This window comes from Fructilactobacillus sanfranciscensis DSM 20451, assembly GCF_001436035.1.
Classification (GTDB): domain Bacteria; phylum Bacillota; class Bacilli; order Lactobacillales; family Lactobacillaceae; genus Fructilactobacillus; species Fructilactobacillus sanfranciscensis.
Genome location: NZ_AYYM01000006.1, coordinates 1 through 54,949, shown reverse-complemented (window position 1 = coordinate 54,949; position 54,949 = coordinate 1). Strand labels below are relative to the sequence as shown.

Below are 54,949 nucleotides of genomic sequence, written 5' to 3'. Positions count from 1 at the left end.
TTCTAATGAGATTAAGAGCGTTTATCAAGGTCAAAATATGGGATTAAGAGTTTTAGAAGTACGTCATTCTAATGAGATTAAGAGCAGATATACTCCATTGTGTTATACTGGTAAATGAATATAAAAACTAAACAAAAGGTGGAGAATGCATGTTTGAGAGTTATAAGAGAGTTTTGACAAACCTACCAGAATATTCTAAGAACATTTTTCGTAAGGGATATTTTAAATGGCTATTGGGTCAAGTAAAAGGTTGGAGTAAGATTAGTTATGCTTTATTAGTAGTAAACTTTATTTTACAAGTTTATATTTTAACAACCACTCTTATAGGTAGCCCTTCTCCAGAATTATTATGGGGAGCAATTTTTGGATTTATTGGCTCTAACTTAGCAGTATTGACAGTTTGTGGCATTAGTAATTTAAGTCCTATCCAGGGATGGGCTGCGGCATGCTCAGCAGTGTTTATTATCTTATCTGCTGCTATTGCACACAATTATGCTAATATTGTAGAACAATTGGTTTACTTTTTTGCACTAGATTTATTCTGTATCTTAGACCCCCAGTGGAATGAAGACATCCATGTAGAATCTTTCAAGTCTTGGTTAGACTGGATTAAGTATATTATTTTCTTTGTAGTTGCATGGGGAATTGTTTATTATTTATTTGGTTTAACTGACGACCCTAGTTTATTCTGGGATTCCCTCACCTTAGCACTTGCTCTTACAGGTTCTTTACTAGAATTAAACTTAAAGAAAGAACAATATGTAGTGTGGATATTAGGTAACATTACAGCAATATTTTTATGGTTTTCTTCATTCCAACTCGGAACAGCTAGTCCAGCATTATTTGTAACTTATATGATTTTCTTTATTAATAGTTTACAAGGTGCTTATAACTGGAATAAACTTAGTCATAAATCTAAATGATTAATCACACAATGAAGGAGGAATTTACATTTATGAATAATGAAAAACAAAACAGCTCAAGTTTAATTTCACGTTTAGAAAATTTTAAAATTGATGGTTTCGGTTTAGTTTTCTACGCTATTATTGGAATTATCTTTGTAGCTGCTGTTTTAATTCACGCTTTGCCTAATGATATTTTAGGAGCTTTATTTACCATGGTTGTCCTTGGTAATGTTTGCTACTTCCTAGGTTCAAAGCTTCCAATCTTTAGAAGTTATCTTGGTGGTGGTGCATTCTTTGCTTTAATGGCACCAGCTACTTTAGTATTTTTCCATCTCATTCCAACTTATGTTGTTAGTGATGTACATACATTCTTATCAACTGATAACTTCCTTAACTTTTATATTGTTGCCTTGATTACCAGTGCTATTTTTGGTATGAATCGTGACATGTTATTAAAGGCTGCAGTTCGTTTCTTACCAGTTGCAATTATTTCAGCTGCCATCGCGTTTGTAGCCGTTGGTTTAGTTTCAATGTTGATTGGTAAAGGTTTCAGCTATGGTGCGTTATACGTTGCTTTCCCAGCTATGGGTGGTGGTGTTGGTGCCGGTGCTGTGCCACTTTCAAAAATTTACGCTTCATCAATGCATGGGGCTGCTGCTGGATACTTCTCACATTTACTTCCAGCTGTAATCCTTGCTAATATCTTTGCTATTTTAGGCGCTAGTTGGGTAAGTAAACTCTTATCTAACAGTAAATACAATGGTCATGGTCAAATGCTCCCTGGTGAATTTAAAGCTTCTAAAACAGATGCATCAGCTTTTTCTTTCACTAAGTTAGGAGTAGGAATGGCCGTTGCTGGTACCATTTATCTAGTTGGTGAAATTCTTACCAAATTAGTTCCAATGGTTAACGACTTTGCCTTTATCATTATTTTAGTAATTGTTTTAAAAGCAACTGGTTTGATTCCTAAGTACTATGAAGAATCTGCTGTAACTTTTGGTCAATCAGTAACTAAGACATGTACTCATGCCTTACTTGCTGGAATGGGACTTGCTATGGTTGATTTAAACGTTTTGACTAGTTCAATTACTTGGCAATTAGTTTTATTAGTGCTTGTAAGTATCGTTGCAATTAGTACTTCAGCATTCTTCTTAGGTAAGTTATTTGGACTATATCCAGTTGAAGCTGCGATTACTGCTGGATTCATTGATAACTCAATGGGTGGAACTGGTAACGTTTCCGTTTTAGCTGCTTGTGATCGGATGCAATTAATTGCGTTTGCTCAAATGGGTAACCGTTTATGTGGTGCCATTACATTAGTTGTATCTGGTTTCTACATTGCTTTCTTTGGCTAAAATTTAAAATAAATTAAAAAATTAAAATTCTAGGATATCGGTCATTATGGCTGATTTTCCTAGAATTTTTTGGTTTTTTAGCTAATAAAAGAGTGTTTCAATTGTTACACGATATTTTGATTATGTTACATCATTACATAAATGACGTTTTCTTTAATCTTAACGTAATGTTTATGCAACATATTACCTTTAGCATTGTATTTGTTAACTGAAAGAAGTTAAGACAATATGTCATTACTATTTATCGAAAAATAAAGGAGTTTTCTATTTATGAAGAAAAGAAACATGATTAAGTCAATCGCAACTTTTACTGCTGTATCTGCTGGGGTTTTATTCGCCGGTGCAAACAGTGCTAACGCCTCAACTCGCGTAACAGTTAAATCAGGTGACACTATCTCAGAACTTGCTAAAACTTACAACGTTTCAATGCAAAGTATCAAGGATGTAAACAACATCCAAGATATTAACAAAATTTATGTTGGTGAAGTTTTTGATATCGATAACGGTGATGTTCAAGTTGTTGCACCAGCTACTACTGATACACAAGCAGCTGCAACTCCTTCTGTAACAGCACCAGTTCAACAAGCTACTGCACCAGCAGCCCAAGCACCTGTACAACAAAGTGCTCCAGCTACTAGTTCAGTAAGTGGTAGCAATGCTGCTGCCAAAGAATGGATTGCACAACGTGAATCAAGTGGTTTATACTCAGCACAAAATGGTCGTTACATTGGACGTTACCAATTAGATGCTAGTTACCTTGGTGGTGACAACAGTCCAGCTAACCAAGAACGAGTTGCTGATAACTATGTAACTTCACGTTACGGTTCATGGTCAGGTGCTCAATCATTCTGGCAATCACATGGTTGGTACTAAAATTAACTTATTAAAATAAAGTAAACAAAAAAGGAATTCCAATTGGAATTCCTTTTTTGTATTTAAAATTATTAATTATTATTAATGCTAAATTGTTCAGATCCCAAATTAGTACCATCAATACTTGAAGATTCATTGATACTGTTAATGCTAATTCCTTCACTAGCATTAATTTTAATTGGATCTTTTTGATTATCTAATTCATAAACCACACTGTTTTTGGCAGAATCACCTTCAGCAAGGTTTTTATCAGGATTTGAATCAAGACGATCGTCAGTAAAACTAACTTTTTTAAGCGATTTACCTTTTTGGGTTATTTTAAAGGTATTATTCCAAGCAGTTAGTGGCGTAATAATTTTGTTTGATTTGTTAGTGGTTTTATACATGAAGACCACTAAAGGTTGACTATATTCTTGTGTATCTTTAATTGTTTTGACCCCAGTAATTTTAATTGTTTTATCATTTAATGTTGCTACATTATTTTTAAATGATGATCTAGTAGGAGCTTTGACTTGTTTAGTAGTTTGTTTTTTATCATTACTTGATTTTTTGTATTGACCATCTAATGATGAACAACTTGCTAAAGTCAAAGAACTAAGAATAACAATGCTACTGACTAAAAGTTTTTTCATCTTATTATCTCCTTTAAACATACTATTTATATTGTACCGTAAACTATCAAATTAACCAATCGGATTAGATTTACCTTGCATAATTATAATAATTAAATTTTAATTATTATAAAGTAACTCAGTCCTGCAAGGTTAAGTTTTGCAAGACCTTTTAATTTAGGAGGAGAGATATATGAAAGTATCAGTTGTAGGTTCATCACACGGTGGTTTTGAAACTGTAAGAGGAGTATTACACGATTTTCCCAATGCTGAGATTGATTGGTATGAAAAGGGCGATTTTGTTTCTTTATTATCATGTGGAATTGAATTGTATCTTCAAGGAGTCGTTAAGGATGTTAATTCCGTTAGTTATGCAACGATTGGTGGAATGGAAGCAAAGGGCGTTCATGTTCATATTAATTCTGAAGTGACTAGCATTGACCCAGAACAACATTCAATTAAGGTTGTTGATGTTAATAACGGTGAAGAAACTGAAAGTAAACATGATAAGTTAGTTCTTTCGTTAGGAGCGGTTCCTTTTGAACTACCTGTGCCAGGAAAAGATTTAAAGAATATTTATGCTATGCGTGGACGTGACTGGGCAATTCTTTTAAAGAAAGCTGAAGTTGACCCTGATATTAATAATGTCTCAGTCATTGGTTCAGGTTATATTGGAATTGAAGCTGCAGGAATTCGTCCAGCAACTGAATGGTTGAAAGATACTGTTAAACTTGATAGCCAAGGCTTAATTATGACTGATGAATATCAAGAAACTAGTCAACCAGATATTTTTGCCGTTGGTGATGCCACTAAAATTGAGTTTGCCCCAACTGGAACCAAAAAATTAATTGCGCTTGCACCAAATGCTCGTCGACAAGGTCGTTCAGCTGCTTATAATTTAAATGAAAAACGTCGCAAAACAACTGCTGTCTCTGGATCATCTGCACTTCATGTCTATAATTACAAGTTTGCTTCAACTGGATTAAAAGATGTTACCGCTAAAAAAATGGGTATTGACGTTGAATCAGTATTTTTAACTGATGATAAAGTACCAGCTTCAAACAATGCAAAAGTATACTTCAAATTAACTTTTGATCCGCGTACTCGTGAAGTTTTAGGGGCTCAAATTATGTCTAAACAAGATGTAACGGCTAATATCAATGCAATTTCGCTAGCAATCCAAAAACACATGACAGTTGATGAATTGGCTTATGCTGATTTCTTCTTCCAACCAGGCTTTGACCGTCCTTGGAACGTTATGAATATTGCAGCACAAAAAGCACAAGATAAATTAAATAAATAATTTTTAAATCCTATCAATTTTAGTTGATAGGATTTTTTTGGATAAAATCTTAACAAAAGTAGCTTAATTTTATAAAATTTTGTCATTTTATTGATATTTTCTCAAATTACTATTATCATTGTAAATAAAATAAAACATATATTTTAAAAGTGTAGACAATTAAGGGAGTTTCAAATATGCCAAAATTAAATGCCAGACTTAGTGAGACGTATAATCATACTCTCGCCCAAATCACTCCAGCGCGTATTCGTTCGTTTTCTTTGAAAATAAGCGATGTTCCTGATTTAATCAGTTTAAATGTTGGAGAGCCTGGGTTCAATACGCCAGAACACATTAAAAAAGCTGCCATTGAAAGCATTAAAGAAAACAAGTCACACTATTCTCCTCAACCAGGTTGGATGGAGTTGCGTGAAACAATTAGTCGTTACGTAAAAAAACGTCTTAATCTTGATTATGATGCTGCTACAGAGGTTGTGGTTACTGATGGGGCAACGGAAGCTCTATCCAGTACTTTTTTAGCAACAATTAATGATGGTGATAAAGTAATTGTTCCAATGCCTGCTTATCCAGCTTATGTTTCAGTAATTGAAATGGCACATGGTGAGGTAGTTTCAATTGATACCTCTGCAGATGCATTTAAATTAACGGCAGAAAAGCTCGAAGAAACTTTAAAAGCTAACCCAGATGCTAAGTCAATTATTTTAAATTACCCAACTAATCCAACTGGGGTTGAATACACTGAAGATGAAATTAAGGCTTTAGCTAAAGTTTTAGACGAATATGGTTTGTTAGTAATTTCTGATGAAATATACGCTGAATTAACTTATGAAATGCCACACACTTCTATTGCACAATATTTACCTGAAAGTACGATTTTAATTAATGGTGTTTCAAAATCTCATGCCATGACTGGGTGGCGCTTAGGGTATATTACAGGACCAGCTGAAGTAATCAAAAATGTTAACAAGGTTCATGGATATTTAGTTACATCACCATCTAATCCAGCCCAGTATGCTGCACTAGAGGCCTTAGACAATGGTTATGATGATTCTAAACCAATGCTTGTTAAATATCGTGAGCGTCGTGATTTAGTAACTGAAGCACTTCGTAAAGTTGGCTTCGATGTAATTAGTCCTGATGGTGCTTTTTATATCTTTGCTAAGATGCCAAATAAGTTCAATGAAACTTCAGAAGAGTTTGCTTTAAGACTTGCTCGTGAAGCTCATGTCGGAGTTACACCAGGAGATGCTTTTGGCGAAAGTGGTCAAGGGTATGTTCGAATTTCTTATGCAGCTGACTTAGATAACATTAAGGAAGCTATGAAACGAATTACAAAATTTGTTAATGAAAATTAAATTTTAAAAAGTCTATGAGAAATCATAGGCTTTTGTAACTTTAGGTTAAGTTATGGTTAATGACCTTTGCGAATGCTAGATAAAACGATACACTTATACTATAAAAACAAATAAATTGGAGCGATAAAATGAACGTTGGAATTGATAAGATAGGATTTTTTACTCCTAATTACTATGTTGATATGGTTGATTTAGCAAATGCTAGAAATGAAAATCCTAATAAATATTTAATTGGAATTGGACAAACGGAACAAGCAGTAATTCCAAATACCCAGGACACAGTTACCATGGCTGCTAATGCTGCTTTACAAGTAATCGATGATAGTAATCGTGATAAAATTAGTTTAATTATTTTAGGTACAGAGACTGGAATTGATAATTCTAAGTCGGGGGCTATTTATTTACAAAATTTATTAGGGCTAAGTCGTCATGCACGAGCTTTTGAAATCAAGCAAGCGTGTTATGGAGCAACTGCTGGAATTCAAATGGCCAAAGAGTTTGTAAATCTTCATCCAAATCAACAAGCACTTGTGGTCGGAGCTGATGTAGCGCGTTATGGAGTTAGAACCGCTGGGGAAGTAACTCAAGGTGGAGGAGCAGTGGCAATGACGATTGCAGCTGACTCAACAATTCTTAAACTAAGCAAAAATAGCAGTGTATATTCAGATGATATTATGGATTTTTGGCGTCCTTTGAATCGAACTGAGGCCTTGGTTGATGGTCATTATTCGAATGATATTTACCAACAATTTTTTGTAAAGACGATTCATGATTATTTGCAAACTAATGACATGAATTTGACTGATTTAAGTGCTTTAGTATTCCATCTTCCATACACAAAGATGGGTCTTAAAGGGTTACGTGAAATTTTGCCTGAACTTTCTGAAACTGATCAAAAGCACTTCTTAAGTGAGTTTGAGGCTAGTCGTGTTTATAACAAACGAGTTGGTAATTTATATACTGGCTCGTTGTATCTCAGTTTGTTATCTCTATTGGATAATTCTGATGATTTGCATGCTGGAGATCAAATTGGAATCTTTAGTTATGGTTCAGGGGCCCAAGGTGAATTTTACACTGGTACTTTACAACCAGGATTTAAAAACAGCCAACGAAAAAAACAAATTAATGAAATACTTAATCAAAGAACTCGTTTAACAGTTCCAGAATATGAAACGATGTTTGCACAATGGCCTAAACTAGACGCTGGTGATTATCACCTTGATGATCTTAAAGATCATTCTCAATTTACTTTTACTGGAGTTAACGAAAGTAAACGTCAATATCAAACAAAAGCTTGACATTTATGACCATTGAGTTAAAGTTGATTTAACAAGAAATCTTTAATGACGGTACAGAGAGACTGCAAGATTTTAGCCGAAGCTTTAATACTGTAAAATTAGACTAAAGGACTAACGTCACTGACGTTAGTCCTTTTTGCATAACAGGGGGAATTAAGTTGAGTAAAGAAAAAGATATTGTTTTAGATATTCACGAACGACCAAGTGGGATTAAATGGATTGGGCTATCTTTACAACATATGTTTTCGATGTTTGGTAGTACCGTAATCGTTCCGTTACTAGTTGGATTGAGTCCTAGTATTGCCTTATTTGCATCTGGGATTGGTACGTTATTACATATTTTAATTACAAAGGGTAAAATTCCCGCTTACATGGGATCAAGTTTTGCTTTTATTACACCGATGTTAGCTCTAATGAAGACCACTGGGATTTCTGGAGTACAACAAGGAGTGATTGCAGTTGGGGTTGTTTACTTAATCGTTGCCATGCTGGTTTGGATGCTTGGAACTAATTGGATTGATAAATTACTTCCACCAATTGTGGTCGGCCCAACCGTGGTCGTAATTGGTCTTTCACTTGCCGGAGCCGCTGCTAAAGATGCTATGATGACTGCAAGTGGACACTATAGTTTGACGTATTTCATGATTGCTTTAGCAACCTTATTCTTAGCAGTTTTCTTTAATATGAAATTAAAGGGATTTTTAGGAATGATTCCTGTTCTATTAGCAATTATTTGTGGTTATTTAATCGCAATGGCTTGTGGCTTGGTTGATTTACATGCAATTGCCTCTGCTCCATGGTTCAAAGTTCCAGATTTTCAATTTCTTGGGACTGAAAAAGGATTCCACTTTGACTGGAAAGCAATCTTAATCATGGCACCAATTGCCTTTGTTACAATGACAGAACACATGGGTCATTTAATGGTTTTAGGTGAATTAACTCACCGAAACTTTTTTAAGGATCCAGGCCTAAATCGTACTTTAGCTGGAGATGGAGCTGCTTCATTGATGGCCGGTTTAATTGGTGGTCCAGCAGTAACTAGTTACGGTGAAAATATTGGGGTAATGGCAATTACTAAAGTTTATAGTGTGTATGTAATTGTGGGAGCTGCCATTTTTGCGATGATTTTCGCTTTTGTGAATAAATTAAACGTTTTAATTATGCAAATGCCATTGCCTGTAATTGGGGGAATTAGTTTCTTACTATTTGGAACAATTGCTTCAAGTGGGATTAAAGTAATGGTTGATGATCATCTTGATATGAATAAGAAACGTAATTTGATGATTGCTTCTGTTGTCCTTGTTATTGGAGTCGGAAATGCTTATCTTCAATTAGGTAATTTCCAATTTACTGGAGTTGCTTTGGCAACGGTGATTGGAATTGTCTTGAACTTAATTCTTCCTGATGAAGATGGAGACAAAGTTTCTCCTGAAAAATAAGCTATCGAAGCCGATACAACTGATACTCTATAAAAACTAAATGAAAGGACTGATTTAAAAATCAGTCCTTTTTTTGATTGGTTTTAGTCAATTTGTGGAAAAAAAGTAAGTGTTTGGCTATAATTAAACTATTTGATAAATCAAAATAAGCAAACAGGAGAGTTAAAATGTGGGATATTGTCATTTCAGCATTACCTAAATTATTAGAAGCAATGGTTAAGTATACAATCCCGTTAACCTTACTTTCTTTTACATTTGGAATTATAATTGCTGTAATTGTAGCGTTAATTAAATTTTTGAATCCAAAGGTTAGTGGAATAGTTTCAATTTTATGGAAACTTCTACGATTACTTGCGAGTTTTTATGTCTGGGTTTTTCGTTCGACACCGTTGTTAGTTCAATTATTTATTATCTTTTTTGGTCTTCCAGCAATTGGGGTTAAATTGCCAGCTTTCACTGCAGCTGTGATTGGTTTTTCATTGAATACTGGGGCTTATGCTTCTGAAACCATTCGTTCAGCTTTGTTATCAGTTAATAAAGATCAGTGGGATGCTGCATATACTTTGGGATTTAGTACCCCCAAAACACTATGGAAAATTATAATGCCTCAAGCATTTCGAATTGTTTTGCCACCTTTATCAAACGAATTTATTGGTTTGGTTAAAGATACATCATTAGCTAGTACCATTACGATTGCTGAAATGTTTCAGATTATTCAGCAGTATGCAGCACAAAATTATGAACCACTTTTAATGTATGTTGAAGTTGCTGCTTTATATGCAATGCTATGTACAATTTTAAGCGTCTTACAACGCTACTTAGAAAAGAAGTCTTCTAGATATATGAAAGGGGACAAGAACTAATGTTAAAAATTAATGAAATTAAAAAAAGTTTTGGTAAAAAAGCGGTTCTCAAAGGAATTTCAGCTAAATTTCCACAAGGAAAAACAACTGTGATTGTTGGACCATCAGGATCAGGGAAGACTACGCTTTTACGTTCTTTAGATATGTTAGTGACGCCTGATTCGGGAACTTTAGATTTTGATGATTTACATTTGGATTTTGCTAAGCCAATTTCGAACAAAGAAAATAAAGAGCTTCGGGATAAAACTAGCATGGTATTTCAAAATTGGAATTTGTTTCCTAATTTAACTATTTTAAAAAACATTACAGCATCGCCTATTTTTGTGCATCACGTCGCTAAAGAGCAAGCCGAAACAAATGCGCATAATCTATTAAAAGAAGTTGGACTAGACGAATATGCGGATGCATATCCTGATGAGTTATCTGGTGGACAACAACAACGTATTTCAATTTGTCGTGCTTTAGCTGTTAAACCAGAATATATTTTACTTGATGAACCAACTAGTGCATTGGATCCAGAAAGTGAAATGATGATTTTAAAAATGTTGGAAAGATTAGCCAAAGAAGGCCAATCGATGATTATGGTTACTCACAACATGCAATTTGCAAAAGATGCCGCAGATAAAATTTTGCTTGTTGAGAATGGTGAAGTTGAGTTTGATGGTGCAAAAGATGCCTTCTTTAGTCAATCATCAATTCGAGTAAAAGAATTTTTACAAGGAATTTCATTGAAATAAGAAAAAAGACTGGAAAATTTTTCCAGTCTTTTTTATATGAAAGCAATAATTGAAATAATGAAAAATGAAAGTAAACTCCAAGTTATTTTTTCTTGACGCATAAAAATTTGAATTCCGTAAGAGAGAAGGACTAAAGCAATTAGTAAGATATCTTTATTAATTGGAAAGTTAGCTAAAATCAAACCAGAAAAACAAATTATACAAATAACATTAATTGCATCTGCTAGCTCATCTTTGAAAACTAAATTATAAAATAAGAAGTACAAGGTTACCAGGATACCAACATTTAAAACAGTTGACTGTTCCAAATATTGACGACTCATATAGTTAATAGCAGTAACGGGAATAATTGCATTTGTAAGCGAAAAACAAAATAAGCCGTAATAATTTTTAATTTGCATTTTGGGGATTCTAATAAGAATATTAACAATTCCAATTAGAATTGTAGAAATTATTAAAATAAATGGAAATTCACTGGTAACTGATAGCAAAATCGGAATAATACTTAAAACTAAGGTATAGACTCCATTTTGTTTGGTGACCATCAAATATGCTTCCGTGGCCCAACAAATTTCACAGATCATCAAATTAAAAGATTTATCAAATGAAGTAAACAAATGATGTTTAGCTGCTAAATTCCAAACTAAGATGGAGAAAAAGATAAATAAAATGCCTTGAATTATTTGAATGGTCCTTTTATGTGCGATTAAAAAATTTTTCATAAGACTACCTCACTGTTAGTATTAATAGTAGGTTACTTTGCATAATGATTCAACTACTTATTTTTAAATAGATATGATAGTATAAAAGAGTTATAAGTTTATTCCCGATAGGATTCACAATTGTGTGAAGAAGCCTTGTAACCAAAACAATTAGGGGGAAATCGAAATGTCAGAAAAACATTTATTTACTTCTGAATCAGTTTCAGAAGGACATCCAGATAAAATTGCTGATCATATTAGTGATGCAGTTTTGGATGCAATTTTAGCCAAAGACCCACATGCTCGAGTGGCTTGTGAAACATCAGTTGCCACTGGTTTAGTGTTAGTTTTTGGAGAAATTTCAACAACAGCTTACGTTAATATTCGTCAGATTGTGAAAGATACCATCAAAAAGATTGGTTATGACAATCCCGAATATGGATTTGATGCTAATAGTGTGGCTGTTTTAGTTTCAATTAATGAACAATCACCAGACATTGCTCAAGGAGTTAATGAATCCAATGAAACGAAAAACGGTGCTTCTGATCCGTTAGATCAAATTGGAGCCGGTGACCAAGGAATTATGTTTGGTTATGCCATTGATGAAACGCCAGAGTTAATGCCACTACCAATTTCCTTAGCTCATCATGTAATGCAAAAAATTGCTAAAGTTCGTAAAAGTGGGGAATTAACTTATTTACGTCCAGATGCAAAAACAGAAGTCACGGTGGAATATGATGAAAATAATCATCCGTTTCGGGTTGATACGGTTGTTTTGAGTACACAACACGATCCTGACGTTACGCAAGCTCAAATTAAAAAAGATGTGATTGAAAAGGTCATTAAAACTACAATTCCTGCTAAATATCTTGATGAAAATACCAAGTACTTAATTAATCCAACTGGTAAGTTTGTGATTGGTGGTCCAAATGGTGATGCAGGTTTAACTGGTCGTAAAATCATCGTTGATACGTATGGCGGTTCTGCTCATCATGGTGGTGGTGCTTTTTCTGGGAAAGATGCTACCAAAGTTGATCGTTCAGCAAGTTATGCAGCCCGTTATATTGCTAAAAACCTCGTTGCCGCGGGAATTGCGCATCGAATTGAAATTCAATTAGCATATGCAATCGGAGTGGCAGAACCAGTTTCTATCGAAGTGAATACTTTTGGAACATCTAAGTACAGTGATGATCAAATCATCAAAGCTATTAGACAAAACTTTGATTTACGTCCAGCTGGAATTATCAAAATGTTAGATTTACAGCGTCCAATTTATGAGCAAACATCAACTTATGGACACTTTGGAAGAACAGATATTGATCTTCCATGGGAACAAACAAATAAAGTAAAAGATTTAAAAGAATTTTTTAACGCTTAAAAAAAGCCGACCTTTCTGGTCGCTTTTTTATTTGCGAATAGGGGAAAGTATGATTAAAAAGAAAGCAACAAACGTAAAAATTGTGACAATTGCATTGTTTATTGCCACATTCATGAGTGCTGTTGAAGGGACAATTGTTTCAACGGCCATGCCAACGATTGTAGGTGATTTGCATGGAGTTTCGTTAATGAACTGGGTCTTCTCAATTTTCTTATTGACGAATGCAATTGCTACTCCCATTTATGGTAAGTTAGCAGATCAATTAGGTCGAAAAAAGGTCTTTATTTTTGGTCTTTTGGTGTTTACTTTAGGTTCAATGTTGTCTGGAATATCTAATTCCATGGAAACCTTGATTATTTGGCGAGCACTTCAAGGAATTGGTGCTGGAGTAATCATGCCAGTTTCGTTTACCATCGTTGCGGACATGTATCCATTTGAAAAGCGGGCTGAAGTAGTCGGTCTATTAGGATCAGCTTGGGGAATTGCATCAATTGTTGCACCTTTATTAGGAGGATTTATCGTTGATAATCTTTCTTGGCACTGGATCTTTTTTGTGAACGTACCAATTGGAATCGTGACTATAATTTTGATTGCATTTTTTTTAGTAGAACCAAAACAAGTTTGCCACAGTAAAATCGATTATGGTGGAGTTGGTTTAATTGCAGTTTTACTTTTATCAATTATGTATATGTTCCAGATTTTAGGGGAAACTCCATTGAACCTAATGATGATTGCTTTTTGTTTAATTGTTGCACTTGTTTCTGGTTTCTTATTCATTAAACAAGAACAACGAGTAGTAGATCCAATTATTCCATTAGATATGTTTAAAAACCGAACCTTTGTGACACAAAACTTAATTGCAGCATTAATCAGTGGTTTTATTTTTGCCTATGAAGTTTATCTTCCTGATTGGACTCAAGGAATTTTAGGCTTGAAAGCCACAATGGCCGGATTTGCTATCACACCAAGTTCGGTACTGTGGATGTTAGGTTCATTTTGGACCGGAAAATTATTAACGAAATATTCACCCCAATTAATTATGAATCTTAGTTTTATTTTTATTGGAATTGGATCAATCGTTTCAGTCTTTTTACCAATTTCAACGCCATTTGGGGCCTTCTTTTTGCTTTCTGGTTTAATGGGGATTGGTTTTGGAATTTGTATTACGACATCATCAGTGACGGTCCAAAATGAAGTTTCGCAAGATCGAATTGGGGTAGCTTCTTCATTTAATACATTAAGTCGAACTTTAGGGCAAACTTTAATGATTTCCGTTTTTGGAATTGTGATGAACAAATCAATGGCGGATGGGGTTATTAGTCATCCTCATACCAATATGAACTTAATGGATCAGTTAATTAACCCGCAAACAGCACAAAAGCTAAGTAGTGAAATTCTACCTAGCTTACGTGAGATTTTATATAATTCAATTCACAATGTCTTAGTTGTAGCACTTTTATTAGTCGTAGCTGCCTTTATTGTTAATTGTTTTGATCGAAAGAAGAATTAACGTTTTTGCAAAGCTAACAAAATTGGTGGTTCATGAATTTGATTAATGAATTGATACTGTAAGACGTTAAATTGATGTTGATCGATACTTTTCGCAAATTGTAAAACTTGCTCTTTTTCTTGTTTTCCACCTGGATGCCCATAATAAATTACCAAAATAATTATCCCATTTGGTTTTAATAATTTCATCATAGATTGGACCGATTTAAGTGTAGTTTGCGGCTTAGTAACAATCTTATGATCACCTTCAGGTAAATAGCCTAAGTTAAAGATAGATGCCGTGATCGGTGATTTTACATAATTTGTCAGATTTTCATGTCCATCATTAATTACGGTGGTTTGTTGTTCAACTTGATGTTGTTCTACTAATCTTTGGGTTAACTGAGTTGCTTGAGCTTGAATATCAAAACTATAAACGTGTCCGCGCTCACCAACTAGTTGAGCTAAGAATAGGGTATCGTTTCCTTTGCCAGCAGTGGCATCAACGACTACATCACCGGGTTTGACGATTTCTTTAAGTAGGGTATGACTAAAGTTTAATGCTGATTGTAATTTCAAAATTTTCACCATCCTTAATTTAATTATAACAGTAGTATTGACTTGTTTTTTTATAATAAATTTGGTAACCTTGCATTAACGAAATAAAAAAATTGTTGACGTGAATTAATAGGATTAACTAGCTTTCAGAAACCAAGTGGGTGCTGTGAACTTGGAGCTAGAAGATTACGAACTTCTCACTGAAATTTAACTGAAATAAGTAAGTTAAACGTTTTCCGCGTTATGGAATTTGAGAGTCTAGATGTTTTTCATCTAGGAATTTAGGTGGTATCGCGGAAATTCGTCCTATGGAATGATTGTAATTCTATGGGATTTTTTTATTGGCATAAATAAGGAGTGAAGATTATGGCTTATGATCACGCAAAAGTTGAGAAAAAATGGCAACACTATTGGGAAGAAAATAAAACTTTCCGTACTAGTGATAAAACGGAAAAAGAAAAATATTATGTACTAGATATGTTCCCTTATCCATCAGGTCAAGGACTTCACGTTGGACATCCTGAAGGTTATACTGCCACTGATATTATGGCTCGTTTTGAACGGATGCAAGGTAAAAACGTCCTTCATCCAATTGGTTGGGATGCTTTTGGACTTCCAGCTGAACAATATGCAATGAAAACTGGACATAACCCACGTGAATTTACTAACCAAAATATTGATAATTTCCGTCGTCAAATTAAATCACTTGGATTTTCTTATGATTGGGATCGTGAAGTTAACACAACAGACCCTAAATACTACAAGTGGACCCAATGGATTTTTGAAAAGCTTTACGAAAAAGGTCTAGCTTACGAAGACGAAATTGAAGTTAACTGGGCACCTGATTTGATGGGTGGAACAGTTGTGGCTAATGAAGAAGTGGTAAACGGAAAAACTGAACGTGGTGGTTTTCCAGTTTACCGAAAACCAATGAAACAATGGGTACTTCGGATTACGGCCTATGCTGATCGTTTACTTGATGATCTTGATGACGTTGACTGGCCTGAAAGTGTTAAACAAATGCAACGGAACTGGATTGGTCGTTCCGTTGGGGCTAGCATTAACTTTAACGTTGATGAACATCCTGATGAATCAATTGAAGTTTTTTCAACACGTGCCGATACCTTATTTGGAGCAACTTACATAGTTTTAGCTCCAGAAAGTGACATCGTTGATAAAATTGTTACACCAGAACAAAAAGCAGCAATTGACGAATACCGTCAAAAAATTGCTTCAAAATCAGATCTTGAAAGAACTGATTTAAATAAGGATAAATCTGGTGTGTTTACGGGAGCATATGCCATTAACCCAGTTAATGGAGCTAAACTTCCAATCTGGATTGGTGACTACGTACTTTCATCATATGGAACCGGTGCAATCATGGCAGTTCCCGCTCATGATGATCGTGATTATGAATTTGCCAAGAAATTTAAGCTTCCCATTATTCCAGTTATTGAAGGCGGGGATATTGAAAAAGAACCTTATACCGGTGATGGCGTTCACATTAATTCTGGTTTCCTTGATGGATTAGGTAAAAAAGACGCCATTAATACAATGATTGAATGGCTTCAAACACATCACGCTGGAGATAAAAAAGTTAACTACAAGCTTCGGGATTGGATTTTTTCCCGTCAACGGTACTGGGGTGAACCAATTCCAGTGATTAACTGGGACGATGGGACTAAATCATTAGTTCCTGAAGATGAACTTCCTTTGCGTCTACCAAAGACTGATGATATTAAATCATCCGGAACTGGGGAAAGTCCTTTAGCTAATTTGAAAGATTGGGTTAATGTAACTGATAAAAATGGACGTCATGGAAAACGTGAAACTAATACCATGCCACAATGGGCAGGTAGTTCATGGTACTACTTAAGATATATTGATCCAAAAAACGATAAGATGTTAGCTGATCCTAAAAAACTTGATTACTGGCTTCCAATCGATCTTTATGTTGGTGGTGCAGAACATGCAGTTCTTCACTTACTATATGCTCGTTTCTGGCACAAGTTCCTTTATGATTTAGGCGTAGTTCCAACGAAAGAACCCTTCCAAAGATTAGTTAACCAAGGAATGATTTTGGGAACTAACCATGAAAAGATGTCTAAATCAAAAGGTAATGTAGTTAACCCTGATGATATTGTGAACGAATATGGAGCGGATACTCTTCGGCTTTACGAAATGTTCATGGGACCTTTAACGGAATCAAAACCTTGGAGTACAGAAGGAATTGTCGGCGCTAACCGTTGGATTAAACGTGTTTGGAGAATGTACCTTAACGACGATAATTCAACGAGTGATATGCTGATTGCTGATAACGATGGTAAATTAGACAAAGTTTACAATCAGACAGTGAAAAAAGTTACTGATGATATTGAAAAGATGCGGTTTAACACAGCAATTTCACAAATGATGGTTTTTGTAAATGAAGTTTATAAAAATAAAACTTTACCAAAACGTTATGCAGAAGGCTTTATTAAACTTCTATCACCAATTACACCACATATGGCTGAAGAAATTTGGCAACAATTGGGACATAAAGATACAATTGCATACGCTGAATGGCCAACTTATGATGAAAGTAAGTTAAAGGATGACCAAGCAGAACTTGTTGTTCAGATTAACGGAAAAGTTCGTGCTCATATTACCGTAGCAGTGGGTACTTCAAAAGATGATATAGAAAAAATTGCTCTCGCCGACGATAATATTAAAAATAACTTACAAAATAAGACTGTCAGAAAAGTAATTGTAATTCCTAATAAAATTGTTAACATAGTTGCTAATTAGTTCTATTAAAAAATAATTACAAATATAATCATTGCGTGAAAGTAGGGTATTTTTTTGAATAATGGTTTTGAAGAAGATGTAATTCAAGAAGAATTACAAGATACTGAGTCTGAACGCGCCAAAGGTCAAATGTTAAAGGGTTCTGCCTGGATGACTGTTGGAAGTATTTTGTCAAGAATTCTTGGTGCTTTATATATTATCCCTTGGCGTTTGATTTTAGGAGCATCTTTGTTCCCGTTAGCCAACTCACTTTATACTCAAGGGTACAATATTTATAGTTTTGCTTTGATTGTTGCGGTAGCAGGGATTCCTTCTGCTATTTCTAAACAAGTCGCCCATTATAATGCTTTGAATGAATATGGGGTTGGAGTTCAAATCTATAAAAAGGGTTTGAGTTTGGCAATTTTAATGGGGATTATCAGTGCACTAATTTTATGGGTTGCTGCCCCAATCTTAACCAATGGTGATAAAAACGTAATTCCAGTTATTCATTCACTAGCCTGGGCTGTTTTAGTAATTCCAACAATGAGTTTAACTCGAGGATTTTTCCAGGGTTATAATAACATGGCTCCTTCAGCAATTTCGCAATTTGTTGAACAACTTGCTCGAGTTATTTATATGTTATTATCAGCTTTCTTAGTCCTAAAGGTCATGCATGGTAGTTGGGTTACAGCGGTTTCCCAATCTACTTTTGCGGCATGTATTGGTGCAATTTTTGGATTTTTAGTTTTAGTTTGGTTTTACTGGAAGAATCGAAATTATTATCAAGGATTGATTAAAAATAGTAATAATAAGTTATCGGTCCCAACCAACCAACTTTATTGTGAAATTATTAGTCAAGCTACGCCTTTTATTATTTTAGGAGCTGGGGTAACGATTTTCTCTTTAATCGATCAATTTACTTTTTTCCATATTATGCGTTTTGCCACTAATTTTTCTGAAGAAGTATTACAGATTAACTATGCAATTTTTGCTGGAAATGCTAATAAACTAACTATGATTGTTGTTTCATTAGCATCTTCAATTGGGATTACGGTTGTTCCATTGCTCTCAGAAGCATTTACTAAGAAAAATAAAAAGGCTTTAAAAGATTCGTTTTCTAATGCATTGGTGCTCTTTGAATTCGTTATGATTCCAGCTTCTTTGGGAATGGCTGCTATTGCGGGTCCTTTAAATCGAACTTTTTATGGAACAGCCAATATGGATTTTAGTAGCAATGTTTTAGCTTTTTCATCAATTGAATCAATTCCAATTGGATTGTTCGTAGTAGTTGCAGCAATTATGCAAGGTGTATCACAAAATAAAAAAGCCGTTAAACTATTTGCTTATGGAACGCTAGCTAAGTTTGTTACCCAATATCCTTTAGTTTATTTGTTTGGAGCATTTGGTACATTAATGTCAACAATGATTGGGTTCTTTTTAGCAACTTGGTTGATGATAAGAGCATTGAAACATGAATTTGGAATTGAAAAGAATATGCTTCAATATGAAAGTATTCAAATTATTTTCTATTCTATAGTTATGTATTTTGTTGCGTTAGTTTCAGTTTATGGATTAAACTGGTTCTTCAGTTTGTTTACGACTCCATTTAGTTCAATTATTAGTTTAATTGTAACTGGTTTAGCATCAATATTTGGAGCAATTGTTTATGCTTACTTCATGTTAAAAACTGGATTAGCTGAACAAGTTTTAGGTAAACGAGTTGGTAGATTAAAAGCTAAATTTAACATTAAATAAAAATAAGACTTTCCAATTATTTGGAAGGTCTTATTTTTATGCTTCATTTTTTTTCATAAATTGAGGTAGAGCTTCGGAAATTTGATGGGGTAAAACAACATATTGCTTTTTTGCCAATTCATCAGCAATTGCACTATGAGTGTAGACGGCAGCTAAGACAGCATTTTCTGTATTTTCGAATTGAGCTACAAATCCACCAATTATCCCTGCTAAGGTATCTCCCATGCCACCAGTTGCTTGTGCGGGTGTACCAACTGTATTAACAAATGATCCAGTTGGAGTTAATACTTGAGTCCGATGTGATTTAACGACTACAATACTACCTTGCTGTTTAAATAGGTTATTGTATGCTGCAAGATTTGTATTTTCATTTTGATTTTTAATTTTTACACCTGATAATTTTTGCCATTCCATTTGATGAGGAGTGAAAATTAGCTTAGTTTTAGGCAAAGATAAATTGTTAGATGCAATTAAGTCAATGGCAGATCCATCAACAACTAAAATTTGAGTAGGAGAAACACTCGCGAAAACCGTTTTAAGTAAACTCAAACTTTTTTTATCAGTGCCTAGTCCAGATCCAATGTTAATAACGTCCATATTTGCAATTAAAGCTTTAACAGCTGGTTCGTCATGATAATCAAGGTACATAGCTTCAGGAACCCAATTATGAAGACTACTTTGGTTAGAAGAATCAGTTATGGTAGTTGTTAAACCAACCCCGGCATAAACAGCACCGAGCGAACTCATAATAATGGCTCCACCAAAATTTTGATTTCCGCCAATTAAAGCAATTTTTCCATAAGTTCCTTTAAAACTTTGAGTTGACCTAATTCGAATTGTATCTTGCAAGATTTTTTTTGTGATTGGTTTCATTTCATTCACCTCGAAGTTATTATAGCATTGTAAAATTTGTGATTGTGCTAAAATCACTTATGTAGATTAAAAAAGGAGAACTTAAAATGATTGATTGGAAAAAAGAAGCAGAAAAATATAAAGAAGCTTATCTCGCTGATTTAAAGGAATTAGTGGCCATTGATAGTTCGCGTGATGTAGAACATTCGACCGATGAATTTCCTTTAGGACCTGGTCCAGCTAAGGCTTTAGAAAAATTTCTTGAATTTGGAAATCGCGATGGGTTCACTACTCATAACATTGAAAATATCGTTGGTTACATCGAATATGGTAATGGAAAAGAATATTTTGCCGTATTAGGCCATGCAGATACGGTTCCGGCTGGAAAAGGTTGGGATACTAATCCATTTGAATTAATGTTAAAGGATGGTAAAGCAATTGGCCGGGGAACTTCTGATGATAAAGGTCCTGCATTAGCTGCTTATTATGGACTTAAAATGTTAAAAGACCATGGAATTATGCCTAATTTGAAAGTTCGCTTAATTATTGGAACTGATGAAGAAACAAATTGGACGGGCATGAAACGGTACTTTGAGGTTGAACCAGATCCTAAAATTGGTTTTTCACCAGATGCAGAATTTCCGTTGATTAACGGTGAAAAAGGGAATGTGACCTTTGAAACTAAATTTGCTGGTGATACGAAAGATGGAGAAAATACTTTAGTTTCATTTAAAGCCGGCTTGAAAGAAAACATGGTTCCTCGTGAGGCCAAAGTCGAAATTAAAACGGATACTGCTGATTTAATTTCAACTAAATTTGAAGAATATCTACTTAATGTTCCCGTTACGGGAACGTATGAAGTGACCCCCACAGGAATTAAATTAGAAATGATTGGAAAAGCTGCTCATGGGATGGAACCTAAGAACGGAATTAATGCCGGAACATATATGGCAACATTCTTGAAAGAATTCACTTTTGATAAGGCGGGACAAAATTTTGTTGGCTTTATTGCTGATAAATTGCATGATGATTCACGGGCAACTAAATTAGGTCTTCAATTTACTGATGATATCATGGGCGATCTCACGATGAACGTTGGAATTATCGATTACAGCCAAAGTCAAGGTGGATTGATTAATACTAATTTTAGATTTCCGAAAGGAATTACACCTGCTAAAATTGAACAACAATTAAAAGATAATTCAGCTTATTATCGCGGTCAAGTTGAAATGAATCCGGATTATATGGAACCTCATTTTGTTGATCCTAAAGATCCAATTGTAACGACTTTAATGGATATTTATAAAGAGCAAACTGGACAAACAGTTGCCGAACCAGAAGTAGTTGGTGGGGGAACTTATGGACGTTTGATGAAACGAGGAGTTGCTTTTGGCGCCCTTTTCCCTGGTGCAGAAGATACAATGCATCAAGCTAATGAATTTCAGAATGTTAACGATTTACTTATGGCAATGTCAATTTATGGTCAATCTTTATATGAATTAACTAAATAATTTCGTTGACAAGTTAAAACGTTCGTTATATAGTGATTAACAAGATTAATAGAATTTTAGCTGAAGAGTTGAGTACAAATTAATAGGTCTCAGAGAATTTCCGGTTGGTGTGAAGGAATGACTGATGTAATTTGGAATATGGACTTGGAGCAATTGTTGATGAATACTTAATCAACAACGGGATAGTATCCGTTATCAATACCAACTTTATTAAGTTGTTGAGGTTGTTTCAGCGATGAAACAACAAACTAAGGTGGTATCACGAAAGCATTCGTCCTTTATTAGGGCGGATGCTTTTTGTGTTTCTAAAAAGGAGAAGGAAAATGAAGAAGAAAAGTTGGATTTGGATTGGAATTGTAGTTTTAATTATTGGAATTGGTTATTTTAGTTTCGGAAATCATAGTAAAAATGCTAGTAAAGATACCATTACTGTTGGATTAATGTCAGGATCAAAACCAGATCAACAAATTTGGGATACGGTTGCTAAAACAGCCAAAGATAAATATGGATTAACAATTAAGTACAAGTATTTTTCTGATTATAGTCAACCCAATGCTGCTTTAACTAGTAAGAGTATTGATGTAAATGCTTTTCAAAATTATCCATTCATGGATATTTGGAACAAGGCTCATGACTCTCATATTGTGGCAGTTGGTGATACAATCATCGAACCAATGAGAATCTACTCATACAAAGTTAACAACGTTAAAAATCTTCCAGAAGGTGCTACTATTGCTGTTCCAAATGATGCTAATAATGAATCACGAGCCCTTCATGTTATTCAAAGCGCTGGCTTAATTAAATTAAATAATGACAAGCTTGCTAATTTGAAATCAATTACGAATAACCCAGAAAACATTAAAATAAAAGAAGTTGATGCAAGTCAAACAACACGATCACTAAATGACATTGATGCAGCGGTTGTGAACGGTAACTTTGCTCAATCAGCCAATTTAAACATTAAAAAGTCAATTTATACAGAACAATTTAACAAAAATTCACATAAATGGATTAACTTTATTGCTGCAAATAAAGCTAACAAAAATGATCCTAGAATTAAAAAATTAGTTAAGGCATATCAAACTAAAGCAACGGCTAAAGAAATAAAAAAAGTATCTGGTATTAACCAATTACCAGCTTGGAATTTAAATTTAAAATAAATTAGGTGAACAGAATGAAAAAAGAAGAGAAAATTAAAATTTTACAAGATTTAGTGAAAATTAATTCAGTTAATGGTAATGAAAGAGAAATTTCAGATTACCTTTCTAATTTACTAAATAAGTATGGAATTAAACATGAAATCTTCCCCTTGGTTGATGATGAAAATCGTTCAAATTTAATTGTCGAAATTGGAGAAGGAAGAACAGATCAGGTTTTTGGACTAACAGGACATCAAGATACGGTTGCGGTGACAGATGAGTTAGCTTGGAAATATTCGGCATTTTCTGGCACAATTGAAGGCGACTTTTTATATGGTCGTGGGGCTGCTGACATGAAAAGTGGTTTAGCAGCAGAAGTGATTGCGCTAATTGAATTAGTTGAAAAACAACAAATTCCATCCGGAAAAGTTAGATTAATTATTACAGCAGGAGAAGAATTTGGTGCACCAGGAGCTTACAAGATTAATCCTAAATTAATTGAAGATTTGGATGCTTTGATTGTGGGTGAAGCTACAAATGGAAACGTTAAGTATGCTCATTCGGGTAGCTTTAATTATCGGATAAACAGCATTGGAAAATCCGTGCATAGTTCGGTGCCTAACCAAGGTATTAATGCAATTGAAGGACTTGTAGCATACATTAATGATGAAGGACGCGTTTTTAGCGATTTACCAGTTGATGAAATTTTAGGTAATGTTCAACATAGTATTACTGTAATTGAGGGTGGAAAACAAATTAATACAATTCCCGGACATGCATATTTGTTAGGTAATGTTCGACCTACGCCAACATTTAATAACAAACAAGTTCGTTCTTTAATTGAAAAAACAATTACTAAAATTAATCAGGAAACCGATTACCAATTAAAATTTGAATTATTACATGATTTTTATCCAATTCGTACATTAACTAATAACTCTTTGGTTGAAAATGCATATCAAGCTTCAAAAGAGTTCTATCCTGATCGTGATATTAAGCTCTTTACAGATAATGGTGCAACTGATGCTAGTGTCTTTGTTCAAATTAAACCGGATTTACCAGTTATTATTTTAGGTCCAGATTCAAACGGTTCTGCTCATCAAATTAATGAGCATACGTCACTCAGTAGCTATTTAGTAACAATTGATATCTATCAAAAAATTATTAATGAATTTTTTGCAAACTAAAAAGGAGCTCGTTAAAGCGAGCTCCTTTTTTAACGGATTTCTTTTAATTTTTCATCAATTTTGTCTAGTACAATTTGCGTATTTTCGGGATTTACTAAATCATATTTTTGTAAATCAATTTTCATCTTAGGGCTTAAATTAAAATCATCATACCATTTTTGATAAGCTGTCCACATTTTGTGATAGTAATTTTCCAGTTCTGGGTTATTATCGAATTGCTCATAATCTCGTCCACGTTTCTTAATACGGGATAAAATTGTGTCAAAATCTGCATATGCATATACCAATAAGTCTGGCTTCTTTTTGGGAAGTTGTTTTAATTCATCCATCATGTTATCCAATAATTTAAGATAAACTTCTAATTCAACGTCGGAAATATTTCCTTCTTTATTATTTTCTTTAGTAAATAAGGCATCTTCGTAAATCGATCGATCAAGAATGTTATTATCATCTTTCAATGCTTTTTTAATCATTGAGAAGCGTTTATTTAAAAAATAGATTTGTAGTAAAAAACCGTATTGTTTCGGATCCTTGTAATAAAGCGGTAAAACCGGATTATCCCCAACCGGTTCATAAAAAGCCTTGGTACCAAGGTGATTCGAAATTTTTTCAGTTAATGTAGTTTTTCCTACCCCAATCATTCCTGCAGTAATTATCACCATACAAAACTCCTTTTTTATTTAGATATATTTAGTATATCATCATTCAAAAATAGTTAGAAAGAATTCTCAAAATCTATTTAGGATATGGTATTCTAGTAATAATAAAGTGTAGGTGGTTTTTTTGAAAAAATTTTGGTGTTTATTCTGGTTTTTCCTATTTTTAGTAGTTTTATGGTCTGGATATGTTTTTTTAGAACATTTTACATCACAAAATGCAAAATTGATGTTGTTTTTTATTGGATGTGTAATTTTAGTTAGACTTGTGATTACTCCAATTGTAACTATTATTATTCGGCATCATGATTGTTTAAAGGAACAAACAGAGCAAGAAAGGAAAAATGATGAAAAATCGAATTAGCAACCTGACATATTTCAAAAGAACGCTAATAATGTTAGGGTTAATTTTTGTTGTTATATTTGTGCAAACACCGATTCAAATTTTATCAATTATTCATCATCCTTCAATTATTTCGTTAGTGGTTGGTGGGGTGATTTATTTAGTATTTTTTGGATTTGCAATCTGGGGTGCACTGATAGCTTATAAAAGCGTTTATAAGCAAACAAACCATGGTTTAAACTTAAAAGACTGGTTGTTAATTGCAAAAGCATACGTATTATTTTTTGTTATTGAAATTGTTTTATCATTTCTCAACCAGTTAGTTTATGCACAAAAAACTACAGAAAATAATAAAAATATCATGGCAATACTTCATGCTAATCCAGTAATTTTAATTTTAATGTGTTTTACTATGACTTTTTTCTCCCCAATATTAGAAGAATTAGTTTTTCGTGGGTATTTAATTAAAGGATTTTTCCCAAATTTTAAGCCATTGATTCCAATGCTTATTAGTGGATTTTTATTTTCTCTTTGCCATGATAACAGCAATCCAATAAGTTTCTTGATTTATATGTCTTTAGGAATGATTCTTTCGTATGTTTATTTAAAACAGGATAAAATTGAAGTTTCAATTGGGCTTCACTTTTTGAACAATTTAATTGCAACTACGTTAATGCTAATTGGGATGTTGATAGGATAGGGAAAATAAATGAATATTTCAGAATTTAATTATTATAATAATTTGAAAAATCGTTTAGCAAAAGTTCATGATGAGATTAACTTGGAGAAGAAAAATTATTTAAAGACTATGACTAATTTGAATCAATGACTTAAAGTCATCTGGAAGTGAATGTGATGTAATTCTTGAAATAGACTTTTTTGCTACTTATGATGATTTTGAAGATGACTTTGTCGGAGCAGATTTTGTTCAAGAAATAGTTAAAAAACATTTAGAAGCACATGAGGCAATGACGATGATTATCACGGAAGATAATTATCCAAATGAATATGATATTACAATTATGCCAAAATAAGGAGAATAACAATGGTAGATAGAAGAGATTACAAATACCCTGATACACAAGCCTATGATGCTGTAATTAAGTCTTTAAATGATAATGATGTAACTGTTAGAGATATTTCAAAGGTTGTTTATAACTTACAAAAGAAGTATATAAAGATTCCAAGTATGGAATATGTTGATAAAATTGTGATTGATGTTTTACACAAACGAGAAGTTTTAAATAATGCGTTAGTTGGGTTAGAAATTGATCGATTAGCATCAGAACATAAACTAGATGAGCCACTTCAAAGCATTGTTGAACATGATTTAGGAGTTTTTGGTGTTGATGAAACTTTAGCATTAGGAATCGCTAATATTTATGGAACCATTGGAATTACAAATTATTGTGGATTAGATACTAATAAACAAGGAATTGTTAAAATTCTTGATCAAAGAACTGATCGAGTTACAACTTTTATTGATGATATTGTTGGTTCAGTTGCAGGGGCGGCATCTGCTAAAATTGCACACGAAAATTCATGATATGTTAAAAAGAGCTCATCTGTAGAAGATGAGCTCTTTCATTTTATTTTTATTTTGCAGATTTAACTGCTTTTACACATTTTGGTCCAAATTCAAACTCATCGTCAAGTAATTCTGATTTACCAACATTCTTACGAACAACTTTTAATCAGTTAGATTCATTGTCACCGAGACCAGTCTGACTAACAAAAACCACCTCCACTAAATCACCAATTTGGTAGGGAATAGCCTTATCAAATTCTTGAAGGGTGTATGTTTCGTATGCTTTAGTTTACATCAGAACGATATAAACCGACAACCTTACCTAAAATTGTACAACTCTTTAAAATAATTGGAGCCATTGTATCATTTTCTGGTTGAAGCCTGAAGTGATCACTTTCTTTAAAGAAACGTTTACAAGTAGCTTCTCCTTCATCATTCATTGCAATCACAATTTCACCATTTTCAGCATTGTGCTGGCGACGAACAATTACTTGATCTCCATCTAAAATTCCAATGTTAATCATACTTGTACCGCTGATAGTTAACATAAAAAGAGAATCTGCATTTTGCGCTAGACTATCTGGAATTGGAAAGTAATCGGTTGCTTCTTGAACTGCGAGAATTGGTTCTCCTGCAGCTACAACTCCCAACAAAGGAATTTCTTTATTACGTGTTTCAGGGGATAATCCCAAAAAATTGATTCCTGCAGGGGTAACTTCTAAAGCTCTAGGTTTAGTTGGGTCTTTACTAATAAACCCCTTTTTTTCTAACCTTGATAAATGTCCATGAACCGTTGAAGTTGAAGAAAGTCCGACTTCTTTACATATTTCTCTAACCGTTGGTGGATAACCGTGTTTCCGCACGTTATCATAAATGAAACGTAGGATATCCATTTGTTTTGTATTTGCGTTGTTTGACATTGGTCCACCTCGAAAAAATGATTATTGCTAGTATGATAAGATTAACATATTTAACTCAGTTTGCAAACGCTAGTTCGTATTTGAAAACTTTGTTTCTGAAAAATTTCATGCTATTATAGAAGTAATTAAAATAAGGAGTTGTAGATATGGCAGAAGATCCGGAACTTAAAAAAATTATTCCAAGAATTAATGAATTAGCTCATAAGGCAAAATTGCAAGACTTAACTGATAAAGAAAAAGAAGAACGAGATCAGTTACGTAAACATTACCTCAAGCGCTTTAAATCTAATTTTAAAAGTCAAATTGAAATGACACAAATTTATGATAAAGATGGAAAAGAAGTAACGCCTGAGGAAGTAAAAGAAATTCAACGTAAAAAGAATCTTAGAGATAATTAAATAAAGGAGAGTTAATTATGGCAACTTGGATGTGGATCATATTAGTTTTAGTAGCACTTGCTGCTGGTTTGGTACTTGGTTTTTTTGGTGCTCGTAAGTACATGGAAAAATATTTGAAGGAAAACCCACCAATTAATGAAGAACAATTAAAGGGTATGATGCTTCAAATGGGACAAAAACCTTCCAAAAAGAAATTGAACCAAATGATGAATTCTATGAAACGTAATGCAAAATAAAAAAACACCACTTTTTAGTGGTGTTTTTTTGATTCATCAACATATACGTAATTTGGATTAATTTCAGCATCTAAATTTTTGAACGCATCACTCATTTGCTTTTCCACAATTGCTTGATTTTTATCATCTAATTTAAGATTTTTATCTACAAAAATTGGGGTACCGAAGTTAATATGAGCTTTATTACGACAAAAAAATTCTTTTAAAGTCAATGGTCCTTGATAAACGACCGGCAAAAGTGGGACACCAGACATTTTAGCAATCATTGCCGCACCACCTTTTAGTTTTGTCGAGTGTCGTGTTCCTGATGGAAAAATCATTACTGACAAATCTGTTTTACGAAGAACTTTGATTGGCCGTTTGATTACCGAAATTCCTGGGTTATTACGATCAACTGGTTCAACGTTTAATTTATTAAGAAACCATCCCATAAATGGATTTTTAAATAATTCTTTCTTTGCAATGAAATAAAATTGCTTAGGCAGTAAAATTGCTGCGAAGTAAATCATGTCAAACCAGGTCCGATGTGGGGCAACTAGAATATAATTTTCCTTTGGAATACGATTCTGATTCATTACGTCGACTTTTCCATTGGCAATTCTAATTAATCCTTTAGCAATTGAAAATATAAATGAATAAAACAATCTTCTCATCCTCCTTTTTGAGTTGTACAATTGATATTATAGCATTATAACGAATGATTAAAGGGTGAATTACGATGGATCAAACAATTGAATTAAAACAGGGTGAACGAATTGATCAGCTTTACAGTAGTGATATTAAAATAATTCAAAATGCTGAAGTTTTTTCCTTTTCATTGGATGCAGTGATGCTAGCTGATTTTGCACAGGTTAAACAAAGTTACAAAACTAAAATTGTTGATCTTTGTGCTGGAAATGGTGCTGTGGGTTTATTTATCAGTAAAAAAACTCACGGAAAAATTGCCGAAGTTGAAATTCAACCAAAATTAAGTGACATGGCTAAACGAAGTGTAACCTTAAATAATTTGGAAAAACATATTTCTGTTTACAATATTGATTTAAAAAATAGTTTAGACTATTTTAAAAAGGAATCAATCGACCATGTAACAGTGAATCCGCCTTATTTTGCAAATGAAAAAGAAAGCAGCAAAAATCCTAATCCGTACTTGGCAATTGCCCGCCATGAAATCAAAACTAATTTAGAGATTGTAATTAAAACTTCTAGTGACCTGCTTAAAAACAATGGCAAAATGTATATGGTACATCGACCTGACCGTTTATTAGATATTTTGAATGAAATGCAAAAATATCGGTTAGCACCTAAAGAAATTCAATTTGTTTATCCTAAGGTTGGTCGTGATGCTAATATGATTTTGATTTCTGGAATTAAAGATGGAAAATTAAATGGTTTAAAAATAAAACCACCAATCGTAGTTTACGATGAGAACGATAATTATACAGAACCTGTGAGAAAAATGTTATATGGAAAATAAAAAATATTATCTCTATGTATTAGTTTGTGGTGATGGTTCCTTTTATGGAGGATTCACGGATAACGTTGCACACAGACTTCACCAACACCAGATTGGTAAGGGCGCTAAATATACTAAGAGCCATAAACCTGTTCGCTTATTATATTCAGAAGACTTTGAAAGTAAGAGTTTAGCTTTAAAAGCAGAGTATGCCTTTAAGCATCAATCTCGTCATGCTAAAGAAAGATATTTGATGGAACATGGAGTTGATCCGATTTTGTGGGTTAATTAATTTTAAATTTTATTTGAACTTCTGCTTAATATTTTGTATAATAGATTTTGGTATTAATTTACCAATACGCATCTAGAAGGTTTTGCATAGTAGTGCTCTTTGAGTTCCATGCATAATTCTAGAGAGGAAAAACTAATTTTTATGGAGGCTTATTATGGCTGTTGTATCAATGAAACAATTATTAGAGGCTGGTGTACATTTTGGTCACCAAACTCGTCGTTGGAATCCTAAGATGGCTAAATACATCTTTACTGAACGTAATGGTATTTACATTATCGATTTACAAAAGACGGTTAAGTTATTAGGTTCAGCTTACAACTTTATGAAGAGTGAAGCTGCTGACGATGCTGTAGTTCTTTTTGTAGGAACTAAGAAACAAGCACAAGATGCAATTGAAGAAGAAGCAAAACGTTCTGGTCAATTCTACGTTAACCATCGTTGGTTAGGTGGTACTCTTACTAACTGGAACACCATCCAAAAACGGATCAAGTACTTAAAAGATCTTAAAAAGATGGCAACTGATGGTACTTTCGAAAGATTACCTAAAAAAGAAGTTGCTCTATTAACTAAGAAGACTGCTAAACTAGAAAGATTCTTAGGTGGTATCGAAGATATGCCTAAGATTCCTAACGTTATGTTTATTGTTGATCCTCATAAAGAAGAAATTGCTCTTAAAGAAGCTCAAAAATTAAACATTCCAGTTATCGCAATGGTTGATACTAATACTGATCCAGATGGTATTGATTACGTTATCCCATCAAATGATGATGCTATTCGTGCTATCAGATTAATCACTTCAACTATGGCTGATGCTGTTATCGAAGGCCGTCAAGGTGAAGATGATGTTAACGAAGAAACTTTCGTAGAAGAAACAACTGAAACAGAAGATAAATAAATAATTAATTGTCAAGGCTGACTCTATTTAGACCTATTCGGCCTAGTAGGGTCAGTTTTTTAAATAAATAACTAAACTTAAGGGAGAACTTGGATTATGGCTAAAATTACTGCACAACAAGTTAAAGATTTACGTGAAAAAACAAGTGCCGGAATGATGGATGCTAAGAAAGCCTTAGTTGAAGCTGATGGTGATGAAAAGAAAGCAATGGAAATCCTTAGAGAAAAAGGTGTTGCTAAAGCTCAAAAGAAGAGTGGTAACACTGCTGCTAATGGATTAACAAAGGTTTCTGTTCACGATAATAAAGCTGCTATCGTTGAAATTAATTCAGAAACAGATTTCGTTGCTGCTAACGATGACTTCAAAAACTTAGTTGATGAAGTTGGCGATTTAATTGCTCTTGAACAACCTAAAGATGTTGAAGCTGCTCTTAAGTTACATTTAGGTGAAGATGGATCTGTTGAAGATACTATTATTCACACTAGCCAAATCACTGGTGAAAAGGTTTCTCTTCGTCGTTTTGCAGTTATGAACAAAAATGATGGAGAAAGCTTTGGCGCATACTTACACAATGGTGGAGAAATTGGTGTTTTAGTTAAGATTTCTGGTGCAGACAAAGACGTTGCTAAAGATGTTGCAATGCACATTGCTGCTACTAACCCTGAATTCTTATCAAAAGATGATATTTCAGCTGAACGTTTACAACATGAAAAAGATATTCTTACTAAAGAAGCTCTTGCTGAAGGTAAACCAGCTAATATCGTAGAAAAGATGGTTACTGGTCGGGTACACAAATTCCTTGCTGAAATTTGTTTAGTTGATCAACCATTTGTTAAAGATCCTGATCAAACTGTAGGCCAATACGTTGATTCTAAAGGTGGAAAAGTTGAAGCCTTTGTAAGATATCAAGTTGGTGAAGGTATTGATGAAGCAACAGAAGCTAAAGATTAATTCTGATTGTTTTTGGTATTACCACTTTAATAAATGATTTTTACACAAAAAAGCGATTGAATTCTGAACGAATTCAATCGCTTTTTTTCTATTTATTTTTATAGTCAATTTTATGATAGCAAAATATTATCCTAAGATATTACAAACCTACCGTATTTAGTGCTTTTATGCTAAAATTAAAGTTATAAACGAAGAATTTTCTGGAGGAAGTTAAATGTCTGAATTGAAATACAAACGTATTGTTTTAAAATTAAGTGGTGAAGCACTCGCAGGTGAAAAAGGCTTCGGAATTAATCCACCTGTTATTAAAAAGATTGCAGAAGAAATTAAAGATGTTTATAACCAAGGAATTCAAATTGCCGTCGTTGTCGGTGGTGGAAATATGTGGCGTGGTGAAGCGGGTGCCGAAATGGGTATGGAGCGTTCTCAAGCTGACTATATTGGAATGCTTTCAACTGTTATGAACGGTTTGGCTTTACAAGATAATCTTGAAACTGCTGGGGTACCAACTCGTTTACAAACTTCAATTGAAATGAAACAAATTGCAGAACCATACATTAGAAGAAAAGCAGTTCGTCATCTTGAAAAAGGTCGCATTGTAATCTTTTCTGGTGGTACTGGTAATCCATACTTTTCAACTGATACTGCTGCTGTTTTACGTGCCGCTGAAATTGATGCAGATGCAATTTTAATGGCTAAGAACGGTACGGATGGTATCTATTCAGCTGATCCTAATAAAGACAAAAATGCAGTTAAATTTGATAAATTAACACAAAAGCAAATTTTAGATAAAGGTCTTAATGTAATGGATTCAACAGCAAGTTCATTATCAATGGACAACGATATTCCTCTAGTAGTCTTCAACTTGAATGAACCTGGAAATATTAAACGGGTCGTTGAAGGTCAAAACATTGGAACAATTGTGGAAGGAAAATAGATATGGCTAATACAAAAGAATTAATTAATGAAACTAAGCATAAAATGAGTAAAGCTCAATCAGTACTTGAATCTGAGCTTGGACAAATGCGTGCAGGACGTGCCAATGCAAGCATTCTTAAACCAGTAATGGTCGAATATTATGGTGCCCCAACTCCTTTAGTTCAAGTTGCATCAATTTCTATTCCAGAACCACGTATTATGATGATCACCCCCTATGATAAAACTGCTTTAAAAGAAATCGAACGGGGAATTCTTGAAGCTGATTTAGGTCTTAACCCTATGAATGACGGAGATGTTGTTCGAATTGAAATTCCACAACTTACTGAAGAGCGTCGGAAAGAATTAGCTAAAAAAGTTAAAGCTACCGGCGAACAAAGTAAGGTTGCTGTTCGAAATGTGCGTCGTGATAGCATGGATATTGTTAAACGTGAATCAAAAAATGATGAGATTAACGAAGATGAAGCACATGATTTAGAAAATCAAATCCAAAAAATTACTAATGAAGCAATTAAGGGAATTGATACAATTATCAAAGAAAAACAAGAATCAGTAATGACTGATTAATTTTGAGGAAGTGTAATTATGCCTGAAGCCGACAATGCCAGATTTGAAGTAACTCCGGGAACAATAGAATTTGATAAGATGATTTTTAAATTATTGGAACCAGTTAATGATTTAGAAATTGAAAACTTAGAATTTAATGGAGAACATTTTGATAAAGTTCAAAATGGCGTTTATGTAATGCCTGTTGTTATGAGTGAAAATCTAAATTTGTTTTTTTTGATTTCTCAATTGATCGGTAGTGACTGGATAATTGCTTTTTCAAAAGCAACCGTTGAAAACCAAATTGACGTTACTGATTTATCTGAACCGATTCCAACTGGTAAAGGATTAAATCTACTTGGGTCTGAATGTCCAATTGTTGCTAATCAAATATTAGATTATTTTTCTGAACTTTTTAAAAAAGGAAAAGGAGAATGGAAAATGATTAAATAAAGGATGAGTTCGCTCATCCTTTATTTAATTTAAACACTGAGGTGAAAAAATGTTTGAAGAAACAATTGACATGAATAGAATTCCAGATAGTGTAGCCATCATTATGGATGGAAATGGACGTTGGGCAAAAAAACGCTATCTTCCACGTATTGCAGGACACAAGCGCGGAATGAATGTTGTTGAAGAAATTACTACTGAAGCAAGCAACTTAGGAATAAAAGTATTGACTTTATATGCATTTTCAACTGAAAATTGGAAAAGACCCGCTGGTGAAGTTAATTATATTATGAGTTTGCCATCTACTTTTTTTGATAAGTTTATCCCTAAATTAATTAAAAACAATGTAAAAGTTCAGACAATTGGAGACGTTTCACAGCTTCCAGATAAAACCAGAGAAGCGGTTTCTAATGCGATTGAAGAAACAAAAGCATGTACAGGAATGATTCTAAACTTTGCTCTTAATTATGGTAGCCGACTGGAAATTTTAAATGCAACAAAAAAGATAGCGACTGAAGTTAAAAATGGAAATCTTAATGTTGATGATATCAACGACGTTGTTTTTTCAAACAATCTTGAAACTTCTGGATTAAAAGACCCCGATTTGCTGATTAGAACGAGTGGCGAGGAACGAATTTCTAATTTTTTACTTTGGCAAATTGCTTATAGTGAACTAGTATTTGTAGATAAATTATGGCCTGAATATCATGCAAAAGATTTTAGACAAACAATCATTGAGTTTCAAAAACGTAAACGTCGATTTGGTGGGTTAATTAATAAATAATAGGAGTGAGTTTGTTATGAAACAACGAGTAATTACAGCAATTGTGGCTTTGTTAATATTTATTCCAGTGATTATTGCTGGTGGATATGTAATTGACTTTGCCGCAATTGTACTTGGTATAATTGCGATGTCAGAAATTTTCATTATGAAAAAGAAAATGATTATTTCAGTAGAAGCATTAATTTCTTTTATTGGAATATCTTGTTTAATTGTACCAACCAACTTTTCTAATTTTTTACCTGAATACTTAAGTCCTGCTTTTATATTCTACGTTCTGGTAATGTTATTATTATTGGCAACCGTTTTTTCTAAAAACAGATTTAATTTTGACGATGCTGGAGTTTATACTTTAGGAATGATGTACATAGGTTTTGGATTTCATTATTTCATCGTTGCTCGACAAGATGGCTTAACTACATTACTTTACGCACTGTTTATTGTCTGGTGTACAGATTCTGGGGCTTATTTTATTGGTAAGCATTTTGGAAAAAATAAACTTGCTAAACATATTTCACCTAATAAGACTTGGGAAGGTTCAATTGGTGGAACCGTGATTGCTACTATTGTATGCACTATTTATTTATACTTCTTCCCAATTTCTGGGATTAATTTGATTGTAATGATTGGATTTACAATTATTCTTTCAATTTTTGGACAACTTGGTGATTTGGTAGAGTCAGCTTTAAAACGGTTTTATGGTGTTAAAGATTCTGGTAAAATTTTACCAGGACATGGTGGTATTTTAGATCGATTTGATAGTCTTTTATTTGTTTTACCAGTTCTTCACTTATTAGGAATCGTTTAAATGAAAGGTTTGTGATTATTTGTTAACAAATATTATTAGTTTCATCATTGTTTTTGGAATTTTAGTATTTGTCCATGAATTTGGACACTTCATTGTTGCAAAAAAGTGCGGAATTATGGTTCGTGAATTTTCAATTGGAATGGGACCAAAATTATTTTACTATCGTCGTAATCATACAACTTATACAATACGTCTCTTACCATTAGGTGGTTATGTTAGATTAGCTGGTAGTGTAGATGATGAAGAAGACGAAATTAAGCCTGGAACCATTGTAATGCTTCAGTTAAATAATGCTGGCGTTGTTACTAAAATAGATTTGAGCAAGAAAAATAAGCTCTTCAAGGGAATTCCGTTTCAAGTTGCAGATGCTGATTTAGTTAACGGACTTTGGATTGAAGGTTATGAAAATGGCAATGAGGACGAAAAAAAGCGTCTTAATGTAGATCATGATGCTTTGATTGTGCAAAAGGATGGAATTGAGGTTCAAATTGCACCAGCTGATGTCCAATTTCAAAATGCACCAGCTTGGAAAAAACTATTAGTTAATTTTGCCGGAATTTTTAATAATGTTCTATTAGCAATTGTGGCTTTTATGTTTTTGGCTTTTCTTCAAGGTGGGGTTGAATCTAATTCAAATCAAGTCCAAGTTTCAAATACTAATCCACATGTGGCTAAAACAGCTGGAATTAAGGATGGCGACCGAATTTTATCAGTTAATGGTGTAAAAACTGACAACTTTCAATCACTAGCTACGCAGATTGAAAAACAACCCAATAAAAAAGTTACTTTAACTGTTAAAGATAAAAAGAAAACCAAACAAGTTAAATTAGTGACAGATTCAAAGCAAATTAATAAACAAAAAATTGGTGTGATTGGGGTTAAACAAACGTTAAATACTAGTTTTGGGGCTAAAGTAATGTCTGGTTTTACAACAACTTGGACGATGACTAAAAGTTTATTTGGGGCTTTGTGGCAAATGGTTTCTGGACACTTTAGCTTAAATAGTTTAGGGGGCCCAGTGGCAATTTATGCAAATACTTCTGAAGCAGCATCATTAGGACTAGTTGGAGTTGTGCAATTCTTAGGATGGTTGTCAATTAACCTTGCTGTGGTAAACTTAATTCCAATACCAGCATTAGATGGTGGTAAAATACTATTAAATATTATTGAATTAATTAGAAGAAAGTCACTTTCCGAAAAAACTGAAATGATTATTACAATGGTTGGTTTTATATTTTTAGCTGGCTTAATGATTTTAGTTACTTGGAATGATATTATGCGTTATTTCATCCGATAAGATAGGGAGAAGAAAATGAAACAATCAAAAATGTTAATTCCTACGCAAAAACAAGATCCAACAGGTGCAGAAGCAATTAGCCACAAGATGTTGATTCGTGCTGGATTTATTCGTCAAGTTTCAGCAGGTACTTATGCTTACCTACCTTTGGCATATCGTGTTTTAGAAAAGATTGAAAAAATTATTAAAAAAGAAATGAATGAGACAGGTGCTAATGAAATGTTGCTTCCTGAAATCATTCCGGCCCAATATTGGAAAGACTCAGAAAGATATGAATCATATGGACCTGAATTGTTTAAGTTGAAAAACCGTCATGATACTGATTTTATTTTAGGTCCAACTCATGAAGAAACAATGACTGAATTAATTAAGGGGACGATTTCTTCATATAAGAAGTTACCTTTAAACTTATATCAAATTCAAGACAAATTTAGAGATGAAGATCGTCCTCGTTATGGACTTTTACGTAGTCGTGAATTTCGTATGTTAGATGCTTACTCTTTTGCTTCAAATGATGAAGAATTAGATGCAACTTATAAAGAAATGAATGATGTTTTTAGAAAAGTATTTGATCAGGTTGGATTAAATTATCTCGGTATTATTGGTGATAGTGGAAGTATGGGTGGTTCTGATTCAATGGAATTTTCCGCTCCTGCTTCTGTTGGTGAAGATACAATTGTTTATTCAGATGATAGTGACTATGCTGCAAATTTAGAAATGGCTACTGATATGTTTGTTAATAAAAAATCACATGCCGAATTAAACGATTTAGAGTTGGTTGATACACCTGATGTCAAAAATATTAATCAAGTATCTAAATTCTTTGACATTGATAAAAGTCAAATTATTAAGAGCTTATTATATATGGTTGACGAAAAACCTGTGTTAATTTTAATACGTGGTGATCAAGAAGTTAATCCTGCCAAAGTAAAAAATCATTTTCATGCTGATGAGGCTGATTTAGCAACAATTGATCAAGTTTCTGAATACCTAGGAGTTAAGCCTGGATCAGTTGGACCATTTGATGTTCCAACTGACGTTCCAGTTTTATCAGATGAGTATGTTCAAAGTATTGTTAATGGAGTTACAGGTGCTAATCAAACCGATAAACATTACCAAAATGTAAATCCAAAACGTGATTTACCTGAATTAGAATATGGTGATTTTCGCTTAGTTAACGAAGGAGATATTTCTCCTGATGGTAGCGGAGTTTTGAAATTTACTAAAGGAATTGAAATTGGTCATATTTTCAAACTAGGAACTCGGTATACCAAAATTCTAGGTGCTAATATTCTTGATGAAAATGGTCGCCAAAAGCCAATTATTATGGGATGTTATGGAATTGGTGTAAGTCGTCTGCTTTCGGCTATTTCAGAACAACAAGCAGATGAAAATGGTCTTGTATGGCCAAAAGCGATTGCTCCATTTGATGTTCATTTAATTCCAACGAATATGAAAAAAGATGAACAAGTTGAACTTGCCAACCAGATTTATGCTGATCTTCAAGCTACTGGATTAGAAGTTCTAATGGATGATCGGAAAGAACGTGCTGGAGTTAAGTTTGCTGATTCTGATTTAATTGGTATTCCAATTAGAATCACAATTGGAAAAAAAGCCGATGAAGGAATTGTAGAAGTTAAAATTCGTAAAACAGGCGAAACAGTTGAAACGAAGGTCGATGATCTTAAGAATACGATTGAAATTTTATCAAAAGAAATTTAAACATTAAGACCAGAATTTACTGGTCTTTTTTGTTCGTTTAGAGGGGAGGAAAAGATGCCTTTAAATAATAAAGAAAAGTTTAATAAATTATTAGATCAAATCAAAATTAATGACGAATATCGTTCAGAATTTGAAAACGCTGAAATTGAGCAAGTTCGAGTTCATCAAAAGTCAAAACAATGGGATTTTCATTTTTTTATCCCACATGTTCTTTCATACCAAGCGTTTATCGATTTTGTAACTGGTTTACAGACAGCCTTTAGCAATATTGTTAAGGTTGATTTTTACATTCAAACACAACAGGATAACTTAACTAATCGTGAAATTGGTGATTATTGGCAATGGGCAGTTAATAATTGTGGTATTCAATCTAGTTTATTACATGAGCTTTGTGATAATAACGTTCCTGAACTAGATGATGGACGTGTAAACTTTTATGCTGTTAACGACTTAATAAAAGATTTTATGAATAACAAAGCTATTGAACCAATTTTAAGTGCTTATCAAAAAGCTGGTTTTCCTAAATTTACGATTAATACAATGGTCGACGAAACAGAATCTCAAGAAAGAATTAAAGAATTAAAGGCAGCTAAAAAAGAGCGTGATGAAAAACTAGCAAAAAAAGCTCAAGTTGCTGCAGCCAAAGCAAATGCGCAAAAAGTTCCTGATAGTTCAGGTAGCGTTATGATTGGTCGAAAAATTGCTGATAACGTAGATATTACGCCATTGGAAAATATTACTGAAGAAGAACGTTCTGTGGTAGTTAATGGGTATGTCTTTAGTAAAGAAATTCGGGCATTACGGTCCGGGCGATCTTTAATGATCTTAAAGATTACTGACTACACCTCCTCAATCACAATTAAGAAGTTTTCAAAGGATGATGAAGAGGGAGCTAAGTTTGCTAATTTGGAAGAAGGTAGTTGGATAACTGCTCGCGGGAGTGTTCAGGAAGATAATTATTCGCATGAACTTGCAATGAATGCTTATGATATTAATCCAGCAACTCATGCCGAACGTGAAGATACTGCAAATAAAAAGCGGGCTGAATTGCATCTTCACTCTAATATGAGTCAAATGGACGCTACTAATTCGATTTCAGATTTTGTTAAACAAGCAAAAAAATGGGGACATAAAGCAATTGCGGTTACTGATCATGATGACGTACAAGCATTTCCTGAAGCATTTAATGCTGCTCAAAATAATGACATTAAAATGTTATATGGAATGGAAGCAAACGTAGTTGATGATGGTGAACCCATTGCATACAATGACAAACATGTTGGTTTAAAAGATGCAACTTATGTTGTGTTTGATACTGAAACCACTGGATTGTCAGCCATTTATGACCGTGTAATCGAACTTTCAGCAGTTAAAATGCAGGGAAATAATGTGATTGAAGAATTTGAACAATTCATTGATCCTGGATTTCATCTTTCTGAACAAACCACTAATCTAACTTCGATTACGGATGATATGGTAGCTGGTTCAAAATCAGAAGAAGAAGTTTTCAAAATGTTCCGTGAGTTTTGTGGTGATTCCATTGTGGTTGGACATAACGTTACTTTTGATATTGGATTTATGAATACTGGATATGCCCGTCATGGGATGGAACCAATCAAAAATCCAATTATCGATACTTTAACTTTAGCCCGTTTTTTATATCCAAACTACAAAAGTTATCGGTTAAATACGTTAGCTAAAAAGTTTGATGTTGTTTTGGAACATCATCATCGAGCAATTTATGATGCTGAAACAACTGGTCATTTGAATTATCTTTTCTTAAAGGATGCTGAAGATAAATATGATATTCAATATCATGATCAGTTAAATGATCATATGACTGAAAACGATGCATACAAACATGCTCGACCATTTCATGCCATCTTGATGGCCAAAACGCAAGCTGGATTAAAAAATTTATTTAAATTAGTTTCTTTAGCACACATTAAGTATTTTTATCGAGTTCCAAGAATTCCGCGAAGTGAATTAGAAAAGTATCGTGAAGGAATTTTAATTGGTTCTGCCTGTTCTAGTGGTGAAGTATTTACTGCGATAATGCAAAAAGGTAAACAAGAAGCACTAGATAAAGCTAAATTTTATGATTATCTTGAAGTTCAGCCTCAAGCAGCTTATCAACCATTATTGGATTCTAAGTTAATTAGTGACCGAGGTAAATTGCAGGAAATTATAAAAAATATGGCTGACGTTGCTAATGAAGTTAACATTCCACTAGTAGCAACCGGTGATGCCCATTATCTTAATCCACATGATTATATTTATCGAAAAATCTTAATTAATTCACAGGGTGGAGCTAATCCTCTTAATCGAACTGAATTACCCGATTTACATTTTCGGACAACGGATGAAATGTTAAAAGATTTTAACTTTTTAGGTGCAGATCAAGCTGAAAAAATTGTTGTTGATAATCCTAATCAAATTGCAGATTCAGTTGAAGAAATTCATCCGCTAAAAGATAAATTGTATACTCCCAAAATGGAGGGTGCAGAGGATGAAATTAAACAGCGGACCTACGATAAAGCTCATGAATTGTACGGAGAAAAACTTCCTGAGATTGTGGAGAAACGAGTTGAGCGAGAATTAAAATCAATTATTGGAAACGGGTTCTCAGTTATTTATTTAATTTCACAACGATTAGTAGCAAAAAGTAATAAAGATGGTTATTTAGTTGGATCCCGTGGTTCAGTTGGGTCTAGTTTAGTTGCTACGATGACTGGAATTACCGAAGTTAATCCACTTCCTCCTCATTATCGTTGTCCTAAATGTCATTATTCAGAATTTTTCACTAAAGGTGAATACAGTTCTGGTTTTGATTTATCAAAAAAAGAATGTCCCAATTGTGGTACAACTTTAATTGGTGATGGTCATAATATTCCTTTCGAAACGTTCCTTGGTTTCAAAGGAAATAAGGTTCCTGATATCGATTTGAACTTCTCTGGTGATTATCAAGCAATTGCTCATAATTATACTAAGGTTTTGTTCGGTGAAAAGAACGTATATCGTGCCGGTACAATTGGAACAGTCGCCGATAAAACAGCTTATGGGTATGTAAAAGCATATGAGCGTGATACCGGTAAACATTTTAGAGGTGCCGAAATTGATCGACTCGCTAAAGGTGCAACTGGCGTTAAACGAACGACCGGTCAACATCCAGCTGGAATCATCATTGTTCCAGATTATATGGATATTTATGATTTCACGCCAATCCAATATCCTGCGGAAGATCAATCATCAGCATGGCAAACTACTCATTTTGATTTCCATTCGATTCATGACAACATTTTAAAAATGGATATTTTGGGTCATGATGATCCAACTATGATTCGGATGCTCCAAGATTTGTCGGGAATTGATCCTTATACGATTCCAGTAAATGATGCTGGAGTGATGTCAATTTTCAGTAGCCCAGAAATTTTAGGGGTGACGGAGGAACAAATTCAATCAAAAACAGGAACCTTAGGAATCCCTGAATTTGGGACCCGATTTGTTCGAGGAATGCTTGAACAAACTCATCCCCAAAATTTTTCTGACTTACTTCAAATTTCTGGATTGTCACATGGTACTGATGTGTGGTTAGGAAATGCCGATGAATTAATTAAAGATGGAACTGCCACAATTTCTAACGTTATCGGATGTCGTGATAACATCATGACCGATTTAATTAATTATGGAGTTGATTCTGAAACGTCATTCCAAATTATGGAAAAAGTTCGTAAAGGTAAGGGAATAAAAGATGAATGGCAACAAACGATGCGTGATGCTAATGTGCCTGAATGGTATATTGACTCATGTTTAAAGATTAAATACATGTTCCCACGGGCGCATGCAACGGCATACGTTTGGATGGCACTTCGAATTGCGTACTTCAAAGTGTATTTCCCATTAGTTTACTATGCTGCTTATTTCTCAGTTCGTGCCGATGATTTTGATGTTGAGGCAATGTCTCATGGTAAAGATGCGGTTAAAGCAGCCATGAAAGAAATTGAAGACAAAGGAAATGATGCATCTACTAAAGAAAAGAATTTATTGACGGTCTTACAATTGGCCAATGAAATGATTGAGCGAGGATTTGAATTTGAAATGATTGATCTTGATCGTTCAGATGCATCAGAATGGTTAATGGATGGCAACAAATTGATTGCTCCATTTAGTGCCGTTCCAGGATTAGGTTTGAATGTTGCTAAACAAATTGTGGCAGCTCGAGCTGATAAACCATTTATTTCTAAAGAAGATCTTGCTAAACGTGGAAAAGTTTCTAAAACTATCATTGAATATATGACGAAAAATGGAGTCTTAAAAGGCTTGCCCGATGAAAATCAGCTTAGTCTCTTTGATATGATATAGTCTTTGATTGTGATAATGGTTTGACTGTGTTATATTAAGGACAGTAATTAAAAACTCTTTTAAGGGTGAGCAGAAAATGCTCGCCCTTTTTATTGGAAAATTTTGGAGGTAAATAGTTGAGCGAAGTTAGCGAAATTATTGATAAAGTTACCGAAACGGTACAACCAATCTTAGACGAAAATAATTTTTATCTATACAGTATTGAATATGTACAAGAAGGTGGAAGTTGGTACCTACGTGTCTTTATCGACAAAGATAATGGTATTTCAATTGATGATTGTGTCCTAGTTAGTGATCAATTAAGTGAAAAACTGGATGAAATTGATCCTGATCCATTTGCAGATCAATATTTCTTAGAAGTTTCATCTCCTGGTGCAGAACGACCATTGAATAATGAACAAGACTATCAAAATGCTATTAATGACTACATTAATGTTTCTCTCTATCAAAAATTAGATGGAAAGAAAATGTACGAAGGAACCCTTAAAGAACTTAATGATGATGATTTAACCTTGATTGTAAAAGATAAGACTCGTCGTAAAGAAGTTAAGATTCCTCGCAAGTTAATCTCAAAAGCCAGATTAGCAATTGAATTTTAGTTAGGAGAAATAATATGAGTAAAGAATTAGTAGGTGCTCTTGATGCTTTAGAACAAGAAAAAGGCATTAAAAAAGAAGTAGTAATTGAAGCACTTGAATTAGCTTTAGTTTCAGCATACAAACGTAATTATGACCAAGCACAAAACGTTCAAGTTGATTTTGATGAACGTAAAGGTAATATGAATGTTTATGCTGTAAAGAAGGTTGTAGAGGAAGTTGCTGATCCACGTTTGGAAGTTAGCTTGGAAGACGCTTTGAAAATCAATCGTGGTTATGAACTTGGCGATGAAATTAAGTTTAAAGTTACTCCTGAAAATTTTGGACGAATTGCTGCTCAAACTGCTAAACAAGTTATTATGCAACGGGTTCGTGAAGCAGAACGTGAAACTGTTTATAACAAGTATAGTAAATATCAAGACGAACTAATTAATGCAGAAGTTGAACGTCAAGATAATCGATTTGTTTATTTGATGATGGACGGTGTTGAAGCCGTTATGGAACATAATGATCAAATGCCAAATGAAATTTATCGTCCACAAGAAAAGCTCAAAGTATACGTTACCAAGGTTGATGATGCGGCTAAAGGACCTCAAGTCTTTGTTAGTCGAACTGCTCCTGGATTATTAAAGCGTTTATTTGAACAAGAAGTTCCTGAAGTTTATGATGGAATTGTTGAAATTGTGTCAATTGCCCGTGAAGCTGGAGATCGTTCTAAAGTTGCAGTTCGTTCTCATGATGCAAACGTTGATCCAGTTGGAACTACAGTTGGTCCTCGTGGCCAAAGAGTTCAAGATATCGTTAATGAACTAGGTGGCGAAAACATGGATATTGTCCAGTGGTATGAAGATCCTGCTCAATACATTGCTAATGCTTTGAATCCAGCTGATGTTTTAGATGTAATCTTTAAAGACGGCGAAGAAAAATCATGTACAGTAATTGTACCAGATGACCAACTTTCACTTGCCATTGGTAAACGTGGACAAAATGCTCGTTTAGCAGCTCGTCTAACTGGTTATAAGATTGATATCAAGCCAGAATCAGAAGCAAATGGAACAAGTGATGATAAAGATGAACTTGTAGAAGAAACTAATGAATCTGAAGAATAATTTCTGAGAGGAATCTAGTCATGAAAACTCGTAAGGTACCTATGCGTAAAGACGTTATTTCGGGAGAAATGTTTCCTAAACGTGAATTAATTCGGATTGTTCGTAACAAGGAAATGGAAGTTTCTTTAGATGATACGGGTAAAAAGCCTGGTCGTGGTGCTTATGTTCGGATTAACGTTGAGGCAGTTAAAAATGCAAAAGCTAAACATTTGTTAGATCAAGTTTTTGATGTTGAATTAACTGATGATTTTTACGATAATTTGATTGATTACGTTGATCACGTTCAGGCACGGGAAGAATTAAAGCGAAATGACAAATTATAATCAGATACTAAATCTTTTGGGAATTGCACGTCGGGCTGGTAAGATAGTTTCAGGAGAAGGAATTGTTTTAAATGCAATAAAAAAAGGAAAAGTTAAATTTCTTTTAATTGCTTCAGATACTGGTGCAAGTACAACCAAAAAATTTCTAAATAAGACTGATTTTTATAATGTTCCATTTAATCATGAAATTACTAAAAGTGATTTAAGCGATGCAATTGGTCAAAGTCGAACAATTGTGGGAATCACAGATAATGGTTTTGCGAGGGAATTAAATGAATTAAACGAATAATAAGGAGAGTGATTCTATGCCTAAAAAGAGAATTTATGAATTGGCCAAAGAATTAAATTTGCCAAGTAAAAAAATCCTAACAGCAGCTCAATCAAAAGGATATGATGTTAAAAACCATATGTCTGGATTAGATGCTGCAGAAGAAAAGACGGTAAAAGCAATGTTAAATAGTAACCACAAAGTAGCTGCTAAAAAAACAACAGCTAAACCTGCAGGTGCTAAGAGTACTCATACAAATAGTGGTAACCATCACACAACTACCGCTTCACAAAATCGTACTAATAGTGCAAAGCCATCTAATAACAACCATGTTAATAGTAATCAGCAAGGCAATCACTCAAATACCAATCATAGTGCAAGTAAAACTCACCATAGCAATAATTCACATAACAACAACGCTCAAAGAAATAGTGGAAAGCCACAACAAACTACTAATAAAACACAAACGCATGCTAAGAGTACAAGTACAACTCAAACTCGTTCAACCAATAGTGGAAGCGGAAAATTTGGTGGTAGTTTAAACAACCGTAATAACAAGAAAAAACGTCGTAATAACCGTAAAGGGCGTAATCCATTTGCTGGTATGTATTCAAAAAACCAACGAATTCGCCAAAATAAGAAAAAGGGACCTTCAGTACGTAAAGATCGTCCATTGCCAGAAGTATTAGCTTACGAAGATGGGATGAATGCCCAAGATTTAGGTAAGTTATTACATCGTGAACCAGCAGAAATTATCAAGAAATTATTTATGCTTGGAATGATGGTTAATCAAAATCAATCACTTGATAAAGATACAATCGAAGTTTTAGCTGAAGATTATGGAATTAAGGCTGAAGAAAAGAAACATGTCGATGTTTCAGATATTGATAAGTTCTTTGAAGAAGCAGAAAATAATACAGCTTATGAGGCACCTCGTCCACCAGTTGTTACAATCATGGGACATGTTGATCATGGTAAAACCACTTTACTTGATTATTTGAGACATTCTCATATCACTTCTGGAGAAGCCGGTGGAATTACTCAAGCAATTGGTGCTTACCAACTCCATCTTGATGGAAAAGACATTACCTTCTTGGATACACCTGGACATGCGGCCTTTACTGAAATGCGTGCTCGTGGAGCAAATATCACTGATATTACAATTTTAGTTGTTGCTGCCGATGATGGAGTTATGCCACAAACCGTGGAAGCAATTGATCATGCTAAAGCTGCTGGAACTCCAATTATCGTAGCCGTTAATAAGATCGATAAAGCTGGAGCAAATCCTAACCACGTTAAAGAACAATTAATGGGTTATGGTTTAGTTCCAGAAGATTATGGTGGTGATACTATTTTTGTTGATATTTCAGCTAAAAATGGTACTAACGTTGATGATTTACTTAACATGGTTCTTCTTCAAGCAGACGTGATGGAACTTAAAGCTAACCCTAAACAAAATGGAGCTGGTTCAGTAGTTGAAGCTCGACTTGATCGTGGTAAAGGACCTGTTGCTACATTACTTGTACAACAAGGTACACTTCATAAAGGTGATCCAATTGTTGTTGGTGATACTTTTGGACGTGTTCGTACAATGACAAACGAGCTTGGTCAAGAAATTGAATCTGCTACACCATCAACTCCAGTAGAAATTACTGGATTGAATGACGTTCCAGAAGCAGGAGATCGTTTCATTGTCTTTAATGATGAAAAAACGGCTCGTGCTGCTGGAGAAGAACGTGCTAAAGAAGCACAAATGGAAGAACGTAAACAAAATAATCGAGTTACACTTGATAACTTATTTGATTCAATGAAACAAGAAGATATGAAACAAGTTAATGTCATTATTAAAGCAGATGTACAAGGTTCAGTTGAAGCACTTGCTGGTAGTTTAAAGAAAATTGATGTAGAAGGTGTTAATGTTAAAGTAATTCACTCATCAGTTGGAGCAGTTAATGAAAGTGATATTGCACTTGCAAAAGCAAGTAATGCAATTATTATTGGATTTAACGTTCGTCCTACACCTCAAGCAAAAATTCAAGCAGAAACTGATAAAGTTGATATTCGTCTTTACCAAGTTATCTATAACGCCATTGATGATGTGACTGCAGCTATGAAAGGTAAACTTGATCCAACTTTTGTTGAAGAAGTTACCGGTAGTGTTGAAGTTCGTCAAATTTACAAAGCTTCAGCAGTTGGTACAATTGCTGGTGGAATGGTAAACGAAGGTTACATTAAGAATGACAGTAAAGTTCGTTTAATTCGTGATAACGTTGTTAAATATGACGGTGAAATTGGTAGTTTGAAGCGTTTCAAAGATGATGTTAAAGAAGTTAAGCAAGGTCATGAATGTGGACTTACAATTGAAAATTACAATGACATCAAAGAAGGAGATGTTGTTGAAGCCTACCAAATGAAAGAAGTTGCTCCTAAATAATTAGAAAGGAGAGTTTTGACATGGCTCAATATCGGGTTGGAAGATTACAACAAGAAATTCAACGAGAAGTAGATGATATTCTACTAAAAAGAGTTCGTGATCCTCGAGTTCAAGGAATAACAATCACTGGAGTTAAAGCTACTGGTGATTTACAACAAGCTACTATTTTTTATAGTACTTTAAAAGACGATGAAAAAGATCAAGAACAAGTTCAAAAAGGACTTGATAAAGCTACTGGATTAATCCGTGGTGAACTTGGACATCGTTTGAGTATTTACGTTACACCTGAGATTCATTTTGAAAAGGATCAATCAATTCAATACGGAAGTAAGATTGATGAATTAATTAATAAATTAAAACGCGAACAATAAAAAAGGTGACTGAGAACAGCTCGTTCTCAGTCATTTTTGCGTACATAAATAAATGAGGTGACAACATGATTACTGGAATAATTCCTTTATATAAACCATTGGGCATGACGAGTTTTGATTGTATCAGTAAAATGCGGCATATTATTCACCAAAAAAGAATTGGACATAGTGGAACCTTAGATCCTAATGTAGATGGTGTTTTACCAGTTTGTTTAGGTCATGCCACTAAAGTAGTAGATTTTTTAATGGCATCTGGAAAAATCTATCGGGGTTCTATTACGTTAGGTTTTTCAACAACTACTGAAGATCTAGATGGAGAAATTATAGCTGAAAATTATGACTTTAAACCTTTAACTGATAAACAAATTCAAACTGGTTTAAATAATTTTGTTGGTAACATTACTCAAATTCCACCGATGTTTTCAGCTGTGAAAGTTAACGGTCGTCGTCTATATGATTATGCTCGTCATGGTGAAACAGTTGAACGGCCAAAACGAATTGCTAGAATAGATTACTTTAAAGAACTAGGTCAATCAATCATTGATGAAAAAACGCACACGCAAACCATTTTTTTTGAAGTAGGCTGTGGTAAAGGGACATATGTGAGAACATTGGCTGTAGATTTTGGAAAAAAGTTTGGTATTCCTGCTGTAATGTCACAACTAACTAGAATTAAAAGTGGAGGTTTCACATTAGACGAAACAGTTACTTTTGAACAATTAGAAAAAGCTTCCCAAAATGGTGAATTAGCATCATTAATTTATCCAATTGGCAAAGCTTTGGAAAATTATGTCAAAATTAATTTGACAGATCAACAATGGTCTCGCATCAAAAATGGAGCTTTTTTGCGTTTTAATGAAGTTAATTCAAATGATGAATTTGTTTTACTTTGTTATGATGGAGTTGATCGAGCATTATACGAACGCAGTGAAGAAAAGCAACAATATAAACCATTTAAAATGTTTAATCTTGATTAGGGGAAGTTATGAAAGTTATCAATTTGTCTTATCCAATTAGTAAAAAAATTGAATTTAAACGTCCAATTGTTTTAGCAATGGGGTTTTTTGATGGTGTCCATTTGGGACATCAAAAGGTGATTAAACAAGCTCAAAAAATTGCAAAGCAAAAGGATTTACCATTGGCAGTTTTAACTTATGATCACCATCCTGCTCTGGTTTACAAAAAATTGGAAGGAAATGCAGCTCGGTATCTTTCTATTTGGGAGAGGAAAGTTGATTTGTTTGCAAAGCTTGGTGTTGATATTGTTTATCGCGTGAATTATAACTTTGCTTTCCAGGCCCAAAAACCACAAGCTTTTGTAGATAACTTTCTAATGCGAATGAATGTTGATACCGTAGTGGCAGGATTTGACCATACTTATGGAGCCAAAAAGGCAACAATGAAAGATTTACCAGGTTATGCACAAGGCCGTTTTAATGTAAACACCGTTCCAGCTGACCGATTAGATGATAAAAAGATTAGTTCTACGCGTATTCGTCGTAATTTAGAAGACGGTCATATGCTAACTGTTAATGATTTATTGGGATATTCATTTGAAACGACTGGTACAGTAATTCATGGATTAGCACGGGGACGGACTTTAGGTTTTCCAACTGCTAATCTTGAATATAGTGAATTTCAACAGCTTCCTTCTGAAGGAGTTTACATTGTAAGCATGCTAGTCAATGATCAATGGTTGCCAGCGATGGCTTCCATTGGCAGAAACGTAACTTTTGGGGATCATAATCCGGTTACAATTGAAATTAACATTCTAGGTTTTAACCAAAATATTTATGGTAATGAAGTTAAAGTTCAGTGGCTAAAGAAAATGCGTGATGAAGTCAAGTATACTGGTAAAGAAGCTTTGATTGAACAACTTAAACGGGATGAAATTAATACGCGTACGTATTTTAAAAATAATGGTTAAGCTTAATTCTTGACCTTAACTTTATTCCTTGGTACTCTATAAATGTACCTTAGCACTTGAAATGTGTGAGTGCTAAAAAGGAAGTGATGAAGATGCTGACAGAACGACAGTCAATGATACTAAAGTATATTATTGATGATTATTCTAAAACTGGTGTTCCTATTGGATCTAAGGCTTTAGCTGAACAATTACCGATTCATGTTAGTTCAGCAACGATTCGAAATGAAATGGCCGTTTTAAGTCATCAAAATTTCATTGAGAAGTTGCATACTTCTTCTGGAAGAGTACCTTCTAATCAAGGTTATCGATATTATATTGATAATTTAGCTAAACCTGCAAAGCTTGATACAAAGCGATTAGAGTACATTAGTGAAATGTTAGATGGTTCTTTTCAGCAAATTGATGAGATTGTTCGTCAGTCTGCTGATATCCTTTCACATCTTACTGATTATACAGCCCTAACGTTTAGTCCAGAATTAACAACTGAAAATACAATTAAGCATCTTCAGTTGGTCAATCTTGGGTTAAATCGCATGATGGTGGTAATCGTAATGGGAAATGAACAAGTGGAAAGTCAGTCATTTTTGGTAACGAATCAGTATATTGATTCACAATTATCACTCGCAACTAACTTATTAAATCAACAATTAGTTGGTAAGACTGCGCGTGAAGTTAAACAAGTTTTTCAATCAAAAATATTGACTGAGTTGCACACATATCTTCCTGATACAAAACAATTTGTTCGAGCAATTCAAGCTATTTTGAGTAAAATTGATGATGATCATTATTTCATTAGTGGTCAAATGAATATGTTCGAACAAAATGGCAAACAAGATTTTTCTAAAATCAAATCATTATATTCGATGTTTAATAACGATAACGGAATTGATGCTTTGTTAGAAAAAAGTTCAAAGCCAATTTCAGTTAAAATTGGAGCTGAATTTGATAATGATTGGTTAAAAGATTACAGCATAATTACCGGAAGTTATGATTTAGGTAATCATGGAATTGGTAGAATTGCGTTGATTGGTCCAATGCGGATGTCATATCCGAATATGTTGGGAGTAGTTGATGCCTTTCGCCACGAATTGAAAAATCGAATTTCCGGTTATTATCGTAGTTATGATCAGTAAAGGAGGGTTGACATGTCAAAGAAAAAAGCTGAAGATAAGCAACCGATAATAAAAGATGAAGCGGTTGAAGAACCAAAGTCTGATTCTAAAGTTAATGCATTATCAGCTAAAATTGCTGAATTACAACAACAATTAGACGATTCACAAAATGATTATTTGCGTGCTCAAGCTGAAATTCAAAACATGCAAAAGCGTAGTCAAAAAGAACAAAGTGCCCTTGCTAAATATGGAGCACAAAGACTAGCTAAAGAAGTCGTTCCAGTAATGGATGATTTAAAGCGTGCTTTACAAGTTCAAGTTGATAACGATAGTGGTCAACAACTTAAAACTGGAATCGAAATGGTTTACAAACACCTTGAAAAAGCATTAAATGATAATGATATCAAGGAAATCGATGCAGATGGGGTTGCTTTTGACCCAGAACTTCATCAAGCTGTTCAAACCGTTCCAGCAGATGATGATCATCCTGCTGATACAGTTGTTCAAGTTTTACAAAGTGGTTATAAACTTGCTGATCGGGTGCTCCGGCCAGCAATGGTAGTTGTAGCACAATAGTTATAACTATTAATTAATTAAATAAAAAAATAAATTTAAAGAAGGTATTTAAAATGGCAAGTAATAAAGTTATTGGTATTGATTTAGGTACTACAAACTCTGCAGTTGCTGTAATGGAAGGTGGAAAACCAAAAATCATCACTAATCCTGATGGTTCAAGAACCACTCCTTCAGTAGTTGCTTTTAAGAATGGTGAAATTCAAGTTGGTGAAGTGGCAAAACGTCAAGAAATCACTAACCCTAATACTGTTCGTTCAATTAAGAGTCACATGGGTGAAGAAGGATACACAGTTGACATTGATGGTAAAAAATACACACCACAACAAATTTCTGCAATGATTCTTCAATACATCAAAGGTTATGCTGAAGATTACCTTGGTGATACAGTTAGTGAAGCAGTTATTACAGTTCCTGCTTACTTTAATGATGCCCAACGTCAAGCTACTAAAGATGCTGGTAAGATTGCTGGATTAGACGTTAAACGGATTATTAACGAACCTACTGCTGCTGCATTGGCATACGGTTTGGATAAACAAGATAAAGACGAAAAAATTCTTGTTTATGATTTAGGTGGAGGTACTTTTGATGTATCTGTTCTTGAATTAGGTGACGGTGTTTTCCAAGTTCTTTCAACTAATGGTGATACTCATCTTGGTGGGGACGACTTTGACCAAAGAATCATTGATTACTTGGTTGCTGAATTCAAGAAAGAAAACGGTGTTGACTTAGCTCAAGATAAGATGGCTTTACAACGTTTGAAAGATGCTGCTGAAAAAGCTAAGAAAGAACTTTCAGGTGTTAACCAAACTGAAATCAGTCTTCCATTTATCGCATCAAACGATAATGGCCCTCTTCATTTACAAACTACGCTTACTCGTGCTAAGTTCAATGAATTAACTCATGACTTAGTTGAAAAAACTAAGATTCCATTTGAAAATGCTTTGAAAGATGCTAGTTTGAGTACTAGTGATATTGACGAAGTTATCTTAAATGGTGGATCAACTAGAATTCCTGCCGTTCAAGAAGCAGTTAAGGAATGGTCTGGTAAAGAACCTAACCACTCAATTAACCCTGATGAAGCGGTTGCTTTAGGTGCTGCTGTTCAAGGTGGTGTGCTTACTGGTGATGTTAAAGACGTTGTTTTACTTGACGTTACTCCATTGTCATTAGGTATTGAAACAATGGGTGGTGTCATGACTAAGTTAATCGAAAAGAACACGACTATCCCAACTTCAAAATCACAAACTTTCTCAACTGCTGCAGATAACCAAACTGCTGTAGATATTCATGTCTTACAAGGTGAACGTCCAATGGCTGCAGATAACAAATCATTGGGTCGTTTCCAATTGACTGACATTCCTGCAGCTCCTCGAGGAATTCCACAAATCGAAGTTACATTTGATATCGATAAAAATGGTATCGTAAATGTATCTGCTAAAGATAAAGGAACTGGTAAGGAACAAAAGATTACTATCAAGGATTCGAATGGTCTTTCTGATGAAGAAATCGAAAAGATGATGAATGAAGCCAAAGCTAACGAAGAAGCAGATAAGAAGAAAAAAGAAGAAGTTGACTTAAACAATGAAGTTGACCAATTGATCTTCCAAACTGATAAAACTTTGAAAGACGTTGAAGGTAAAGTTTCTGAAGACGAAATCAAAGGGGTTAAAGACGCTGAAGAAGAATTAAAGAAAGCTAAAGCTGATGGTAACCTTGATGATATGAAAGCTAAGAAAGATACTTTGAACGAAAAAGTTCAAGCTGTTGCCGTTAAGTTATATCAACAACAACAATCTCAAGGTGGAGAAGCCGGTGCTGCTAATGGTGATGCATCTAAGAAAGATGACAACACTGTTGATGGTGACTTCCACGAAGTTCATGATGACGATAAAAAATAATCTGATTCAAAAGTAGTAAAAATTTACAAAAAGCCAAAGCCACTTCGGTTGGCTTTGGCTTTTTGTAATTAAATTAAAGTGGAGGTTATCATGGCTGATAAAAATTATTATGATATTTTAGGAATTTCTAAAGATGCCACCGATAAAGATATTAGTCACGCATATCGACATCTATCAAAGAAATATCATCCAGATATTAATAAAGAACCTGGAGCAGAAGCAAAATTTAAAGAAATTACAGAAGCTTATGAAGTTTTAAGTGATAAACAAAAACGGGCTAACTATGATCAATACGGTTCAGCCGATGGTCCTCAAGGATTTGGTGGCGGAGGTCAAGGTGGCGGTTTTGGCGGTGGTGCTAACTATGGTGACTTCTCCGACATCTTTAGTGATCTTTTTGGCGGAGGTCGTCGTCAACGTCAAGATCCAACTGCTCCCAGACGAGGAGAAGATTTACAATACCAACTAAATCTAACCTTTGACGAAGCTATTTTTGGGGCTAAAAAGACAATTACCTATCATCGCCAAGCTCAATGTCCTGATTGTCATGGAACTGGTGCTAAACCAGGAACGCATCCGGAAACTTGTCCTGACTGTTATGGTTCTGGAGTTGTGATGAGAACAGTTAATACGCCAATGGGACAAATGCAAACCCAGACTGCTTGTCCTAAGTGTCACGGAACTGGTAAAATCATTAAGGAAAAATGTCCTAAATGTGGTGGAATCGGTAAAATTGAAGAAGAACATAAAGTTGAGGTTAATGTTCCTGCTGGAGTTGAAGAAGGTCAACAAATGCGGCTTCAAGGCCAAGGAAATGCTGGAGAAAATGGTGGACCTTATGGTGATCTTTACATTATCTTTAGTGTTTCACCAAGTAAAGAATTCAGACGAAATGGTTCAACCATTTACTATGACAAGACCATCTCATTTACAGATGCTGCGCTTGGTAACGAAATCGATGTTAAGACGGTTTACGGTGATGGTAAATTGAAGATTCCGGCTGGAACGCAAACTGGCACTGTCTTCAAATTGCGTGGGAAAGGTGCTCCTCGTTTACACAGTGAAAGTAAGGGTGATGAATTAGTTAAAGTAATGATTGATACCCCTAAAAAACTTAATGCTGATCAAAAATTAGCATTGCGAGCATTTGCAGAAGCTAGTGGAGACAAATCACAAGAAAATAAAGGTTTCTTTGAGAAATTGAAAGACAAATTGAATAAATAGTTTAAAAAAGCGATTGAATTTTGAATTCAATCGCTTTTTTTAATAATATAATTACGAAAACTTAATAATTGTCATGTTTTTTCTTAAAATTAAAGATAGGAATAACTAGTAAAGAAATAAGAGGAAGCCACAGCATAGTTTTATATACATTTAGAAATGAATTTTTGAGTTTATTTTTTATTTGGAGATAGTTTATCATTAATTTTTTTATTAGTCGTAACCTCTGCTCAAAAGTTCACTTAGAACCGGTAGAGTAAGTATGCGATGTTCCCAGAATCTCCCACTTCAAGCGTCAAGCCGTAGGCTTAGCTAAGTGGGAGTAGTTCAAACTTTGCATTTGTGAAAGGACGATAATTTAATGAAAAAAATGAATATTAAAATATTAGTTGCAACGCATAAGGACAATCCAATGCCTTCTGATACGGATTTATATTTACCGATTTTGGTTGGTGCAAATAAG

At 34.1% G+C, this 54,949-nt stretch carries 52 protein-coding genes, 1 riboswitch and 2 other annotated features; of the genes, 45 read left to right on the top strand and 7 right to left on the bottom strand.

Annotated features, from left to right (window positions below; genetic code table 11):
- Window positions 1–149 precede the first annotated feature (149 nt).
- The 3 genes from pnuC to apf all read left to right on the top strand — a co-directional run bounded on the left by pnuC (window position 150) and on the right by apf (window position 3,133).
- A complete protein-coding gene (gene pnuC, locus FD36_RS02990; protein WP_056957893.1) occupies window positions 150–923 on the top strand; it encodes a nicotinamide riboside transporter PnuC in 774 nt (257 codons plus the stop codon).
- Between the two features lie 32 nt (window positions 924–955).
- Entirely contained in the window at window positions 956–2,260 is a 1,305-nt protein-coding gene (locus FD36_RS02985; protein WP_056957891.1) for a 2-hydroxycarboxylate transporter family protein, read from the top strand.
- Between the two features lie 270 nt (window positions 2,261–2,530).
- Window positions 2,531–3,133 carry an aggregation-promoting factor gene (apf, locus tag FD36_RS02980; RefSeq protein WP_056957889.1) on the top strand — a complete coding sequence of 201 codons (603 nt, stop codon included), beginning with the start codon at window positions 2,531–2,533 and terminating at the stop codon, window positions 3,131–3,133.
- Window positions 3,134–3,204: 71 nt separating this feature from the next.
- On the opposite strand, the gene FD36_RS02975 is transcribed toward apf, so the two are convergent.
- Complete coding sequence (locus tag FD36_RS02975) at window positions 3,205–3,765, bottom strand: DUF5067 domain-containing protein (protein WP_056957887.1); 561 nt, start codon at window positions 3,763–3,765, stop codon at window positions 3,205–3,207.
- Between the two features lie 172 nt (window positions 3,766–3,937).
- Between FD36_RS02975 and FD36_RS02970 the strand changes: the two genes are divergently transcribed.
- From FD36_RS02970 to FD36_RS02945, 6 genes are all read left to right on the top strand, one after another.
- Entirely contained in the window at window positions 3,938–5,047 is a 1,110-nt protein-coding gene (locus tag FD36_RS02970; RefSeq protein ID WP_056957885.1) for an FAD-dependent oxidoreductase, read from the top strand.
- 176 nt (window positions 5,048–5,223) lie between these two features.
- Entirely contained in the window at window positions 5,224–6,402 is a 1,179-nt protein-coding gene (locus FD36_RS02965) for an aminotransferase class I/II-fold pyridoxal phosphate-dependent enzyme (RefSeq protein ID WP_056957883.1), read from the top strand.
- 128 nt (window positions 6,403–6,530) lie between these two features.
- Entirely contained in the window at window positions 6,531–7,700 is a 1,170-nt protein-coding gene (locus FD36_RS02960) for a hydroxymethylglutaryl-CoA synthase (RefSeq protein WP_014082120.1), read from the top strand.
- Between the two features lie 158 nt (window positions 7,701–7,858).
- The gene (locus FD36_RS02955) at window positions 7,859–9,139 is read left to right on the top strand and encodes a uracil-xanthine permease family protein (protein ID WP_041817827.1); all 1,281 of its coding nucleotides are present in this window, start codon (window positions 7,859–7,861) and stop codon (window positions 9,137–9,139) included.
- 167 nt (window positions 9,140–9,306) lie between these two features.
- Window positions 9,307–10,002, top strand: coding sequence for an amino acid ABC transporter permease (locus FD36_RS02950; protein WP_056957881.1), 696 nt, complete (start codon window positions 9,307–9,309; stop codon window positions 10,000–10,002).
- Window positions 10,002–10,739 (top strand): amino acid ABC transporter ATP-binding protein, encoded by a 738-nt coding sequence (locus FD36_RS02945; RefSeq protein ID WP_056957880.1) that lies wholly within the window; start codon window positions 10,002–10,004, stop codon window positions 10,737–10,739. Before FD36_RS02950 ends, FD36_RS02945 begins: the two co-directional genes overlap by 1 nt.
- Window positions 10,740–10,771: 32 nt before the next feature.
- Here the strand turns inward: FD36_RS02945 and FD36_RS02940 are convergent, their stop codons facing one another.
- Complete coding sequence (locus FD36_RS02940) at window positions 10,772–11,461, bottom strand: hypothetical protein (protein ID WP_056957878.1); 690 nt, start codon at window positions 11,459–11,461, stop codon at window positions 10,772–10,774.
- An 85-nt stretch (window positions 11,462–11,546) separates the two neighbouring features.
- A riboswitch (SMK box riboswitch) is annotated at window positions 11,547–11,630 on the top strand.
- On the opposite strand from FD36_RS02940, the gene metK reads away from it, so the two are divergent.
- Window positions 11,628–12,818, top strand: coding sequence for a methionine adenosyltransferase (gene metK / locus FD36_RS02935; RefSeq protein ID WP_056957877.1), 1,191 nt, complete (start codon window positions 11,628–11,630; stop codon window positions 12,816–12,818). It overlaps the preceding riboswitch by 3 nt.
- A 49-nt stretch (window positions 12,819–12,867) precedes the next feature.
- A complete protein-coding gene (locus tag FD36_RS02930; RefSeq protein ID WP_056957875.1) occupies window positions 12,868–14,328 on the top strand; it encodes an MDR family MFS transporter in 1,461 nt (486 codons plus the stop codon).
- On the opposite strand, the gene mnmM is transcribed toward FD36_RS02930, so the two are convergent.
- Window positions 14,325–14,885 (bottom strand): tRNA 5-(aminomethyl)-2-thiouridylate-methyltransferase MnmM, encoded by a 561-nt coding sequence (mnmM, locus tag FD36_RS02925; protein WP_225361304.1) that lies wholly within the window; start codon window positions 14,883–14,885, stop codon window positions 14,325–14,327. The two genes, FD36_RS02930 and mnmM, sit on opposite strands and share 4 nt — an antisense overlap.
- An 86-nt stretch (window positions 14,886–14,971) precedes the next feature.
- Window positions 14,972–15,176 (top strand) — a binding site (T-box leader).
- Window positions 15,177–15,230: 54 nt separating this feature from the next.
- Here mnmM and leuS point away from each other — a divergent pair.
- Complete coding sequence (leuS, locus tag FD36_RS02920; RefSeq protein WP_056957873.1) at window positions 15,231–17,651, top strand: leucine--tRNA ligase; 2,421 nt, start codon at window positions 15,231–15,233, stop codon at window positions 17,649–17,651.
- A gap of 54 nt (window positions 17,652–17,705) precedes the next feature.
- A complete protein-coding gene (locus tag FD36_RS02915) occupies window positions 17,706–19,388 on the top strand; it encodes a putative polysaccharide biosynthesis protein (RefSeq protein ID WP_180337757.1) in 1,683 nt (560 codons plus the stop codon).
- A 36-nt stretch (window positions 19,389–19,424) separates the two neighbouring features.
- On the opposite strand, the gene FD36_RS02910 is transcribed toward FD36_RS02915, so the two are convergent.
- Entirely contained in the window at window positions 19,425–20,261 is an 837-nt protein-coding gene (locus tag FD36_RS02910) for an NAD(P)H-hydrate dehydratase (protein ID WP_056957872.1), read from the bottom strand.
- A gap of 86 nt (window positions 20,262–20,347) precedes the next feature.
- On the opposite strand from FD36_RS02910, the gene pepV reads away from it, so the two are divergent.
- The 3 genes from pepV (at window position 20,348) to FD36_RS02895 (ending at window position 24,077) form a co-directional block, all read left to right on the top strand.
- Window positions 20,348–21,751 (top strand): dipeptidase PepV, encoded by a 1,404-nt coding sequence (pepV, locus tag FD36_RS02905; RefSeq protein WP_056957871.1) that lies wholly within the window; start codon window positions 20,348–20,350, stop codon window positions 21,749–21,751.
- Window positions 21,752–21,804: 53 nt separating this feature from the next.
- Window positions 21,805–22,033, top strand: a binding site (T-box leader).
- Window positions 22,034–22,074: 41 nt separating this feature from the next.
- A complete protein-coding gene (locus FD36_RS02900; protein ID WP_056957870.1) occupies window positions 22,075–22,911 on the top strand; it encodes a MetQ/NlpA family ABC transporter substrate-binding protein in 837 nt (278 codons plus the stop codon).
- 14 nt (window positions 22,912–22,925) lie between these two features.
- A complete protein-coding gene (locus FD36_RS02895; protein ID WP_056957869.1) occupies window positions 22,926–24,077 on the top strand; it encodes an ArgE/DapE family deacylase in 1,152 nt (383 codons plus the stop codon).
- 29 nt (window positions 24,078–24,106) lie between these two features.
- Here the strand turns inward: FD36_RS02895 and FD36_RS02890 are convergent, their stop codons facing one another.
- The gene (locus tag FD36_RS02890; protein ID WP_014082107.1) at window positions 24,107–24,739 is read right to left on the bottom strand and encodes a deoxynucleoside kinase; all 633 of its coding nucleotides are present in this window, start codon (window positions 24,737–24,739) and stop codon (window positions 24,107–24,109) included.
- A gap of 121 nt (window positions 24,740–24,860) precedes the next feature.
- Between FD36_RS02890 and FD36_RS02885 the strand changes: the two genes are divergently transcribed.
- The 3 genes from FD36_RS02885 to FD36_RS02875 all read left to right on the top strand — a co-directional run bounded on the left by FD36_RS02885 (window position 24,861) and on the right by FD36_RS02875 (window position 26,622).
- Window positions 24,861–25,097, top strand: coding sequence for a hypothetical protein (locus FD36_RS02885; protein WP_056957868.1), 237 nt, complete (start codon window positions 24,861–24,863; stop codon window positions 25,095–25,097).
- Window positions 25,081–25,776 carry a CPBP family intramembrane glutamic endopeptidase gene (locus FD36_RS02880; protein ID WP_162255839.1) on the top strand — a complete coding sequence of 232 codons (696 nt, stop codon included), beginning with the start codon at window positions 25,081–25,083 and terminating at the stop codon, window positions 25,774–25,776. The genes FD36_RS02885 and FD36_RS02880 overlap by 17 nt, the downstream gene beginning before the upstream one ends.
- Before the next feature lie 345 nt (window positions 25,777–26,121).
- Window positions 26,122–26,622: a phosphatidylglycerophosphatase A family protein gene (locus FD36_RS02875; protein WP_014082103.1), complete on the top strand. Its 501-nt coding sequence runs from the start codon at window positions 26,122–26,124 to the stop codon at window positions 26,620–26,622.
- Between the two features lie 266 nt (window positions 26,623–26,888).
- Here the strand turns inward: FD36_RS02875 and lexA are convergent, their stop codons facing one another.
- Window positions 26,889–27,524 (bottom strand): transcriptional repressor LexA, encoded by a 636-nt coding sequence (gene lexA / locus FD36_RS02870; protein ID WP_056957866.1) that lies wholly within the window; start codon window positions 27,522–27,524, stop codon window positions 26,889–26,891.
- A 146-nt stretch (window positions 27,525–27,670) separates the two neighbouring features.
- On the opposite strand from lexA, the gene FD36_RS02865 reads away from it, so the two are divergent.
- Window positions 27,671–27,922 carry a DUF896 domain-containing protein gene (locus FD36_RS02865; protein WP_014082101.1) on the top strand — a complete coding sequence of 84 codons (252 nt, stop codon included), beginning with the start codon at window positions 27,671–27,673 and terminating at the stop codon, window positions 27,920–27,922.
- Between the two features lie 17 nt (window positions 27,923–27,939).
- A complete protein-coding gene (locus FD36_RS02860; RefSeq protein ID WP_056957865.1) occupies window positions 27,940–28,158 on the top strand; it encodes a YneF family protein in 219 nt (72 codons plus the stop codon).
- A 14-nt stretch (window positions 28,159–28,172) separates the two neighbouring features.
- Here the strand turns inward: FD36_RS02860 and FD36_RS02855 are convergent, their stop codons facing one another.
- Entirely contained in the window at window positions 28,173–28,802 is a 630-nt protein-coding gene (locus tag FD36_RS02855) for a lysophospholipid acyltransferase family protein (protein ID WP_056957864.1), read from the bottom strand.
- A gap of 74 nt (window positions 28,803–28,876) precedes the next feature.
- On the opposite strand from FD36_RS02855, the gene FD36_RS02850 reads away from it, so the two are divergent.
- From FD36_RS02850 to dnaJ, 24 genes are all read left to right on the top strand, one after another.
- The gene (locus tag FD36_RS02850; RefSeq protein ID WP_014082098.1) at window positions 28,877–29,632 is read left to right on the top strand and encodes a tRNA1(Val) (adenine(37)-N6)-methyltransferase; all 756 of its coding nucleotides are present in this window, start codon (window positions 28,877–28,879) and stop codon (window positions 29,630–29,632) included.
- Complete coding sequence (locus tag FD36_RS02845; RefSeq protein ID WP_014082097.1) at window positions 29,622–29,903, top strand: GIY-YIG nuclease family protein; 282 nt, start codon at window positions 29,622–29,624, stop codon at window positions 29,901–29,903. The genes FD36_RS02850 and FD36_RS02845 overlap by 11 nt, the downstream gene beginning before the upstream one ends.
- 154 nt (window positions 29,904–30,057) lie before the next feature.
- The gene (gene rpsB / locus FD36_RS02840) at window positions 30,058–30,798 is read left to right on the top strand and encodes a 30S ribosomal protein S2 (protein WP_014082096.1); all 741 of its coding nucleotides are present in this window, start codon (window positions 30,058–30,060) and stop codon (window positions 30,796–30,798) included.
- A gap of 93 nt (window positions 30,799–30,891) precedes the next feature.
- Window positions 30,892–31,749, top strand: coding sequence for a translation elongation factor Ts (gene tsf / locus FD36_RS02835; RefSeq protein WP_180337692.1), 858 nt, complete (start codon window positions 30,892–30,894; stop codon window positions 31,747–31,749).
- A 214-nt stretch (window positions 31,750–31,963) separates the two neighbouring features.
- Window positions 31,964–32,686 carry a UMP kinase gene (gene pyrH / locus FD36_RS02830; protein WP_014082094.1) on the top strand — a complete coding sequence of 241 codons (723 nt, stop codon included), beginning with the start codon at window positions 31,964–31,966 and terminating at the stop codon, window positions 32,684–32,686.
- A 2-nt stretch (window positions 32,687–32,688) separates the two neighbouring features.
- Entirely contained in the window at window positions 32,689–33,252 is a 564-nt protein-coding gene (gene frr, locus FD36_RS02825; protein ID WP_014082093.1) for a ribosome recycling factor, read from the top strand.
- An 18-nt stretch (window positions 33,253–33,270) separates the two neighbouring features.
- Entirely contained in the window at window positions 33,271–33,684 is a 414-nt protein-coding gene (locus FD36_RS02820; RefSeq protein WP_056957863.1) for a hypothetical protein, read from the top strand.
- 49 nt (window positions 33,685–33,733) lie between these two features.
- Window positions 33,734–34,465 carry an isoprenyl transferase gene (locus FD36_RS02815; protein WP_056957862.1) on the top strand — a complete coding sequence of 244 codons (732 nt, stop codon included), beginning with the start codon at window positions 33,734–33,736 and terminating at the stop codon, window positions 34,463–34,465.
- Between the two features lie 16 nt (window positions 34,466–34,481).
- Complete coding sequence (locus tag FD36_RS02810; protein WP_056957861.1) at window positions 34,482–35,270, top strand: phosphatidate cytidylyltransferase; 789 nt, start codon at window positions 34,482–34,484, stop codon at window positions 35,268–35,270.
- Between the two features lie 19 nt (window positions 35,271–35,289).
- Complete coding sequence (rseP, locus tag FD36_RS02805; protein WP_056957860.1) at window positions 35,290–36,567, top strand: RIP metalloprotease RseP; 1,278 nt, start codon at window positions 35,290–35,292, stop codon at window positions 36,565–36,567.
- 15 nt (window positions 36,568–36,582) lie between these two features.
- On the top strand, window positions 36,583–38,289 hold the full coding sequence (locus FD36_RS02800; RefSeq protein WP_014082088.1) for a proline--tRNA ligase: 1,707 nt from the start codon (window positions 36,583–36,585) through the stop codon (window positions 38,287–38,289).
- Window positions 38,290–38,343: 54 nt separating this feature from the next.
- Entirely contained in the window at window positions 38,344–42,651 is a 4,308-nt protein-coding gene (locus FD36_RS02795; RefSeq protein WP_056957859.1) for a PolC-type DNA polymerase III, read from the top strand.
- A gap of 116 nt (window positions 42,652–42,767) precedes the next feature.
- A complete protein-coding gene (gene rimP, locus FD36_RS02790; protein WP_014082086.1) occupies window positions 42,768–43,250 on the top strand; it encodes a ribosome maturation factor RimP in 483 nt (160 codons plus the stop codon).
- Window positions 43,251–43,264: 14 nt separating this feature from the next.
- Window positions 43,265–44,356, top strand: coding sequence for a transcription termination factor NusA (gene nusA / locus FD36_RS02785; RefSeq protein ID WP_056957858.1), 1,092 nt, complete (start codon window positions 43,265–43,267; stop codon window positions 44,354–44,356).
- 20 nt (window positions 44,357–44,376) lie between these two features.
- Window positions 44,377–44,679: an RNase P modulator RnpM gene (gene rnpM, locus FD36_RS02780; protein WP_041817808.1), complete on the top strand. Its 303-nt coding sequence runs from the start codon at window positions 44,377–44,379 to the stop codon at window positions 44,677–44,679.
- Window positions 44,666–44,968, top strand: coding sequence for a L7Ae/L30e/S12e/Gadd45 family ribosomal protein (locus FD36_RS02775; RefSeq protein ID WP_056957857.1), 303 nt, complete (start codon window positions 44,666–44,668; stop codon window positions 44,966–44,968). The genes rnpM and FD36_RS02775 overlap by 14 nt, the downstream gene beginning before the upstream one ends.
- Window positions 44,969–44,984: 16 nt before the next feature.
- A complete protein-coding gene (gene infB / locus FD36_RS02770) occupies window positions 44,985–47,381 on the top strand; it encodes a translation initiation factor IF-2 (protein WP_056957856.1) in 2,397 nt (798 codons plus the stop codon).
- 20 nt (window positions 47,382–47,401) lie between these two features.
- Entirely contained in the window at window positions 47,402–47,752 is a 351-nt protein-coding gene (gene rbfA / locus FD36_RS02765; protein WP_014082082.1) for a 30S ribosome-binding factor RbfA, read from the top strand.
- Between the two features lie 65 nt (window positions 47,753–47,817).
- Window positions 47,818–48,729, top strand: coding sequence for a tRNA pseudouridine(55) synthase TruB (truB, locus tag FD36_RS02760; RefSeq protein ID WP_014082081.1), 912 nt, complete (start codon window positions 47,818–47,820; stop codon window positions 48,727–48,729).
- An 8-nt stretch (window positions 48,730–48,737) separates the two neighbouring features.
- Complete coding sequence (gene ribF, locus FD36_RS02755; protein ID WP_056957855.1) at window positions 48,738–49,679, top strand: riboflavin biosynthesis protein RibF; 942 nt, start codon at window positions 48,738–48,740, stop codon at window positions 49,677–49,679.
- Window positions 49,680–49,771: 92 nt separating this feature from the next.
- Entirely contained in the window at window positions 49,772–50,812 is a 1,041-nt protein-coding gene (hrcA, locus tag FD36_RS02750) for a heat-inducible transcriptional repressor HrcA (RefSeq protein WP_056957854.1), read from the top strand.
- A gap of 12 nt (window positions 50,813–50,824) precedes the next feature.
- Complete coding sequence (gene grpE, locus FD36_RS02745; protein ID WP_056957853.1) at window positions 50,825–51,367, top strand: nucleotide exchange factor GrpE; 543 nt, start codon at window positions 50,825–50,827, stop codon at window positions 51,365–51,367.
- 53 nt (window positions 51,368–51,420) lie between these two features.
- Complete coding sequence (gene dnaK, locus FD36_RS02740; RefSeq protein WP_056957852.1) at window positions 51,421–53,265, top strand: molecular chaperone DnaK; 1,845 nt, start codon at window positions 51,421–51,423, stop codon at window positions 53,263–53,265.
- A gap of 90 nt (window positions 53,266–53,355) precedes the next feature.
- Window positions 53,356–54,489, top strand: a complete 1,134-nt coding sequence (dnaJ, locus tag FD36_RS02735; RefSeq protein ID WP_056957851.1) for a molecular chaperone DnaJ — start codon at window positions 53,356–53,358, stop codon at window positions 54,487–54,489.
- The last annotated feature ends 460 nt before the right edge of the window (window positions 54,490–54,949 follow it).

What these genes read in the sequence shown, in the direction of transcription:
- nusA (WP_056957858.1), top strand. Translation starts at nt 43,265, where the DNA reads ATGAGTAAAGAATTAGTAGGTGCTCTTGATGCTTTAGAACAAGAAAAA.
- FD36_RS02845 (WP_014082097.1), top strand. Translation starts at nt 29,622, where the DNA reads ATGGAAAATAAAAAATATTATCTCTATGTATTAGTTTGTGGTGATGGT.
- FD36_RS02910 (WP_056957872.1), bottom strand. Translation starts at nt 20,261, where the DNA reads ATGAAACCAATCACAAAAAAAATCTTGCAAGATACAATTCGAATTAGG.
- FD36_RS02900 (WP_056957870.1), top strand. Translation starts at nt 22,075, where the DNA reads ATGAAGAAGAAAAGTTGGATTTGGATTGGAATTGTAGTTTTAATTATT.
- FD36_RS02815 (WP_056957862.1), top strand. Translation starts at nt 33,734, where the DNA reads ATGTTTGAAGAAACAATTGACATGAATAGAATTCCAGATAGTGTAGCC.
- lexA (WP_056957866.1), bottom strand. Translation starts at nt 27,524, where the DNA reads ATGTCAAACAACGCAAATACAAAACAAATGGATATCCTACGTTTCATT.
- FD36_RS02795 (WP_056957859.1), top strand. Translation starts at nt 38,344, where the DNA reads ATGCCTTTAAATAATAAAGAAAAGTTTAATAAATTATTAGATCAAATC.
- FD36_RS02880 (WP_162255839.1), top strand. Translation starts at nt 25,081, where the DNA reads ATGAAAAATCGAATTAGCAACCTGACATATTTCAAAAGAACGCTAATA.
- FD36_RS02985 (WP_056957891.1), top strand. Translation starts at nt 956, where the DNA reads ATGAATAATGAAAAACAAAACAGCTCAAGTTTAATTTCACGTTTAGAA.
- rbfA (WP_014082082.1), top strand. Translation starts at nt 47,402, where the DNA reads ATGGCTCAATATCGGGTTGGAAGATTACAACAAGAAATTCAACGAGAA.
- dnaJ (WP_056957851.1), top strand. Translation starts at nt 53,356, where the DNA reads ATGGCTGATAAAAATTATTATGATATTTTAGGAATTTCTAAAGATGCC.
- FD36_RS02950 (WP_056957881.1), top strand. Translation starts at nt 9,307, where the DNA reads ATGTGGGATATTGTCATTTCAGCATTACCTAAATTATTAGAAGCAATG.
- FD36_RS02975 (WP_056957887.1), bottom strand. Translation starts at nt 3,765, where the DNA reads ATGAAAAAACTTTTAGTCAGTAGCATTGTTATTCTTAGTTCTTTGACT.
- metK (WP_056957877.1), top strand. Translation starts at nt 11,628, where the DNA reads ATGTCAGAAAAACATTTATTTACTTCTGAATCAGTTTCAGAAGGACAT.
- FD36_RS02965 (WP_056957883.1), top strand. Translation starts at nt 5,224, where the DNA reads ATGCCAAAATTAAATGCCAGACTTAGTGAGACGTATAATCATACTCTC.
- FD36_RS02850 (WP_014082098.1), top strand. Translation starts at nt 28,877, where the DNA reads ATGGATCAAACAATTGAATTAAAACAGGGTGAACGAATTGATCAGCTT.
- ribF (WP_056957855.1), top strand. Translation starts at nt 48,738, where the DNA reads ATGAAAGTTATCAATTTGTCTTATCCAATTAGTAAAAAAATTGAATTT.
- rpsB (WP_014082096.1), top strand. Translation starts at nt 30,058, where the DNA reads ATGGCTGTTGTATCAATGAAACAATTATTAGAGGCTGGTGTACATTTT.
- truB (WP_014082081.1), top strand. Translation starts at nt 47,818, where the DNA reads ATGATTACTGGAATAATTCCTTTATATAAACCATTGGGCATGACGAGT.
- FD36_RS02960 (WP_014082120.1), top strand. Translation starts at nt 6,531, where the DNA reads ATGAACGTTGGAATTGATAAGATAGGATTTTTTACTCCTAATTACTAT.
- FD36_RS02775 (WP_056957857.1), top strand. Translation starts at nt 44,666, where the DNA reads ATGACAAATTATAATCAGATACTAAATCTTTTGGGAATTGCACGTCGG.
- grpE (WP_056957853.1), top strand. Translation starts at nt 50,825, where the DNA reads ATGTCAAAGAAAAAAGCTGAAGATAAGCAACCGATAATAAAAGATGAA.
- frr (WP_014082093.1), top strand. Translation starts at nt 32,689, where the DNA reads ATGGCTAATACAAAAGAATTAATTAATGAAACTAAGCATAAAATGAGT.
- FD36_RS02930 (WP_056957875.1), top strand. Translation starts at nt 12,868, where the DNA reads ATGATTAAAAAGAAAGCAACAAACGTAAAAATTGTGACAATTGCATTG.
- FD36_RS02895 (WP_056957869.1), top strand. Translation starts at nt 22,926, where the DNA reads ATGAAAAAAGAAGAGAAAATTAAAATTTTACAAGATTTAGTGAAAATT.
- FD36_RS02945 (WP_056957880.1), top strand. Translation starts at nt 10,002, where the DNA reads ATGTTAAAAATTAATGAAATTAAAAAAAGTTTTGGTAAAAAAGCGGTT.
- rnpM (WP_041817808.1), top strand. Translation starts at nt 44,377, where the DNA reads ATGAAAACTCGTAAGGTACCTATGCGTAAAGACGTTATTTCGGGAGAA.
- apf (WP_056957889.1), top strand. Translation starts at nt 2,531, where the DNA reads ATGAAGAAAAGAAACATGATTAAGTCAATCGCAACTTTTACTGCTGTA.
- FD36_RS02810 (WP_056957861.1), top strand. Translation starts at nt 34,482, where the DNA reads ATGAAACAACGAGTAATTACAGCAATTGTGGCTTTGTTAATATTTATT.
- FD36_RS02875 (WP_014082103.1), top strand. Translation starts at nt 26,122, where the DNA reads ATGGTAGATAGAAGAGATTACAAATACCCTGATACACAAGCCTATGAT.
- pnuC (WP_056957893.1), top strand. Translation starts at nt 150, where the DNA reads ATGTTTGAGAGTTATAAGAGAGTTTTGACAAACCTACCAGAATATTCT.
- FD36_RS02860 (WP_056957865.1), top strand. Translation starts at nt 27,940, where the DNA reads ATGGCAACTTGGATGTGGATCATATTAGTTTTAGTAGCACTTGCTGCT.
- FD36_RS02940 (WP_056957878.1), bottom strand. Translation starts at nt 11,461, where the DNA reads ATGAAAAATTTTTTAATCGCACATAAAAGGACCATTCAAATAATTCAA.
- pepV (WP_056957871.1), top strand. Translation starts at nt 20,348, where the DNA reads ATGATTGATTGGAAAAAAGAAGCAGAAAAATATAAAGAAGCTTATCTC.
- FD36_RS02800 (WP_014082088.1), top strand. Translation starts at nt 36,583, where the DNA reads ATGAAACAATCAAAAATGTTAATTCCTACGCAAAAACAAGATCCAACA.
- leuS (WP_056957873.1), top strand. Translation starts at nt 15,231, where the DNA reads ATGGCTTATGATCACGCAAAAGTTGAGAAAAAATGGCAACACTATTGG.
- FD36_RS02890 (WP_014082107.1), bottom strand. Translation starts at nt 24,739, where the DNA reads ATGGTGATAATTACTGCAGGAATGATTGGGGTAGGAAAAACTACATTA.
- FD36_RS02865 (WP_014082101.1), top strand. Translation starts at nt 27,671, where the DNA reads ATGGCAGAAGATCCGGAACTTAAAAAAATTATTCCAAGAATTAATGAA.
- dnaK (WP_056957852.1), top strand. Translation starts at nt 51,421, where the DNA reads ATGGCAAGTAATAAAGTTATTGGTATTGATTTAGGTACTACAAACTCT.
- infB (WP_056957856.1), top strand. Translation starts at nt 44,985, where the DNA reads ATGCCTAAAAAGAGAATTTATGAATTGGCCAAAGAATTAAATTTGCCA.
- hrcA (WP_056957854.1), top strand. Translation starts at nt 49,772, where the DNA reads ATGCTGACAGAACGACAGTCAATGATACTAAAGTATATTATTGATGAT.
- pyrH (WP_014082094.1), top strand. Translation starts at nt 31,964, where the DNA reads ATGTCTGAATTGAAATACAAACGTATTGTTTTAAAATTAAGTGGTGAA.
- FD36_RS02970 (WP_056957885.1), top strand. Translation starts at nt 3,938, where the DNA reads ATGAAAGTATCAGTTGTAGGTTCATCACACGGTGGTTTTGAAACTGTA.
- FD36_RS02820 (WP_056957863.1), top strand. Translation starts at nt 33,271, where the DNA reads ATGCCTGAAGCCGACAATGCCAGATTTGAAGTAACTCCGGGAACAATA.